This is a genomic window from Nocardia sp. NPDC051911 (assembly GCF_040681035.1).
Taxonomy (GTDB): Bacteria; Actinomycetota; Actinomycetes; order Mycobacteriales; family Mycobacteriaceae; genus Nocardia; species Nocardia sichangensis.
The window spans coordinates 1-57671 of record NZ_JBFAXY010000013.1; the positions used below are offsets into that span (position 1 = coordinate 1).

The window sequence follows — 57671 nt, forward strand, 5'->3', positions numbered from 1 at the left end:
GCTCGGCCTGGCCAGAGCGCTGGCCGCGGGTACGACGGCACTCGTACTGGACAACCCGATGGCCGACTTGGACCACGACGGGCGTCGCTATCTGGCCGGAATGCTGCGAGCTCTCGCGCGCCAGGACATGACGATCGTCGTTTCTGCTTGTCTCGCCGACGATCTCGCCGGATGCGCGGAGAATATCCTGCACATCGATCAGGGGCGACTCGTCGCGGGCGACGCATCGGTTCCGGCCCCGGTCGAACCACGGACAGCTTTCGCGAGACCGGACGCGCGCGGCTCGCGGAGGCCGGCTACTTCGGTGTGACCCAGGTGGTGATGTCCGCGTGTACCACTTCCACGCCGTGCTTGTCGTAGATCGACACCGGCACCACCAGCTCGCGCCCCTCGGTGATGCTCGCGAAGTCGGGGATCTCGGCCAGTTGCGCGACGGCCCGCAGCCCGGTCTCGGCTTTCGCCAGATATCGCACGTTCATCGCCTTGGGGATCCATCGGTGCGTCGCGGGCACGGTCGCCTCGCTGAGCATGCCCATCGCGACCTCGGCCAGATTGCACGCCGCGATCGCGTGGAAGGTGCCCAGATGGTTGTGGATGCCGAACCACTTCGGCGAGGTGACCTCGCACAACCCCGGTTCGAGCCGGACCACGTTCGGCAACACGGTGCCGAAGTAGGGCACCCGCGCCACCATCCCGAGCGAGAACAGGGCATGCCCCAGCCGGTTGTCCGGCAGCTTCTTCCAGCCGCGATAGGTCACGGTCTCTTTTGCCATGCGGCGTATCTTACTCAAAAGTAAGTTCGTGGCCAGCCCCACCGATTTGAAGTGACTCGCGGGGATCGTGCATACTGTTCGGGTTGCCTTGCACCGGGCCGTGTCTGTTTCCAGGTGAAACAGCTGGTCGGGCGGGGCGAGCAGTACCCCATCGAGTACCTCGCCGGGTTTCTGGCGTGGGTACGTCCGGGACAGTGTTCCAGGCCTGAGATGCATTGCGATCCGAGGCCGAGGAATGAGCGGTCGGGCGACACGCCCGACCGCGTGTACCGGAGAACCATGACAGATGAACAGCGGCGAGATCGGGCGTGCCCGGTCAGGGTCTCCACTGAGACGTCTTCGTGTGTTCGGGCTGTGCAAATGAGGGTGGTCCAGAGGACTGGTATAGCCGGGCTTCCGGACCACGAAGGAAAGCGGAGAAAAGGACACTTAGCGTGGCGGGACAAAAGATCCGCATCAGGCTCAAGGCCTATGACCACGAGGCGATCGACGCATCGGCGCGCAAAATCGTGGAGACGGTGACCCGCACCGGGGCACGCGTCGTCGGCCCGGTGCCGTTGCCGACCGAGAAGAACGTGTACTGCGTCATCCGTTCGCCGCACAAGTACAAGGACTCGCGCGAGCACTTCGAGATGCGTACGCACAAGCGGCTTATCGACATCCTCGACCCGACGCCGAAGACGGTGGACGCGCTCATGCGCATCGACCTGCCGGCCAGCGTCGACGTCAACATTCAGTGACGGGGACTCGAGACATGACTGACAACAAGAACAGGCCGGCCGCCGGCATCCTGGGCACCAAGCTCGGCATGACCCAGGTCTTCGACGACAACAACCGCGTCGTTCCCGTGACCGTCATCAAGGCCGGGCCGAACGTCGTCACCCAGATCCGCACCGTGGAGCGCGACGGCTACAGCGCCGTCCAGGTCGCCTTCGGCGCCATCGATCCGCGCAAGGTGACCAAGCCGGTCTCCGGCCAGTTCACCAAGGCCGGTGTCACGCCGCGCCGCCACGTCGCCGAGATCCGCGTCGCGGACGCCTCCACCTTCGAGGTCGGCCAGGAGATCAGCGCCGAGGTGTTCGAAGAGGGCAGCTACGTCGACGTCACCGGCACCAGCAAGGGCAAGGGCTTCGCGGGCACCATGAAGCGCCACGGCTTCCGTGGCCAGGGCGCCTCGCACGGTGCGCAGGCCGTGCACCGCCGTCCGGGCTCGATCGGTGGCTGCGCCACCCCCGGCCGCGTGTTCAAGGGCATGCGCATGTCGGGCCGGATGGGTAACGACCGCGTCACCACGCAGAACCTGTCGGTGCACAAGGTCGACGCCGAGAACGGCCTGCTGCTGATCAAGGGAGCGATCCCGGGTCGCAAGGGCGGCGTCGTGATCGTCAAGAGCGCCGTGAAGGGTGGTGCGCACGCATGACGAGCCTCGAGAAGAAGGCGAACCTGACGCTGCCGGTCAAGGAGATCGGCGGCAAGACCAACGGCACCGTCGACCTCCCCGCGGAGATCTTCGACGTGACCGCCAACATCGCGCTGATGCACCAGGTCGTCGTGGCTCAGCAGGCCGCGGCCCGCCAGGGCACGCACGCGACCAAGACCCGTGGCCAGGTCTCCGGCGGCGGCAAGAAGCCGTACCGGCAGAAGGGCACCGGTCGCGCCCGCCAGGGTTCGACCCGCGCGCCGCAGTTCACCGGCGGTGGCACCGTGCACGGCCCGCAGCCGCGCGACTACACCCAGCGCCTGCCCAAGAAGATGAAGGTCGCCGCCCTGCGTGGCGCCCTGTCCGACCGGGCGCGCAACGAGCGCATCCACGTGATCACCGAACTGGTGGCGGGCCAGACCCCGTCCACCAAGACCGCCAAGAGCTTCCTGGCCGAGCTGTCGGACCGCAAGAAGCTTCTGGTCGTGGTCGGCCGCGAGGACGTCGCCGCGTGGAAGAGCGTGGCGAACCTGCAGAACGTGCACCCGATCGCCCCGGACCAGCTCAACACCTACGACGTGCTCAACAGCGACGACGTGGTGTTCAGCGTCGAGGCGCTCAACGCGTTCGTGCACGGCCCGGCCGAGGCTGCACAGGAGGAGAGCAAGTGACCACCATCGCCGACCCCCGCGACATTCTGCTGGCGCCGGTCATCTCCGAGAAGTCCTACGGACTGATCGAGGAAGGCACCTACACCTTCCTGGTGCACCCGGACTCGAACAAGACGCAGATCAAGATCGCCGTGGAGAAGGTCTTCGGTGTGAAGGTGACCAGCGTCAACACCGCCAACCGTCAGGGCAAGCGCAAGCGGACCCGCTTCGGTTACGGCAAGCGCAAGAACACCAAGCGCGCGCTCGTGACCATCTCGGCCGACAGCAAGCCCATCGAGATCTTCGGAGGCCCGGTCGCGTAAAGCGCCCGGGAATCCAGAAAGCAGAGAAGAACTCATGGCAATCCGTAAGTACAAGCCGACTACGCCGGGCCGCCGCGGCTCCAGCGTCTCGGACTTCGCCGAGATCACCCGGTCGACCCCGGAGAAGTCGCTGCTGCGCCCGCTGACCAAGTCCGGCGGCCGCAACGCCCACGGCCGGATCACCACCCGGCACCGCGGTGGCGGGCACAAGCGCGCCTACCGTCTGATCGACTTCCGTCGTCTGGACAAGGACGGGATCCCGGCCAAGGTCGCGCACATCGAGTACGACCCGAACCGCACCGCGAACATCGCGCTGCTGCACTTCGTGGACGGCGAGAAGCGCTACATCATCGCCCCCAAGGGCGTGACGCAGGGCACCCGCATCGAGTCCGGCCCGACGGCCGACATCAAGCCGGGTAACAACCTGCCGCTGCGCAACATCCCGACCGGTACCACGATCCACGCGGTGGAGCTGCGTCCGGGCGGCGGCGCCAAGCTGGCCCGCTCGGCGGGCATGAGCATCCAGCTGCTGGGTAAGGAGGGCCCCTACGCCACGCTGCGTATGCCTTCCGGTGAGATCCGTCGCGTCGACGTGCGCTGCCGCGCCACCGTCGGCGAGGTCGGCAACGCCGAGCAGTCGAACATCAACTGGGGCAAGGCCGGCCGCATGCGCTGGAAGGGCCGCCGCCCCACGGTCCGTGGTGTCGTCATGAACCCGGTCGACCACCCGCATGGTGGTGGTGAGGGCAAGACCTCCGGTGGTCGCCACCCGGTCTCGCCCTGGGGTCAGCCGGAAGGCCGCACCCGCAAGCCCAACCGTCCGAGCGACAAGCTCATCGTCCGCCGCCGCAAGACCGGCAAGAAGCGCTGAAGGAGGAGGTAAGAAATGCCACGCAGCCTCAAGAAAGGCCCGTTCGTCGACGACCACCTCCTCGCGAAGGTGGACGTGCAGAACGAGAAGGGCACCAAGCAGGTCATCAAGACCTGGTCGCGTCGTTCGACCATCATCCCCGATTTCATCGGTCACACGTTCGCGGTGCACGACGGCCGCAAGCACGTGCCGGTGTTCATCTCGGACAACATGGTCGGGCACAAGCTCGGTGAGTTCGCGCCGACCAGGACGTTCAAGAGCCACGTCAAGGAAGACCGGAAGAGCAAGCGGCGATGACGACGACTGAGACTCAGAACCCGACTGCGCGCGCGACCGCCAAGCACGTTCGCGTCACCCCGATGAAGGCACGCCGTGTCGTGGACCTGGTCCGCGGCAAGCGTGTCGAGGACGCCCTCGCCCTGCTGAAGTTCGCGCCTCAGGCCGCGAGCGAGCCGGTCGCCAAGGTCGTCGCGAGCGCCGCGGCCAACGCCGAGAACAACCTCGGCCTGAACCCGGCCACGCTGGTGATCTCGACGGCCTACGTCGACGAGGGTGCCACCCTGAAGCGGTTCCAGCCGCGTGCCCAGGGCCGTGCGTTCCGCATCCGCAAGCGCACCAGCCACATCACCATCGAGGTCGAGAGCATCCCCACCGCCGGTGGAGCCACTCGTAACCGCCGGAAGGGAGGGGCAAAGTAAATGGGACAGAAGATCAACCCCCACGGCTTCCGCCTCGGTATCACCACCGACTGGAAGTCACGTTGGTACGCGGACAAGCAGTACGCGGACTACGTGAAGGAAGACGTCGCGATCCGCAAGCTGCTGGCCACCGGCATGGAGCGGGCGGGCATCTCCAAGGTCGAGATCGAGCGCACCCGTGACCGCGTGCGGGTGGACATCCACACCGCGCGGCCCGGCATCGTGATCGGCCGCCGCGGCGCCGAGGCCGACCGCATCCGCGCCGAGCTGGAGAAGCTGACCGGCAAGCAGGTGCAGCTGAACATCCTCGAGGTCAAGAACCCCGAGTCGGATGCGCAGCTGGTCGCCCAGGCCGTCGCCGAGCAGCTGTCCAACCGTGTGGCGTTCCGTCGCGCGATGCGCAAGGCCATCCAGTCGGCCATGCGTTCGCCGAACGTCAAGGGCATCCGTGTGCAGTGCTCGGGCCGCCTCGGCGGCGCGGAAATGTCGCGCTCGGAGTTCTACCGCGAGGGTCGGGTGCCGCTGCACACGCTGCGCGCCGACGTCGACTACGGCCTCTACGAGGCCAGGACCACCTTCGGTCGCATCGGCGTGAAGGTCTGGATCTACAAGGGCGACATCGTCGGTGGCAAGCGTGAGCTGGCCGCCGCTGCCGCCGCGCCCGAGCGTCCGCGCCGGGAGCGGCCGAGCCGCCCGCGTCGGTCCGGTTCCACCGGCACCACCGCGACCAGCACCGAGGCCGGGCGCGCCGCCACCGCGGTGGCCGACGCCCCGGCAGAGACACAGGAGGGCTGACGCATGCTGATGCCTCGCAAGGTGAAGCACCGCAAGCAGCACCACCCTGGCCGTTCCGGTACGGCCAAGGGCGGCACCTCGGTGGCGTTCGGCGAATTCGGCATCCAGGCGCTGGAGCCGGCCTACGTCACCAACCGGCAGATCGAGTCGGCGCGTATCGCGATGACTCGCCATATCCGCCGTGGCGGCAAGATCTGGATCAACATCTACCCGGATCGCCCGCTGACCAAGAAGCCCGCCGAGACCCGCATGGGTTCCGGTAAGGGTTCGCCGGAGTGGTGGGTCGCGAACGTCAAGCCCGGTCGCGTGATGTTCGAGATGAGCTACCCGAACGAGGAGACCGCTCGTGAGGCCCTGCGCCGCGCGATGCACAAGCTCCCGATGAAGTGCAGGATCGTGACCAGGGAGGAGCAGTTCTGATGGCTACCGGAACACCGGCCGCAGAGCTCCGCGAGCTCACCGAAGAGGAGTTGGTGGCCAAGCTGCGCGACTCCAAGGAAGAGCTGTTCAACCTGCGCTTCCAGATGGCGACGGGTCAGCTGGACAACAACCGTCGTCTGCGCGTCGTCCGTCACGAGATCGCGCGCATCTACACGGTCATGCGTGAGCGCGAGCTCGGTCTGGCCACCGGACCCGCTGGCAAGGGAGATGCCGCATGAGCGACAAAGCAGAAGGGCAGCGCGGTACCCGTAAGGTGCGGGTCGGCTACGTTGTCTCGGACAAGATGAACAAGACGATCGTCGTCGAGCTGGAAGACCGCAACCGGCACCCGCTCTACGGCAAGATCATTCGCACCACCTCGAAGGTGAAGGCGCACGACGAGAACGAGGTCGCGGGCATCGGCGACCGCGTTCAGCTGATGGAGACCCGTCCGCTGTCGGCCACCAAGCGCTGGCGTCTGGTCGAGGTCCTGGAGAAGGCCAAGTAGGCCTCTCCGGCACGGCGTGAAACCCGAAGGCCCGCTTCCCGTTCTCGGAGGCGGGCCTTCGCCGTATCCGGGCGCGTCTGAGGAATTCTCTTGCCGTCCACCCTGCATGGGTACTGTCGTGTTGCGGGTGGCGATCGAGCAAACCGGCGGACTCCTGGCCTGACCGGAACTGCGATAGGTGGCGCCGACGGCCGATGCGGAGGATGAGCGGTGGGGAATGTGAGTCGATCTGAACAGACCTATGATCGAGCGCTGCTGCGGGAACATCTGCTGAAAACGCGGATAGCGGGTGATGTCGCGACGCCTCGGGAGGGGAATCTCGCGAACTATCGCAAGATGGTGGCGAAGGACCCCGGGTATCAGTTCGGGCTGACGCTGAAGGATTGGACCTTCGCCGAGACGCTGGAGATGATGGCGCGTCTGTGCGGGGTCAGCCCCGACCCTCGGCATCTGCGGGGTCCGGACACCATCGACGTCGACCTGACGCTCGACGCGCTCGACGCGATGGGTGCGCGGATCGGGCTCGCCGCTCGTCGTCGGGAGACGGTGATCCTGGCGACCGGGCATCCGGACACACTCATGGGCGTCTATCGCGCTGTCGAGGACGCGTTACGTGCGGCAGGATGCGTGGTGCTCGTGCCGGCTGCCGGGTGGTCCTATCGGGTGACCACGCCATGGGGCCCGCAGCATCGCGAGATCGTCTACACCTCAAAAGTTGCCGCGCTGGGCACCGACGGCACGCTGCGACACACTCATGACCCGCATCCGATGCGGGCGGCCCTGCGGGAGTTGCGCGAGGCCGAAACCGGCCAATGGCCCGACCTGGTCGTCGCCGACCACGGCTGGGCCGGGGCGGCAGGGGAGGCGGGCATCGAGACCGTGGGATTCGCCGACAGCAACGACCCCGCACTGTTCGCCGGGCAAGCGGAGGGGAAGATCGCGGTCACGGTGCCACTCGATGACGGAGTCCATCCCGGTTACTACGGTCCGCTGACCGCTTATCTGCTCGGCCAGGCCGGACTCACCGGCTGAGGTCACCCCGGCGCGGTGTGTCGCACACGATGGTTTCCAGATCGGACTGCGCTGGGCGCCAGGGTAATTCGGCCATAGCCTTGGCCGGGTCGCTGATCAGGGCGGCCGGTTCGGGCGCCGGTGGCCGATGGATCAGCTGAATTCGACGTCCGGTCCGCCGCTCGACCGCGGCCACGACGTCGAGAATGCTGCTGCCGCGGCCGCTGCCGATGAGAAAGCGCCTGAATTCGCCTTTCGGCGGCATGTTCTCGATACCCGCGACGAAAGCCGCTGCGGCGTCGTCGATATGCAGATAGTCGCGGACAGCGCTGCCGTCGCCGTTGACTTCCAGAGCCGAGCCATTCCTCGCGGCGGCGAATGCTCGGGGAATCAAGCGCGTCGGATCGGGATCCGCGCCGCCGGCCACGTTCATCAAGCGCAGCACGGTAGCGGACAAGCGACCGGTGCCCGCCTGCGCGCCGATCGCCCACTCGGCGGCCAGCTTGCTCGCCGCGTACGGGTGCGGGGGCGCGTCGGGTAGACGCTCTGTCATCGGCTGTCGTTCGGGAGTTCCGTATATCGAGCCGGTCGAAGCGAAGACGAGCCGCGATATTCCGGCGGCGGCCATGGCGTCCAGCAACGCGACGGTCCCGCCGGTATTGACGCGGAAGTACCGCAGCGGATCGGCCGCCGACTCGCGCGCCCGAGTAAGCCCACCGAGATGGCACACCGCCTCCACGCCGTCCACAGCTTTCCGAAGCCCGTCCTCATCCAGCAGGTCGGCGACCCGAGTCGGCGCCCGTAGAGGCGAACCGCAGCCGCGAACCATCGCGATCGGCTCGTGCCCGGCTCCAGCCAGCAGTTTTACGACCGCCTGGCCCAGATAGCCGTTCGCTCCGGTGACGAGAACGCGCACACCGTGATGGTATGGCTTGAACCATGCGATCGCCGGAGGACGGAGAGGCGATGCTCGGTGCGCAAGCGGAACAGATCCATTAGCTGAGCGAAGGCTCGCCGCGCCAGGTGGGACCGGCGGTCGCGCGGGGTCTTGCGTTATACGTATACATCTACTTATAGTGAGACGACGGCCCGGGCTTTCTGGGAACATCGAATCCGCACCGGTAGAGGCGGATTCGGGGTGGGCCGGTCGACGGTAGACGCATGCCTGCATGCGCACTGATCTATGAAACGGGGAAATCATGACCACCGATCCGAACAACCTGAGCGGCGTGGACACTGTCGAGGAGCAGGCCTGCGGCGTCACCATCGTGAAGGAATCGGCCGAGCCGGGCGACGTGGACGACCTGCGCCAAATCGTGTTGCGCGTGGGTCCGGGCGGCGGGCGTCAGCAGCGGTTCTTCGGCAGACTGCTCGGCGAATCCCGCGAATACGGCAAGGTCGGGATGAACGTCGTGCGGGTCTACGTGAGCCGGAAAGGCAAATTCGTGGTGCACCGCAGGGAATCGGACTGGCGCGAAATGTCCGTCGCGATCGACTGGACCGAATGGAAGAACTGGCGCGAGCTGCTGCGGCCCGGCAGTGGCGAGCGCGAATGGGGTGACTACACGGTGGAGATCGTGGACTCGCCCGCCGAGTTGCGGGGCCGGATTCCGGAGCACATCTACCGGACTGTCGTCGACGTGGCCGAGCACCCGAACTCGCAGGACCTGCAGATCTGAGATACCGCCGCTTTTCCACATCCGGAAAGGATCTATTCGCAGATGTTCGCACGACTGGGGGCCGTGGTCGTCCACAATCCGTGGAAGGTGATCGGCCTGTGGGTGCTGCTCGCCATCGCGGTGGTGGCCGCGGCGCCGGAACTGAAATCCACTACCGACCAATCAGCTTTCCTGCCTTCGCATTACGAGTCCATTCAGGCATTGGAGTTGCAGCAGAGGGCTTTCCCGGACAGCTCCGCTCCCGCGGCGATCATCGTGTTCGCCCGGAAGGACGGCACGCCGTTGACCGGTGCGGACGCCGCTTCGGTCGTCTCGATCGGCAATGAGCTGCGCGACGCGCAGGTCAAGGACGTCATCGGGATGCAACCGACGCCGCCGTCGGAGAACCGCCTGGTCCAGATCATCGCGGTGCAGATGACGAAGGTGACGAATCCGAACGACACCACCCAAGGCGACGCGGTCAAGGCGCTGCGCAAGGAGCTGACCGCGCGCGTCCCGAACACCGAGCTGAAGGCGGGCATCACCGGCCAGGCGGCGCAGGTGCTGGATCAGCGGGAATCGGGCGACAAGGGGCTGGCCATCGTCGGTATCGCCACCGTCGTGCTGATCCTGGTGCTGTTGCTGGTCATCTTCCGCAGCCCGGTGATCGCATTGCTGCCGATCGTCGTGATCGGCGCGATCTCCAGCATGGTGAGTGGGTTGATCGCCGTGGTGGCCAAGGCCTTCGACCTGCAGATCGACGCATCGATCAATGCCATTCTGGTGGTGGTGCTGTTCGGTGTCGGCACCGACTACATCCTGTTCCTGATGTTCCGCTACCGCGAGCGGCTGCGCGCGGGCGAGGATTCGAAGACCGCCATGGTCAACGCCGTCACCCGGGTGGGTGAGGCGATCACGTCCGCGGCGGGCGCGGTGATCATCGCGTTCATGGCACTGGTGCTGTCCACGCTCGGCATGTTCCGCGCCATGGGCCCGGCGCTGGCGATCGCGGTGGCGGTCGCGCTGGCGGCGGGGCTGACGCTGGTGCCTGCGGTGGTCTCGCTGCTGGGCACCAAGGTGTTCTGGCCGTCCAAGGCGTGGCGCATCGAACCGAAGGGTGCGCGATTCACCGCGATCGGCAATGCGCTCGGCCGGCGGCCCGCTGTGTTCGCCGCGGTCTCCGGCGGTTTGCTGGTCGTGCTCGGGATCTTCGCCTTGGGTTTCCACCCCACGTTCGACCTCAGCTCGGGGCAAACTTCGGAGGCCTCCGAATCGGTTGTCTACAGCAAGGAATTGGTCAAGGGCCTGCCCGCGGGGACGACCCAGCCTTCGGACGTCCTGTTGCGGTCCGGCGGTGGTGAATTGGCTGTCGATCAACTCGCCGCCTACCGCGCCGCGCTGGCCGCGGTGCCGGGAGTGGGACAGGTGGCGGAGCCGAAGTTGTCCGCGGACAAGTCGATCGCCGACTTCGCGGTGACGCTCTCTGCCGCGCCGGAGTCGGACGCCGCGCTGGACACCGTCAAGGGACCGTTGCGCGATGTCGCGCATTCCGCGGCGCCCGCCGGTGCCACCGCCGCCGTCGGTGGTCTGACCTCGGTCTTCGTCGACTTCCAGGAAGCGATGGCGCGTGACTACGCGATCGTGTTCCCGGTCGCGGCGGTCCTGATCATGATCGTGCTGGGGTTGCTGCTGCGTAGCCTGGTCGCGCCGTGGTACCTGATGGCCTCGGTGTTCCTCGGCTTCGCCGCCACGCTCGGTGCCGCGGTGCTGGTGTTCCAGCACTTCCGGGGCGAGACCGGTCTGATCTTCACGCTGCCGGTGATCATGTACCTGTTCGTGGTCGCGCTGGGGACCGACTACAACATCCTCATGGTCGCCCGGTTGCGGGAAGAAGCGCGCGAGGGCAACGAACCGAAACAGGCCGCAGCGCTGGCCGTGCGGCACACCGGCCCCACCATCGCGGCGGCCGGGGTGATCCTGGCAGGCACCTTCGCATCGATGATGCTGGCGGGCAACAACGTTCTCGCACAGATGGGCTTCGCCATCTCGGTGGGCATCGCGATCGCGGCTTTCGTCATGGCGATGTTCTTCACGCCCGCGCTCACGGCGCTCATCGGGCACAAGGCGTGGTGGCCGGGGCATGGGGACGAGAAGCCCGAGGGCTCTGGACCGGAGTCTCGCGAGGTCGTCGGCACTTCGGTCGGCGAGAGCTGAGCGGGACCGGAACTCGCGGACACCGCGGATGAGTGAACCGGAATAGAGCTGTGCGCCCGATTCATCGGGCGCACAGCCATTTCCGCACGAAGAACGCACGTCGTGACCGGACGGTCACCGGGCGCGGGAAACTCCGTGCGTGCGGTCCAGACCTTGTCCGGTGCCGCCACGCTCGATACTCATGCCAAGGCGGCCGAATAACCGCCGCTCACGGGTGATGCGGCCGCATCACCCGCAGGGGTCTCGCCACCTCCGACGACGCCCCTTCTCGTCCAGCTCTCTCTCTGAACGCCGCGTCCCGCGGCCGCGTCCAGGGCTCTGAGAGCGGCCTCACGTTCCTGCTCGGCCGCCGCCCGCGCCTCGGCCGCTGACCAACCGCACTACGTCGCGTGGTCGGCCGTGGCTATGGTTTCGTACGAGACTCAAATCTTGACGTTGGCCCACTTCGCGAACCGGGCCAGGGAGTCGGTTCCGCGCCGGGCATTGGCGAGTACGCGGACGGTCTCGTGGACCTGGGGGTGGTTGCGTGTCAGCTCCGGCGCGATCCGGCGCGCCTGGTCGAGACTGGCGAGGGCACGCTGCTTGTCGCCGTGGAGTAACCACGCGCGGGATACGTCGATCCAGTGATGTCCAGCGCGGGATGGCGTGACCGATGCCGGTAGCCGAATCCGCTCGGCGCGTGCGACGGCGGTTGTGCCATCGCACAACTCGACCGAGACGGCGACGGAGTGAATAGCGACGTTCGGCAGATGGAACCCGGTTCCGTACTCCTGATACCGATCGGAGTTGATCGTCTCGCCGATCCGGCGCGCTTCTCGAAGATGCGTGTCGGCGGTGTCGGCGTCGAGCGCACGGGCAGACAGTATCGACGCCCGCAGGTGCAACGCGCCCCGCACCGCGAGGACTTCCGGCGTCGCAGGTAGTTGCTCACTGGCTGCGTGTGCGCGCTCGATGATCCGCAGTCCACCGGCATACGCGCCGGAGTACAGCAGGATCAGCGCGCGATGGTATTCCGCCGCGATCGGCCACACGGGGTCAGCGCTGCGTTCGGCGGCCCACGCGCATCGTTCGGCGGCCAGTCCGGCGAGGTCGAGGTAGCCGTAGCGGTAGGCGATCGATGACGCACTGTTGTATGCGTAGGCGAGCGTCGAATAGATCCTCTCCAAACGGTGCCCGGATGGCTCGTCAGCGGCAAGCGCGTGCAAACCGTGTATTACGTCCGGCAGTTCGGCGGTGTGGTCGCCGTACCGGCCGCGTCGTCTGCTCGCCTGTACCCGATGCAGTGCCGTGGTCAGCTGTTCCAGGGTGGTCGGCGCATTCAGTGGTTCGTCGTTGAACGCCAGAATTTTTCGGCGCAGCTCGCGGATGGTGGCGTGCGCTCCGGCATCGTCGCGCGCCGGGATGTAGGGCTGCCCGGTCAGATCCTCGATGTCGACCCTGAGTGCCCCGGCCACGGCCGCGATGAACGCGGGCGAGGCTGGGCGTGCGCCTCGCTCGACCTTGCGCAACAGCGACACCGACACGTTCGCCTTCTGCGCGAGCTGTTGCTGTGTGAGCCGGGTGAGCTTGCGCGCCCTGGCGGTGCGTTCCCCGATCCCGGCATCGTCCATACCTCCACGGTGACACACGATGTGCCGCTTCGCATGAGTTCATCGAGGACAAAGTATCCGCAGGCCCCGGCGTCGGGTCGAGTCCTGAATCCCCGGCGCCGGGTGCCAACCAACCACCCACGACGTGCCGAAAGGTCACCGAATGACCGCAGAACTCGCAACTGTCCTGATCGTCATAGCCGCTGTCGGCGGACTGCTGATTCTCGTGTTCTGGGTGCTGCCCTGGCTACTCGATCTCGGGGACGAACCGGACGAATCCGTACCGGCACGTGAGATCTTCGCGCGGCTGGAGGACGAGCAGCGATGACGACTCGGCGTTCCTGGGTGCAGGACTACTGTGAGGACGGCAACCTGCCCGCGGACGAGAAACACGCGCGTGGCCTGATGAAGATCCACCAGAATTGTGAACCGCCATGCCCGCGTGGGGTGTCCGCTGAGCGCTATCTAAGCGAGCGCGTCGTGTGCCGAGCGCCGGACGAATGGCGGAAACCATGAGCGCCGTATTCGGATACCTTCAGCCTGGTTGGAAGAACTCGAGCATTCTCCGGCTGGCGTCCGGCGATGTCAGGAGTTCCTGTATCCGTGCGGACATCCCGGCGGCGGCGCTGGTGTGTTCGAACATCTCGCGTTCGTATTCTTTTACGGCGGAGGGAAAGTCGTCCGAGTGCGCGGCCAGTGCGAGGCCGAGCACGGCGCCGTCGAGCAGCGCCATGTTGGCGCCCTCGCCCACCGGCGGCATCAGGCGCGCGGCGTCGCCGAGCAGCATGACGTCCGGCCTCGACGGCCAGGTCAGACCGATCGGGAGACTGGTGATCGACCGCGGTACGACGGTGTCGTCGCAGGCCGCGATCCAATACGCTGTATCGAACCATGCGATGTAGTGTCAGCGGCATGTTGGTGTGGGAGCGACCGGAGCCACCGAATCGACCGGCGCCGGCCCCGTTGAGCCGGGAGCGAATCGTGCGAGCGGCGATCCGGCTGGCCGACGCGGACGGCTTGGCGGCGGTGTCGCTGCGCAAGGTCGCCGCCGCGCTGGACGTCGGGCCGATGCGGCTGTACGGCTACATCGCCACCAAGGACGAGTTGCTCGACTTGATGGTCGACGCGGTCTACGCCGAGATCCAGCCGGCCGGAGACGGTTGGCGGGAGGTGCTGCGCTCCCTTGCCGAAACCACCCGGCAAGCAGCTCACCAGCACGAATGGTTCGCCGACCTGCTCGGTGGGCGGCCGCAGCTCGGGCCGCACGCGATGGCCAGAGGGGAGGCCGTGCTGGCGGCGCTGGGCGGCGTCGACGTGGACATGGCCATGCCGGTGGTCGCCGCGGTCAACGCGTACGTGATCGGCGCGGTGCGCCGGGAGATCGCCGACCGGCGCGCCGAGCGGGCCACCGGGATGGACGAGCACCAGTGGCAGATCGCCTTCGGCCCCTATCTGGAGCGAGCCTTCGCGACCGGCCGATTCCCCGCGCTGGAGACGGTCGTACGCGACGCCGCCCACCTCGACGCCGACCAAACCTTCCGCATGGGCCTCGACTTCCTGCTCGACGGCATCGAAGCCCGCATCTCGAGTTGACCGAGGACGCCCGGGCCGATTTCATCGCTGCACCCGTTGGCCGATCACGCCGACCTGTCCGCGTCTCGATGGTGGCGCGCCTGCCTTCCCAGCTTTTGCGCCATCGTTAGCCGCTCGGAGCGGCGGTGCTCAGCCGATGGTCGCGTAGGGGCGGTGGACTTTGATGGCGGAGTCCAGGACGCGGGTGACCGCGGAGCGGGGGACGCCGAGTTCGTTCGCGATGGCGGGGGTCGAGCCGCCCTGATCGGCGAGGGTCAGGATCTCTCTGACCTCCTCGATCGGGAGGTCGGACAGGTGGCGGTCGGTGATGGCTCGTGCGATCGCGGAGATTTCGTCGTCGTCGGTGTCGGCTTCCTCCGGCTCGGTGGGGAATTCGTCGTCCTCGTCGTCGTCCTCGAGGATCGGCATCGGTGCGATGGGGAGGGGCGAAAGCTCGGGGGTTTCCTCGAGGGCCAGTTGTTCGCTCTCCGCGTCGGCGGAGTGGTCGTTCTGCTCTGCGGACATCGACTTTCCGCGTTTCGCCGCGCGCGGGGCGGTGGCGTTGGGGTGCACCTGTGCGGCGGTGTCGGCGATTGCGGGGGACTGGGTGTGCATCGGTTCGGTGGAGCCGGGACGCCGGGCGGCGTCGTCTCCTCGATGCACGCGATCGGCCGAGCGTTCGCCTCGACCGGCGGGCGGAAGTGGGGGCGTCGCGCTGTTCGTCTGAGTGGAGGGACGTTCGTCGAACTCGAGTCCGTCCAGCGAAATCTGTTGTGCAGGTTGCGCGGGTTCTGGGCGCGGTTCACCGATATCGGACGCATGCGTTCGCACTCGGCTCGGCGTTCCGTGCTCGAAGTCGGCCGGTGAAGGCTGCGCTGCTTCGGGATCGGCCGACCGGGTCGAACGTCCGTCCGACTGGACCTGCGAGACATGCTGGGCGGCAGATGAATCCGGATGCGTCGGGGAAGTCGTCAACTCGCGGCTGTTGGTGGCAGACGGAACCGGGCTTCCATGGGGAGCGACGGTGTCCGTGTGGTCTTCAGTGGCGGGGGCGGTGTGCCGGTCGACCGGAAGCGCGTGCGCGTTGATGCCTGTGGGCGTCCCGGCGGCGTGACCATTGGCGGTTGGAACAGTGTCGTGCCCGTTGACTCGAACGTCTCCGGTCGCCGGGAACTCGGTGGTGTCATCGTCGGTGCCAGGGCGGAAGGGCTTTCCATTGACTCGCGGGTGCCGCTCGGTGCCCTCAGCGGGGGTCGGCACCGTGTGACCGTTGGTGGCCGGGCGCAAGGTATGTCCGTTGATGCGCGGGTGCCCGTTCCCGTTGACAGGTGTCCGGCCGGCCTTGCCGTCGATCGGCAGGACGTGGCCGTTCACGGACAGGTCGCCGCGGGTGTGGCCATTGACGGTGGGCTCGACGGGGTGGCCGTTCGTCGTGTGCGGGAGTGCGACACCGTTCATGCCGGTATCGGTCGCGTGGCCGTTGGCCGGGCGCTCGTCGGCGGAACCCGAGGTAGTGAAGTTCTCGCCCACTTCGCTGTGCACAGGATTCGCACCCGCGAGTGGGGCACCGTCGACGGGGTGGCCGTTGATCGGCGTATCGACCGCGTGACCGTTGGCCGTGCGAGTATCGGCGAGGCCCGAAGTGCTGAAGCCCTCGCGCACTTCGCCGTTGCCAGGGGCCGCCGCGGTGGACCCGACGCGGTCGACAGTGATGGGGTGGCCGTTGACCCGCGATCCGACCGCGTGACCATTGGTCGCCGACTTTGCGGGATCGACGCGTGCCGGGACAGGCATGACCGGTGCGGCCGAGCTGAACTCGTCGGGGCGTCCTGCGGGACGAGTGCCCGTCATTTCGGTCGGGACAGCGTGGTGGGTCGAGGCTTCACTCCCGGCGTGATGGAGGTCGGCACCGCCCCGATGATCGGTTTGCGCTCCGTGATTCGCGTCGTGGTGCGCCTCGCGGCCACCGGTCACGCCTGCATAGGTTTCCCAGGGAAATCGGCCGCTGTTCGCCGCTGCGTCGAGCGAGGGGCGACTACTCGCTTCCGCCTGCATGCCCGTGGCGAGTCGCGCATCGAGACGGATCGTTCGCGGGTCGGGATCGATCACCGGCGCGCCGTCGATCAGCACCGCGTACCGCGCGGAAACCCAGGCGTGCAACCAGATCACGACGCCGACCATCACCGGAGCGATCGCGTATTCGGCGGCGCGGCCGAGGTCGCCCGCGGCGAGATGCGGTCCCGTGTTCAGTGCGACGGTCGTGCCGAGCAGCGCCGCCTCGAAGAAGATCACCTTGCCGCGCGCCAGCTCCCGGCCCCATCGCGCCGCGGTCGTCGCCGCCACCATGATGGTGATGATCGGGATCGAGATCATCGCCTCGATGCCGTAGCTCAACCAGTACAGCGGATCGGCCATGTCGCCGCTGGGCACCAGATTGTGCTGCACGTTGACACCGGCCCACACCATGCCGAGCACGACGACGGCGATCAAGGCGCGCGACGACCACTCCGCCCGCCGGTAGAGCTGCGCCAGGCGCGCGTCCTGGCTCGACGCCCGACGCCGCGCCGCCAGTGCGCGCCGATGCCAGCGGGCGTCGGCCTCCTCCGAGCGGCGCAACGCCGCGGACGACTTCCGGTCGCGCCGTTCGGTGGCCAGTTCCGCCTCGATGGCCCGTCGCCGCTGCTCGCGGCGGCGCGCGCGAATCCATTCCGCCAGCTCGCGCTCCGCGGCGATCTCGCGTTCGGACAGCACCTCCAGCAGCGCCGGATCGAGCTGCAGGGGCAGTTTGCCGCGCGCGGTCTCGACTTGCTGTGCCAGCGCGGCAATCTCGGAACTATCGTTCGAGGATTCGTCGGGCATCGCGAGCCTTCCCAAGAGCAGGTCTCATGTCGAGTGGTGGAGACATGATCGCTCGAACATATGTGTGATCGGAGTGAGATTAAACCGACCTCTGCCCGTGGTCAATGCGATGCGCGCCCGCCTGAGGGCGACACGCCGAGCTGCCGAAATTCGCGGTTTGGCCCGAATATCCGGATGAGCGGCACTTTTATCGACGCTCTCCGCGTGTCGAAACTCAGTTCGAATGTGCGCATGGCTATCGCGCGAATTCTCGGTTCCGGGATGCCGCCCGCCCATGGCTTGGCCGAAACCAGCGACTGTCGAGCGAAGGAGACGGGCAGCCGCCGCAGCACGGCTCGAGTTCACACGGGCGCCGCATGCATAACGAAGAAAGCGACAGCGTCGAGTCGGGTCGGATGCTGACCCGGCTGCTGCGATCTCGGTCACGGAGCCAGCTGTCAGCCGTGACGAACCGCGCCCATCTTGTAGCGGGATTCCATACCGACGCGCCCAGCGCACCCCGACTACGTCTTTCGAGCGAAGCGAGACCGAGCATACGCCGTTCGCGGCCATAAGGGGGCCGTGAACACCCAGCGCCGCAGGCGCTGGAAACTAATTCAGCGTGTGCCAGACGATGGCGGCGGCCAGGGCTCCCGCGCCGTTGACCGACCAGTGCAGGGCTATCGGGGCGAGCAGGCTGCCGCTGCGGTGGCGCAGCCAGGTGAACACCACGCCCGCCGCGGCCGTCGCGAGAACGGCGAGCAGGATGCCGACGATCTGGCCGGTCACGCCGCCGCCGACGAATGCGCTCAAGCCGCGATTGCCGGAGGTGAGACCGAGGGACGACGCGATGTGCCAGAGGCCGAACAGCAGGGAGCCCGCCGCGAAGACGCCGCGCGCACCGTACGCGCGGTCGAGTGTGCCGTGCAGCACGCCACGGAAGGCCAGTTCCTCGGGGATCACGGTCTGCAACGGGATGACGATCATGGAGGCGATCAACGCGCCGGAGATGGTCGCATAGCGTTCGGCCAGGAAGAACGGCCGCGTGAGCGGTAGTGCCGCCCCCATCCCGACGACCGCGAGGACCAACGCCACCGCGCCGAGCGCGTAGAGCGAACCGCGCCGCCAGTGCCGGGGCGAAAGGCCCAGTTCCGACCAGCCGAGACCACGCCTGCGGACCAGTGCGAGCAGCGCGAGCGCCGAGACCGGCACCGTCACGATGCTGGCCCACGCGGTGGTGAAATGTGCGATGAGATTGGTGCCCGCCAGGACGATCACCACCACGGCGACGTCGACGTAGGCGTGCACTTTGTGGCGTGGGCGGGTCGGTGCTGCTAGGTCCGGCTCAGACATCTCGACCGAGTCTACGGAACGAGAACACGTTCACCACGGATGCGGGCTTTATTGCCGGATCGATCACTTTTCGCCGCCGTCGGGGTCGAACGCGGCCCCCGCCGTGTGTACGGAAGGCGAGGCGGGTGTCGCGGAACCGTGTGCGAAGGCATAGCGCGGCGCTCGGCCGGGTGATCGTGTCGTGGCGACGCTGCTCGATGCGGGCGCTGACCGCGGTGTCAGCCGGCCCACCCGTGCGGGTCGGTCCAGGCCTGCAGCGTGCGGCTGGTCTCGAAACGGCGCGGCTCGTGGGTGACCGGATCGGTGAACTCGAGTGCGGCGGCCAGCAGTTGCAGCGGCCTGGTGAAGTCGTCGACCGGCTTGTCGGTGAGCACCGGGTAGAAGTCGTCGCCGAGGATGGGGACGCCGAGGCTGTTCATATGCAGGCGCAACTGGTGGGTCCGGCCGGTGTGCGGGCGCAGCCGGTAGCGGCCGAGGCCGTCGCGGTGCTCGAGCAGTTCGATCTCGGTTTCCGCGTTGGGTTCGCCCGGGACCTCCTGGGCCGCGAGCACCTGCTTCTCCTTGACGATCCGGCTGCGCACCACGCGGGGCAGCGTGAGGCCGGGATCGAACGGGGCGATCGCCTCGTACTCTTTGCGCACGGTGCGCTTGTGGAACATGGTCTGGTACGCGCCGCGGCGAGCCGGGTTGATCACGAAAAGCACCAGGCCCGCCGTGACGCGGTCGAGCCGATGCGCCGGGACCAGATCGGGGAGGTCCAGCTCTCGGCGCAGCCGCACCAGCGCGGTCTGCAGGATGTGCTGACCGCGCGGGATCGTGGCCAGGAAGTGCGGTTTGTCCACCACCAGCAGGTCGTCGTCGCGATGCACGACGGGGATGTCGAACGGCACCACCGTCTCCTCGGGCAGATCGCGATGGAACCAGACCGCGCCGCCGGGCACGAACGGTGCGTCCGGAGCGATCGGCCCGTCCAGGTCGACGATGCCGCCCGCGTGCAGCAGTTCATCGATGCGCGCCGGGGAGACCCGGGGCAGGCGCTCCACCAGATGGTCCCGGATGGTCGCCCAATGCCCCTGCTCCGGTAGTCGCAACCGGGCCGGGTCCAAGCCGTGCCGTTTCGGCAACGGCGGTTGTTGCCGCCTTCTCATCGATACCGACCCTAATAGGTACAGTCGGACGGAGTCCGTCCTCAGCCCGCGCATGGCCGGAGCGAAGGCGGAGGTACGCCTGATAGGTACAGCCGGACGTAGTCCGTCCTCAGCCCGCGCATGGCCGGAGCGAAGGCGGAGGTACGCCTGATAGGTGCTGTCGGACGTAGTCCGTCCTCAGCCCGCGCATGGCCGGAGCGAAGGCGGAGGTACGCCCGACCGCAGGCCTGACGTCCGAGGTCGCGGGTTCAGTGGGCGCGGATCGCGATGCCCGGGTAATCGAGCACCAAGCCCGACTTGTCGTAGTCCAGCGTGCAGGCGAAGTCGAACTCTGGGGCGGAGTACTGGAACCGCGGTCCGTGCGAGCCGTCGGCGACGCGGACGTAGCGCTGCTCCAACCGGGCCACCGCGGCGCCGGAGGCGTACACGTAGGCAGCGGGCGCGTCCGCGCCGTCGCCGATCTCTTGCGCGGACCGGTGCACGGGGAGCGCGTTGGTCAGCGCGGAGGACTCCAGGTCCACGTCCAGACAGCCGTCGAGCAGGGGCGCGGGCATGCCGTCCAGCAGCCAGGACCCCGCGCCGTCGGACTCCAGCACCAGCGTGTTCCAGCCGCCTGGTTTGCGCACGGCCACCTGGGCCCGGCGCGTGCGCCATTCGGTGTCCAGCGCGATCCGGTAGTCCACCACCCAGGCCGTGCCGTCCTCGACCGCTGTCGTGCAGCCGTCGATCAGCACGCCCTGCTCGGTGACCCGGAAATACGCCACCTCGAACCCCTCGCGGGCGGTGCGATGACGCCACGCGGCGGTGGGCGGCGGCGGCGCGAACTGCATCGGGTTCAGAATCCGCGCAGCCGGTCGGGCGTGATGCGCAGCACGACGGAGTACTCGGCGTAGAACTGCTCGTCGGTCAGGCCGATCGAGCGAAGGCCGTCGGCGTACTTCGTGGTGAAGGCGTCGATCTCCGTCGAACCGGGCCGTTGCTCGACCACCCGCGCCGTGCCGGTGAGTACCACCACGTCGCCGCCGGACGCGGTGCTGTTGAGGTTCAGCGCGACCCGGGGATTGCGCTGGATGTTGCGCACCTTCGGTTGGCCTGGCTTGCTGAAGATCAGGAACTCGCCGTCGCGCCACTGGAACCAGACGGGGTTGGGCTGCGGTGTTCCGGTGGGGCCGACGGTGGTCAGCCAGAGGATGGACTCGCGGTTCAGGCGTTCGGCGACTTTGGCGCCGAATTCGGTCTCGGTGTCGACGACAGGGGTGGCGGAACGATCGGATGCCGTTGCGGTCATGGCAAGGACAACACCCCGGCCGCCGTGACGATTCCGCGTCGTCGCGGCGGGAGCCACGAGACCGGTGCTCCTGTCACGGCGTAGCCCGTTCGTCCAGCACCATCAGCCGGGCTTCGACCAATGTCCTGCGGGCGCGCCGCCGGACCCGGCATATTTCGACGCTGCAATCCAGGTGCACTTGCATGGCGTGGTGCGCTTGGCCCGCGGTGAGTTCGCCGGGATCCCTGGCGCAATTCGACAGAACCGAAAACATCTCCGTGCCATACATATTCGATCCTCCTGCGGGTGCGGCGGTTTCGCTCGCATTCGAAGTTAGCGATGCACGCGGGCTATCGGACCGGGATGCGGGTTCGTTCACGGAGGCTTCCCGAGCGCGTCGCCAGTTCGAAAACAGCGAGTTCGCAGCAGTTTTCGCACATTGACGAAATAAGTCACGAAAGACAACGGCCGGTAGGCGGGGACCGCCCAGGACGCGTGGTCTCGGCGGCGAAGCGGGCGACCCGTGCCGTGCCGGACGACCGCCTCCGTACTCGCGGGTCGATGGACCGCCCGCGAAGCTCCCTCGGCGCCGGGAGGGCAAAGATAACTTAGGCTAACCTTTCTTGCTGGGCGCTTCTGTGTGAGGATGAGGCGATTCCGGTGATGGATGCCGCGAGAGACGAGGTCAGATGACGGTAGAGGTCGCGCCGCTGCCTGCGGCGCAGACGGGGAACCGGCCGCCGAGGGCGGTGCTGAAAGAACGCAAGCAGCAGGAGGCCCAGGCGCGCAAGGAGATCCTCGCGCCCGTGCGCGGCCCGTTGACCGTCGCGAGCATCGTCATGGCCGTCGCGTCGGCGTGCGCGGTCGTGCCCTTCGTGCTGATCGTGGCGGCCTGCCGCGAACTGCTCCAGGATCAGGTGGACACCGACCGGGTGTGGCGTCAGCTGACGATCGCGGTGCTGGTCCTGGTGGTCCGCGCGCTGCTCCAGGCCGCGGCGTTGACCTGGACGCACCTGGTCGACGCCGGATATCAGCTCGCCGTGCGCCGGGCGCTGGCGGCCAAGCTGACCCGGGTGCCGCTGGGCTGGTTCGGCGAGCGGACCTCCGGCGAGGTGAAGAAGTATCTCCAGGACGATGTGGAGGCATTGCACTACCTGGTGGCGCACGCCCGCCTGGAGTTCGTCGGCGCCGTCACCGTTCCGCTGATCACGTTCGGCTATCTGCTCACCGTCGAATGGCGGCTGGCCTTGGTGCTGCTGGTGCCGGTCCTGGCGTACGCCGTGCTCTACAGCCGGATGATGGACCGGGACGGACGGGACCGCTTCGTGGTCTACACCCGCTCCGAGCAGGCCACCAAGCAAGCCGCCATCGAGTTCGTCGACGGCATTCAGGTGGTGCGCGCGTTCGGTCAGGCGGGCAAGGCGCACAGCGTCTTCCAGGACGCCGTCGAACACCAAGCCCGCAGCGTGGACCGGCTGAAGACGCCGATCATCAAGGTGCAGGCGGCCTCCGACATCGTCGTCACCCCGGTGTTCGTGATGCTGGTGGTGGTCGTCGCGGGACTGGCCGCGGTGGGCCTGGACTGGGTGGAGCCGCTGGACGTGCTGCCGTTCCTGCTGGTCGGCCTCGGCCTGGGCAGTTCATTGCTGAGTCTCGGCTATGGCGCGCAGGCGCTGCGGGCCGCCGCGGTGGCGGCGCAACGCCTGCACGACCTGCAACGGACTCCCGAATTGAGTGGCAGTGCGCCGACCTCCGCCGTGGCGGAAGCCGAATCCGCGCCCGCCGGTCTGGTCCGATTCGAAGGTGTCGACTTCGGCTATCGTGCCGGCCACGACGTGCTGCGAGGTATCGATCTCGAGCTCGCCCCCGGCACGATCACGGCCCTGGTGGGCCCGAGCGGATCGGGCAAATCGACACTGGCCAAATTGCTGCCGCGGTTCTACGACGTGGGTTCGGGCCGGATCACCATCGGCGACCGCGACATCCGTGACTTTCCGAGCGACGAGCTCTACCGCACCGTCGGGTTCGTCTTCCAGGATGTGCGGCTGATCCGCGGCAGTATCAGGGAGAACCTGCGCCTGGCCCGGCCCGACGCCGACGACGCCGCGGTCGAGCGGGCCGCCCGCGCCGCGCAGATCCACGATCGCATCATGGCGCTGCCGCGTGGTTACGACTCGGAACTCGGCATCGACGCGATGCTCTCCGGCGGCGAGGCGCAACGGCTCTCGATAGCGCGCGCCCTGCTCGCGGACACCCCGGTCCTCGTGCTCGACGAAGCGACCGCCTTCGCGGACCCGGAATCCGAAGCGGCCGTGCAGGACGCGCTGGCCGTACTGGTCGCGGGGCGCACGGTCCTGGTCATCGCGCACCGGTTGCACACCATCACCTCGGTGGATCGAATCCTGGTGCTCGAGCGGGGACGACTGGTCGAGCAGGGTGATCACGCGAGTCTCGTCACCGCGGGCGGCGCCTACCAGCGGCTATGGGAGATCAACGAGGCGGCGCTCGGCGATCTGGCGCTCGTCGACAGTGTGGAGGGTGTCCGATGATTCGCAAGGTGCTGGAGCTGGTTCCGGGCGAATTCGCCCATCTGACACCGAAACTGTTCGCCGCCATAGTCGCGCAGGCCCTCAGCCAGGCCGTGGCGTACCTGCTGCTGGTGCCGGTGCTTACGGCGCTTTTCGACGACGACCTCGGCCGCGCGTGGCTCTGGGCGCTCGGCATGTTCGCCGCCGTCGCGGGCGTGGTGGTTTTCGGCTACCTGCAGGCGGCGATCGGCCTGCGCGTCGGCATCGGCATGCAGCGCGGATTGCAGACCCGGCTCGGCGACCACCTGAACGCACTGCCGCTCGGCTGGTTCGAGACCCATGACGCCGGGCCGCTCGGGCGGGTCATGGTCGACAACGTGCGGGAGCTGCAAGGCTTGGTCGCCTATCTGCTGGCCAGGATCTTCAGCGGCGTCATCGTGCCGCTCGCGGTCGCGGTCGGCATGCTGGCGGTCGACTGGCGTATCGCGCTGGCGATGCTGCTCGCCGCGCCAGTGCTCTACCTGGTGAACCGGCTGGCCGATCGCGCGTACACCAGCGCGGACCAGCGGATGCACGCGGCGGCGGCCGAAGCCGATTCGCGCGTCATCGAATTCGCCCAGGCGCAGCCGGTGCTGCGGGCGTTCGGCGCGGTGGGATCGGGCAACCGCGCGCTCGACGCGGCGTTGGCCGGGCAGCGCTCGGCCGGATCGCGCATGGTGTTCGCCAGCGTGCCGGGCCTGATCCTGTTCGCGCTGTTCGTGCAGGCCGTGTTCCTGGTTCTGGTGTACGTCGCGGTGGCGCGGGTGACCGACGGCGCCATCTCGGCCGCCGCCGCGATCGCGCTGATCGCGGTGAGCTCGCGATTCATCGAACCGCTCAACCAAGCCGCGCAGCTGGGCACCGCGCTGCGTTCGGCGGGTGCGGCCGCGGACCGGATCAGCGAGCTGCTCGACGAACCGGTGCTCCCTGAGGCGGAAACGGCCGTCACCCCGCAAGCGCCGTCGGTGGTCTTCGACGACGTGAGTTTCGGATACCGTCCCGGTGAGCCGGTGCTGTCGGGCGTGACGTTCAGCGTGCCCGCGGGCACCACGACGGCCATCGTCGGGCCGAGCGGTGCGGGTAAGACGACATTGCTGCGGCTGGCCGCGCGGTTCTACGACGCGGATTCGGGCCGGGTCGTGGTGGGCGGGCACGACGTGCGCGATCAGCCGTCGGCGACGCTGCTGAGTCAGTTGTCGCTGGTCTTCCAGAACGTCTACCTGTTCGACCAGTCGGTCGCGGACAACATCCGGATCGGCAGGCCGGATGCCGGTGACGACGAGGTGCGTCGCGCGGCGGCCGCGGCGCGCGTCGACGAGATCGTCGACCGGCTCCCGGACGGTTTCGACACTCGGGTCGGTGAGGGCGGCGCGGCGCTGTCCGGCGGTGAGCGGCAGCGGGTCTCGATCGCCAGGGCATTGCTGAAGGACGCGCCGATCGTGCTGCTCGACGAGGTGACCAGCGCGCTCGATCCGCACAGTGAAGCGGTCGTGGTGCGCGGGATGCACGAGATCACCAAGGACAAGACGGTGATCGTGGTCGCGCACCGGCTGGCCACCATCGCCCACGCCGATCAGATCCTGTTCGTGGACGGCGGGCGGATCGTGGAGCGCGGCACGCACGCCGAACTGCTCGCGCTGAACGGCCGATACGCCGCGTTCTGGAACGAGCGATCTCGCGCGTCGGGCTGGCATCTGGAGCCGGTCGCCACCTAGCGGCTCGCACGTCGAGCCGGTCACCGTGGACGCCGAGAACAACCGGCGCCCACGGTGATCCGTTCGTGCGAGTGGTTCGGCCAGGCGCGGGCGATGACCTCGGTCCCGCCGGAAGCGGGAGCCGACGAATCGGCTGTAGTCGCCGTTTTCGATCGGGACGTTGTCGATACCGGAAACGCCGCACCGCGCGAATACGGGTGCGGCGTGGGAGCAGTGAAAGACCTACTTCCAGTAGGCCTGCGATTTGATCGCGGTCTTGGGCAGGTTGTGAATCGCCTTGAAGCTCTTCACGATCGAGCGGGTGGTGTGCCCATCGCAGGCGACCCAGGCGAAGGCGTCGGCCGGGCAGGTGAGTTCTTGGGCCGCTTCCCGCAGCAATCTGCCGTCATCGATCCGTTGCACCCAGGTCACTTGGTGGTGCGGCTTGTTGCGCAGCGGAATCGTGGTGTCGGATTCGTACTGCCATTCCAGCCAGACCCGTGCCGGGGTGTCGCCGATGGCGTCGAACAGCGAGTTGATCGCGGGCAGTGAGGCGGTGTCGCCGAAGATGAGGTATTCGCCGGGCGCGGATTCCGGCAGCTGGAAGTTCGAGCCGAGCACCGACGCGTCGAGTTCGTCACCGACCGAGGCGTTCTGCGCCCATCGGGCGGCGGGCCCGTCGTGGAGCGCGAACTCGATCGAGAAACGGTCGCCGTCCGGGTCGGGGTCGACCAGGGTGTAGCCGCGCTGTTGCAGCTTGCCGCTGTCGCCGTCAGGGAACCAGCCACGGATCCACTGCGTGGGGTGTACCGGATGATCGGCGAGCAGACCGCCCGCGGAGAAGCCGAGTCGCACGTATTTGTCCGTGACGTATTCGGTCGAGGTGACGGTCAGCCGGTAGTCGTTGCCGCCCCACGCCTTGACCATCAGACCGTTCAAACCTTTGCCCATGAACTAAGGTTAGCCTAACGAAAGTCGAATGTCGCGCGGTGGGTACGCACCACGCGACATTCGACGGCGACCGTGTCCGGAGGGCCCGGGCGCGAGGGGTTTTGGGTCAGCAGGACAGCGCGAGCGCCGAAGCGAGGCTGCACTCCGCCTGGCGTGTCAGCTTCCAGTAGCCGTCGATCTGCTTCCAGGAGACGTCGTAGGTGAAGTCCGGGTAGCCCTCGGTGGTGATCAGGAGCTGGGCGTCGATCCGGTCGCCCGACGCGGAGGGGTTGATCACGTTGTAGCGCAGGCTCGGCGGGGAGACCGCCAGCAGGCCCGCGATCTTGTCCATCGTGGCGACGCCCGCATCGCCGGATTCCAGCTCCGCCGCTCGCGTGCTGCGCGCTGCGCCGGTGTTGATCGCCACGCGAAGTTTTGCGGTCAGCTCGCCGGCGCCCGGGGCCTGGGAGTGCAAGGGTGCGACCAAAGGCGCCGCGACGGCGGGCGTGACCGTCCCGACTACGCCGGCGAATGCGGCGCTGACCACGACCGCCGTAGCGGCGAGTCGGGCGAGTGTCTTGTTCGGGGTCTTGGTCATTCGTTCATCCAATCTTTCGAGGGTGTGAGTGTCACCGCTCTAGTCGGGTACGAGTGTGCAATATAAGGTAAGCCTATGCAAACATGATCCGCACGGGTTCTGGTTGTCGGCGCGGCGGCAGGCCCGCGCACCCGGCGAGAAGCCGCGGGATGTCGGAGAGAGTGGAGAACCGGTGGAAACGCTTCTGGTCATCGGAGCTGGTCCGAAAGCCCTTGCGGTGGCGACGAAAGCGCATGTGCTGCGCACGCTCGACCTTCCTGCGCCCCGGGTGATCGTCGTCGAGGCGCACGCGGTCGGCGGCAACTGGCTGCCGAGTGGCGGTTGGACCGACGGCAGGCATCGATTGGGCACCAGCCCGGAGAAGGACGTGGGCTTCCCTTACCACTCGACCTGGGCGCGCGGGCGCAATCAGGAAATCAACGCGGCCATGATGGCCTACAGCTGGACGTCCTTCCTGATCGAGCAGGGCACCTATGCGGAGTGGATCGATCGGGGCCGTCCGAACCCGGCCCATCACGTCTGGGCCAAGTACCTGCAGTGGGTGGCTCGCCGGATCGATCTCGAACTGGTCTCCGGCACAGTGCGTTCCATCGGCGCGACCGCCGACGGCTGGCGCGTCACCGCGACCGATCCCGACGGTGGTGCGATCCGGTTGGACGCGGCCGGGCTGATGATCACCGGTCCCGGTGCGAGCACCAAGGCGCTCGCCGACCATCCGCGCGTGCTGAATATCGCTCAATTCTGGGATCTGGCCGGGCGGCGCAGTCTGCCGGTCTCCTCCCGGGTCGCCGTTATCGGCGGCGGTGAGACCGCGGGCTCGGCCTTGGACGAGCTGGTGCGCCACGGCATGTTGTCCATTTCGGTGATCTCGCCGATGGCCACGATCTACACCCGCGGCGAAAGTTATTTCGAGAACTCGCTGTTCAGCGACCCGGTCAAGTGGGCGGGACTCACCGTCCAGGAGCGGCGTGACGTCATCCGCCGAACCGACCGCGGCGTCTTCTCGGTGCGGGTGCAGGAGAGCCTGCTCGGCGACAGCCGGGTGCATCACCTGCAGGGCCGTGCCGTCCGGGTGGTCGATCAAGGCGACGGCGTGGCGCTGACTTTGCGCAACGAGCGGCGCGCGGACCAATCGCACACTTTCGACCTGGTCATCGATGCCACCGGCGGACAGCCGCTGTGGTTCCTGGACCTCTTCGATCAGGACGCGGCCGACCTGCTGGAACTGGCGGTCGGCGGCAGGCCGTCCCAGGAGCGGATCGAAGTGTCGATCGGCTACGACCTCGCGGTCTCCGGGATGGAGACCAAGCTGTATCTGCCCAATCTCGCCGCGGTCGCGCAGGGGCCTGGTTTTCCGAATCTCAGTTGCCTCGGCGAGCTTTCCGATCGGGTACTGCAACCGGCGACGCGACGGTCCGGTGTGCCGTTGACGGGCACCGTCGCGCGGGCCTTCGGGTGAGCGCCCCCGCCCTCGAGGTCGTGGCCAGGGGCGCGGACCGAGCCTCAGCGCCGCACCGTCGGGACGTCCGCGGGCGTGCGCGGCAGGTAGTAGAGCGTGATCCGGCGATCCGGCCGGATGTCGAAGTCGCCGAGACTGGGCACGCCGAACCGCTCGGTCATGCGCCGCACCGCGACATTGCGGTGATCCGGTTCGATCAGGATGCGACGGCAGTTCGGTTCCGCCGCGAAGATTCCGGGCAGCAGGCCGCTGACGAAGGCGAACATGATGCCGCGCCCGATCACCTCCGGGTCGGCGGTGGCGAGGTGGAAGGCCACGTCATAGGGGTCGGCGTGGTAGATCCGGGCGATCTCGTCTTTGGCGGGGCGATACAACTCCAGGTAGGCGATGTCGCGACGGCCCAGTTCCGGCCGGTCGGTGCCGGTGAAGTCGTACCCGACGATGTATGGGCGGGAATAGCTTCCGTCCAGCTGCGCGCGCAGATTCTGCCTGCGCAGTTCGACGGGCCACGGCTGTTCCCACGTCTCGATCAGATGCGGCCGGTTCATCCACTCGGTGAGCAGCTCCGCGTCCGCACCGTCCGCGTCGGCCGTCCGGATGTCGAACGGGGCGGGCAGAGCCGGTTGCGGCGGAGCGGGCACGGCCCGCAGTTCGTCGGGGATATCGGTCAGCTCGCGCGCGATGACATGAGGCGTCCGGGTGGGGTTCATCGGTCGTCGAGCTCCGTTCGGTAGTGGCTCCGCTGGATGAATGTAAGGTTATCCTATGCTAACCTCGCGTGGTCGGCGAGGCCCGGTCGTTCGGAAAGGACGGCGCGCGGGCGCCCACACCGCGTGATGTGTAGGAGCTGTTGGATGTCGAGAAAACCCGGGTGGATTCGGAAGTTTCACAAACCCGTCACGGAAACGCTGCCGCCCCTGGTGCTGTTTCCCCATGCCGGCAGTGGCGCCTCCACCTATCGCGCCATGTCCAAGCGGCTCAGTGCCGATTTCGACGTCGTGCTCGTGCAATATCCGGGACGCCAGGACCGAGCCGCCGAACCCATGCCGGACAGTCTCGTCGAACTCGCGGCGGGTGCCCTTGCGGAATTCCTCGAATCGCCTTATCACCGGGGCATTCCCATCACGGTGTTCGGCCACAGCGTCGGCGCGATGGTGGCCTTCGAATTCGTCCGTCAGGCCGAGGCCGCCGGTGTGCCGGTAGCGCTGCTCGGCGCTTCCAGCGCGGTGGCGCCGGCATTGGTGGCCGACAGCGAGCCGCTGCCGACCGAGGAGGAGGCGCTGCTCGACCGGCTCGTCGCGCTGAACGGAACGGGCGCGGACGTTTTGGCCGATCGCGACATCATGCGAATGACGTTGCCCGTCCTGCAGGCCGACTATCGCGCGTTCGACGCCTACACGTGCGACCCGGACGTGCGGATCGGCGCGCGGATCGAGGTGATCGGCGGCGCCGACGACGACTTCGTCACCGTCGCCGAACTGCGTCCCTGGATCGCGCACAGCACTCGGGGCGGCTCGGTCACGCTCTTCGACGGCGGGCACTTCTATTTGTACGACCACATCGACGGCGTCGCGGAATTGCTTGCCTCCGCCGCCGCTGACGCAGGACAGTCCGCTCTTTCCAGTTAGGTTCACCATGTCAGGATCGGCTTCGGGGGACGAAGACCATATCGTCGTCGTCGGAATCGGGGTCGAGGCCCCCGGCGGAATAAACAGTCCACGCGAATTCTGGACGGCGCTGGCCGAATCCAGGGAACTCATCGGCCCATTGCCACGGGATCGGGAGTGGCCGATCGAACAGTTGCTCACCCTCGGTCGCAACGAGGGCTGGAGCGACGTACGCGACGCGGGCGGATTTCTCTCCGAAGCAACGGAATTCGATGCGGCCTTTTTCGGGATAACGCCGCGCGAAGCCGTCGCGATGGATCCGCAGCAGCGGGTGGCGATGCGCGTCGCATGGCGGGCGGTCGAGGATGCCGGGCTCAATCCCGGCGCCGTCGACGGCGCCGAAGCGGGGTGCTGGATGGGCGTCACGCCGCTGGAGTACGGCCCGCGCATGGCGAGCGTCAGCGAGCACAGCGGTTATCGAATGACCGGCACCACCCTCGGCGCGGTATCCGGCCGTATCTCGCACAGCCTGGGTCTGATCGGGCCTTCGATCAGTGTGGACACCTCCTGCGCGGCAGGCTTGACCGCCCTCCACCAAGCCGCGGCGGCCGTCCGCGCGGGCGAGTGCGACTGGGCCCTGGCAGGTGGCGTGTGCGTGATGGGCTCACCCGGCATGTTCGTCGAGTTCGCGAAGAACAACGCGCTTTCGACCGACGGCCACTGCCGCGCGTATTCCGCGGGCACCACCGGGACCCTGTGGGGCGAGGGCGCGGGAGTGGTGGTGCTGGAGCGCGAGTCGCGAGCGCGCCGGCTCGGTCATCGGATCTACGCTCGGCTGCTCGGCTCCCGGGTCAACCACAACGGCAAGAGCGGCCCGTTGGCCGTGCCCAGCGCCGACGCGCAGGAGCGGCTGATTCGCGCCGCGCTCCGCGCGGCCCGCGTCGACCCGGAGCAGATCGGGCTGGTCGAGGGGCACGGCACCGGCACGGCGGTGGGCGATCCCATCGAACTGTCCGCTCTCATCCGGACGTACGGCGCGCCGGAGCGTGTCCGGGGCGCGCTGCTGGGATCGGTCAAGTCGAATATCGGTCACACGCAGGCGGCGGCGGGCATGCTCGGCCTGATCAAGATGCTGCTGTGCGGCGCGCACGGGCACGTCGCGCCGAGTCTCTGGGCAGAACACCCAACCGAGGCGGTCGACTGGGAAGCCACCAGTCTGCGGCTGGCCACGAAATTCGTTCCGTGGGAGCCGATCGACGGCATTCGCTACGGAGCGGTGTCGGCATTCGGAGTCGCGGGGACCAACGCGCACGCGGTCGTCGGGATGCCCGTCCTGGAGGAGGACAGCGTTGTCTGAGTATCTGCTGCCGGACGGCGCCGTCCCCGTCCTGCTCTCCTCGGACAGCGCCGAAGGCTTGCGTGCGGAGGCCGCGGCGATACTGGCCTACGTGCGGGACCACCCTCGGGTGGACCCGGATCGACTGGCGAGCCAGCTCTTCCGCACCAGGATCGCCCGCAGGTATCGCGCCCTGGCCATGGTCGTCACGCGCGAGGAGTTGACGGACGCGTTGCGGTCGATCGCGGCGGGTTCCGCGCACCCGGCGGTGGTGACGTCCGGCGGCGCCGTCGCGGCACGTCGCGTCGGCTTCGTCTTTCCGGGACAAGGCAGCCAGCACGCGGGTATGGGCAAGCCGTACTACGACTTCTCCCCGGCCTACCGGGCCGCCGTCGACGAGTGCGCGGCGGTGCACGAGGAGCGGTACGGCCATGCACGGCCGGTGCACTATCTGCTCGGTGCCTGCGCCGAGTTCGGCGAGACACTGTGGGAAGTGCAACCGGCCAGAATGTTCCACCTGATCGGCTTGGCCGCCATGTGGCAGGCGGCGGGCGTGCGCCCCACCGCGACCATCGGTCACAGCCAGGGTGAACTCGCGGCCTGCGTGGTTGCCGGTGTGCTGACGCTGCGCGATGCCGTGTCGATCGTCACGCACCGGGCCCAGCTTCTGGAGCGCGATCTTTCGGACGGCTACGCGGTGGCCGTGCTCGGCGCGGGGCGCGACGAATGCGAGGCGCTGCTGGCCCGCAATTCGGGCTGGGCGGAGGTCTCTTTGGTCAACTCACCCGAGTTGACCGGTGTCTCCGGTGACGAGGCCGCGATCGCGGAACTGGTGGCGACCGCCACCGCGAAAGGCCTGTTCGCCAAGCAGATCCAGATATCGTTTCCGTCGCACACCTCCGCGATGACGCGATTGCGCGACGAATTCCAATCGTCGCTGGGCGAATTGACCAGCAAGACCTTCACGCTCGGCGACGTCACCTGTTACGGCGGGACGCTCGGCGCGGCGATCACTCCCGAGTTGACCCACCACGACTACTGGTACTGGAACCTGCGCAACCGGGTGCGCTTCGATCGCGCCGTGGCGGCGGCGACCGCGGACGTGGACACCTTCGTCGAGATCGCCGAGCACCCGACATTGCAGCCCGCGCTGCGGGAGAATCTGTCCCCGGTCGCGCGCGATGCCCGCGACTTCCGGGTCGTGGGGACATCGCTGCGCACCGCGAACGGGTTGGGTGAATTCACCCGCAATCTTGCCGAAGTCGCGGTGCACGATTTGCATTACGACTGGCAGGCGCTCCGCGCGGGCTCCGACGACCGCACTCCGGCGCTGCCGCTGCGTGACTTTCCCGCCACGGTGATGAACTCCAAGAGGCTGTGGGCGCCGTATCAATCGGATGCCGAGACGCCGATCCCGGTCGCCGTGCCCCCCTCGCGGTTGCGCGAGGAGTGGACCAGGTTGTCCCGGTTCGAGCTGGCCGCGCCGCGCACCGTACTGCTCGCCGAGCACGACGGCGCGGACGACCTGGCAGCGGCGCTGTGCGCGCGGGCCGCGCGCCACGGTGCCGCGATCGCCGACACCGCGACCGAGGCCGACACCATGGTGCTGCTGCTTCCGTCGAATCCGGCCACGGACGAGCAAGGCGCGGTGGCCGAACTCGCCGAGTTCGCCCGAGCCGCAGAAAGTTTGACCAAGGAAGTCTCCGGTGTCACGGAATGCTGGCTGGTGACAACCGGTGCTGAGGCGGTGTCCCCGGACGATGCGCCTTCCCTGGGTCATTCGGCGGTCAGTGCCGCGTACCGCAGTCTCGGCCTCGACCATCTCGGCATCGCGTTCCGGCACCTGGACTTGCCCCCGGATGCCGCCGAGCAGGATCCGACGGTGCTGGCGGACAAGATCCTCGAGGCCGTTCACGTGCCGGGCGAGCCGGAACTCGCGCTGCGGGGCGGCAAATTGCACGCCAAGCGTCTCGTTCGCGCCGAGTTGCTGGGCACTTCGGCGCCCCCGGATCTACGCGAGGTCCTCATTCTCGGTGGCACGGGGTACGTCGGCCTGGAATTCTGCGCGGAGCTCGCCCGCGATGGCGCACGGCGCGTCACCCTGGTGAATCGCACCGGGGAGACGAGCGTGCTCGCCGAGCGCCTGCGCGCGATCCGGGCCTCGGGTTCCACCGAAATCGACGTCGTGGCCTGTGACATCACCGACGCCGACGCGGTCGCCGAACTGGCGGGGCGCTTCGCCGAGCGCCCCGTGAGCGTGGTCGTGCACGCCGCGGTCCAGTACGCATGGGCGCGGTTCGAACCGGAGGCGGTAACCGAGGCGGCCGCCGCGAAGGTGCTCGGGCTCGGCGAGGTGCTGCGCGCGGTGCCGCAGACCGCCGACTGCGCCGTGCTGTTGTGCTCCTCGTTCGTGGCCACCCTCGGCGGGCGTGGTCAGGCACTGTACGCGGGCACGAATCGCATGCTCGACAGCCTCGCCGTGCGACTGCGGGCGCAGGGCAGGGATTGCGTGTCGGTGCAATGGGGGCTGTGGGGTCTGCCCGGCGCGGAGCACGCCGACGTGGAAGCCAGGATCCTCGGCGCTGGTCTACGACCCATGCCCGCCGCGCCCGCCATCGCGGCGGGTTTCGCCGACCGTACCGGGAACAGCGCGGTGCTGTCGGCGGACTGGGAGCGCTTGCGGGATACGGCCGAGATCGTCGGCTTGGCGAGGGTTTTCCCGCCCGCATCGGCGGTCCCGGAGTCCGCGGCCGCGCCGTCCGAGCCGTCCGCACCGAAGTCGGCCGCCGTCGAGCCGGAAGCCGATGCCACGCGGAGCGTCGCGGAGATCATCCGGCGCGAACTGGGGCAGGTGATGCTTCTCGACGGCCCCGACCACATCGACGGCTCCGTCCCGCTGGTCGCGCTCGGGTTCGATTCGTTGCAGGCGGTGGATCTGCGCGCGCGGCTGAAGACGATGTTGCGCCGCGAGTTGCCGGTCGCGGCGATCCTCGGCGGCGCGTCCCTGGAGGACGTCGTTCTGCTCATGTCCGAGAACCGAGGCTGATGATGCCCGAGAACACAGGCTCAGGAGGCCGCTCGATGCCGGAGAACACGCAGGCGACCATGCCGGAGATCGAGGACGTACTGGCGTTGAGCCCGTTGCAGGAGGGGTTGTTCTCGCTGGCCAGGCTGGCCGGCGAGGGCGATCTGTACGCACTGCAGTTCGTGTACGAGATCGCCGGTCCCGTCGATGTGGCATTGCTGCGTCGCAGCGTCGCGGCCATCCTGCGGCGGCATCCGAATCTGCGCGCGTCGTTCTGGGACCGCGACCTGCCGCGGCCGGTGCAGATCGTCCCCGCCGCTGCCGAGTTGCCCTGGGCCGAACGCGAAGTCGACCCGGGCGACCTCGACGCCGTCATCACGGCCGAGACGCGGTCGCCGTTCGACCTGACCCGCGGCCCGCTGCTGCGCGTGCTGCTGCTGAGATTGCCGGACGGCACTCGGCGCCTGGTGCTGACCGCGCACCACATCCTGCTGGACGGCTGGTCGCTCGGCGTGTTCTTCCGGGAACTGTTCGCCCTGTACCAGGCGGGCGGCGCGGCGGAGGCGCTGCCCGTGCCCCGACCCTACCGGGACTACATCGGCTGGCTGTCGGCCCGCGACAGCGATACCGCGTTGCGTTCCTGGCGCGAATACCTCGGCGATCTCGATCCGCTGATCCTCGCCGACCGTGGCGATCCGGCGGTCAACACGATCGTGCCCAGCATCGACACGGTCACCTTGGACGCGGCCGACACCAGCCGGTTGACGGCGTGGGCACGGTCGAACGGCCTGACGATGAACACCGTCGTGCAGTACGCCTGGGCCGTTGTCCTCGGCAGTTTGACCGACCGGCGTGACGTGGTCTTCGGCAGCACCGTCTCGGGGCGGCCCGACGAGTTGTCCGGGGTCGAGACCATGATCGGGCTGTTCATCAACACCGTCCCCGTCCGGGTGGCGGTCGGGGCCGAGAACGTGGTGCGGGACTGCAGGCGAATGCAGCGCGAGTCGGCTCCGATGCGTGATCTCGCCTACGTCAGCCTGTCGGCGATCCAGCGGTCGGTAGGCTCCGGCACGCTTTTCGACACCCTGTTCGTGTTCGAGAACGCGCCGATGTCCGACATCCTGCGCCCCATCGACATGGCGGACGGCGTTCGGGTGCGGCCGATGACCTCGCAGAGTTTGACGCACTATCCGCTCGCGGTGACCTCGTTCCTGTACGAAGGGCAGCTGGTGCTGACGGTCGAGGCGGTGCAGGCGGCACTGCGCGGCCTGTCCGGACCCGGCATAGGGGCGCGGTTGCTCTCGGTGCTGCGGCAACTGCCCGCGATCGGCGAGCGGGGGCCCGACGCGCTCGATGTCCTGCTGCCGGGCGAGACCGCGCCGCCACCGGCGCCGATCGCCGCCGACGTGCGCGGTGTGACCGTGTGGGAGCTGTTCGCGCGCCAGGTCGCCGCCACGCCGGACGCGCTCGCCCTCAGCACCGAAAAGGATCGCTACACCTATCGCGAACTCTTCGATGCCGCAGGCCGATTGGCGAGCGCGCTGGTCGCACACGGGGCCGGTCCGGAAGAGGTCGTCGCCTTGGCGCTGCCGCGTTCGGCGCAGTCGATCGTGGCGATTCTCGCCGTGCTGGCGACCGGTGCGGCGTATGTGCCCGTGGATGTCACGCTGCCCGCGGCCCGTATCGAATCGATCGTGCGCCGGTCCCGTCCGCGCTCGATCCTGGTCGACGGCTCGGGACTGTCCGCGCTCGACGAAATCGCCGAGCGCCCGGAAGTGCTGGTAGTGAACGGACTCTCCGACGGGCTTCCGGTGCTCGCGCCCGCGCCCGGCCACCCCGGCCAGGCCGCCTATCTGATCTTCACCTCCGGCTCCACCGGCGAACCGAAAGGCGTCGTCGGCAGCCATGCCGCGCTGGCCGCGTACTTCGCCGACCACCGCGACCGGGTATACCGGCCCGCGGTGGCGCGGCTCGGGCGGCCGTTGCGGATCGCGCACGCCTGGTCGCTCAGCTTCGACGCCTCCTGGCAGCCGCTGATCGGACTGCTCGACGGACATGCAATCCACCTGTTCGACGCCGAGGAGATGCGCGACGCGCGACGCCTGGTCGACGGCATCGTCCGGCACGGACTGGACATGATCGACACGACCCCGTCGATGTTCACGCAGCTGGCAGCGGCCGGACTGGTCGAGGCGGGCGTCACGCCGCTGTCCGTGCTGGCGCTCGGCGGCGAGGCCATCGGTGTGCCGCTGTGGAAACAGTTGTGCGCCCTGCCCGGCACCGCCGTGCACAACTGCTACGGCCCCACCGAGACGACGGTGGAGGCGGTGGTCGCGGCGGTGCGCGATGGCGATGCCGAACCGGCTATCGGGGCGCCGGTCACCGGAATGACCGGCTACGTGCTGGATTCGCGGCTGCGCCAGGTGCCGATCGGCGTCGTGGGCGAGTTGTACCTCTCCGGCGCTCAGGTGGCGCGTGGTTACGTCGGTATGCCGGGAACCACCGTGGGCCGATTCGTCGCCGATCCACACCGTGCCGGTGAAAGGATGTATCGCACGGGCGATCTCGTGCGCCGCTTGCCCTCGGGCGATCTCGCCTACGTCGGCCGGGCGGACGATCAGGTGAAGATTCGCGGCTACCGGATCGAGATCGGCGATATCGAGACAGCTCTGCTCGCCTTGCCCGGGGTGCGGGCCGCGGCGGTCGTCGTGGTGCGCCGTACGGGTGGTCCGAGCCTGGCGGCGTTCGCGGTGGGCGACGGTCTCGACGCGGTGCGGCTGCGCGCCGCGCTGGCCGATCGGCTGCCCGGCTACATGGTGCCGAACCGGATCGTGGTCGTCGATCGGCTGCCGGTGACCAGCAACGGAAAACTCGATGCGAAACGGCTCGCGATGCTCGCCGAGGACCGGGCCGCCGGGCCGGGAGCGGAGACGGCGCGCACCGGCACCGAGCACCGTCTGTGCGCCGCGATCGCCGAACTGTCCGGCGGTCCGGTCCCGAGCATCGATGACGACCTGATCGGCCTCGGCATGGACAGCATCGTGGCGATCTCCCTGGTGAACCGGCTGCGGCGGGACGGCCTCTCGATCAGCCCGAAGGCGGTCCTCGGCGCCGCCACGATCCGGGAACTCGCCGCGCGGATCGACGCGGAAGCCGGTCGCGAACGCGCGGCGAGTTCGGAGGGCTACGGGCCGGTCGGCCCGACCCCGATCGTGTCGTGGATGCACGAGTACGGGGGGTACCGCAGACTCACGCTCAGCAATCTGCTCGAGTTGCCCGACGGCGTCGACCAGGGCGGCCTGACGGCGGTGCTGCAGGCGTTGCTCGACGGACACGACATGCTGCGGGCCCGCTTCGTCACCACACCCGAGGGATACGACCTGCACACGCGCGGCCCGGGCAGCGTCCGAGCGCAGGACATCCTGTCCCGGGTCGAGGAAGGCGACGACTTCTACGCGACGCTGGCCGCACACGGCCGTGCGGCCACCGACGAGATCGACCCGTCCACCGGAGATCTGGTGCGCGCGGTGTGGTTCACCAGGTCCGGCGCTCCGGATGTGCTGCTGCTCACCATCCACCACCTGGCCGTCGACCCGGTCTCCTGGTACGTCATCTCCGCCGACCTCGCCGCGTACTGGGCCGAGGTGCTCGCGGGACGGACGCCTGTCCCGGCGGTCGAGCACACCGGCTACCGGCAGTGGGCCCGGCTGCTGCGCGAACGCGCGGGCGCCGAGGCGGTCACGGCTCAGCGCGCCTACTGGACGCGCCAGGTCACCGCGCCGGACCCGGTGCTGGGCGCGCGGCTGCCCGATCCCAGGGCCGACACCTGGGCTTCCTACCGGGTCCATCCCGTGCCCACCCCGGCCGAGACGAGCGCGGCCATCCTGAACAGTCTCGGCGGCGGCGCGGCGGGAGTCCGCGAGTTCCTGCTCGCCGCTTTGACGATGACGCTGGCGAGCTGGCGTCTGGAACGCGGTCAGGACCCCACGGCGGGCGCGTATCTGGCGCTGGAAGGACACGGCAGAGAGGACGCGGTGCTCGGCGCCGACGTCGACAGCGCGCACACCGTGGGCTGGTTCACCAGCATCGTGCCCGCCCGGCTCGGAGCGGGCGCCGAGAGCGTGGATGTGGCCACCGCGCTGACCGATCCGGTTCGCGCCGCCGCACTGCTCGAACACGTCGCGGCACACCTGGCCGAACAGCCGAACGGCGGCGTGGACTTCGGCGTGCTGCGTTACCTCACGCGAACCCCCGAACTGGTCGATGCGCCGCAGCCGCAGGTGCTCTTCGACTACCTGGGCCGGTTCGACCTGGCCGGTGCGGGACGGCCGTGGGCGCCGATCCCGGATCTGGCGTTGCACGAGTGCCTTCCGCTCGTGGCGGAGCCCGACTTCCCGCTGCGCTACGCGCTCGACGTCGTCTCGGCGGTGCGGACCACCACCGAGGGGCCCCAGCTCGTCACCATGCTGCGCTGGAGCGAGGCGGTGTTCACCGTCGCGGACGTCGACCGGCTCGCCGAGCTGTGGCACGACGCCGTCGTGGCCCTCGCGCGCGCGATCTCCGTGGTGACCGTCGGCGCCGACTGACCGCGATCGCCAGCCACTCAGCCCATCCGAACCCAGTCCGAAGGACCCACCATGTCAGACGAGATTCTCGAGCGGCGCAAGCGGCTGCTGCAGCAGCGACTGCGTGAACAGCAACTCTCGCCCGCGCCCGCGCGACCCGCGCGCGGCAGGCGCCCCGGCGATCCGGCTCCGCTCTCGTCCGCGCAGCAGCGGATGTGGTTCGTACAGACGGTCGCGCCGGAGGACACCACGCTCAACGTCTGCGTCGGCTACCGACTCGACGGTCCGTTGGACAGCGCGCGGTTGCGCGCCGCCTTCGACACCGTCGTGGCGCGGCACGAGATCCTGCGCACCACCTATCACGTCGGCGCGGACGGCGAGCCGTATCAAACGGCACACGCCGAACTGGGGCCGGTGTGGCAGCAGCAGGATCTCACGGATCTCTCCGAGGAAGGCCGAGGCAGGCGACTCGAGGTTCTGGCGAGGCGGGAGTTCGCGCGTCCGTTCGACCTGACCTCCGAGTCGCCGCTGCGAGTGACGTTGGCGCGCACCGGTCCGGCCGAACACGTGCTCGTGCTGACGATCCACCACATCGCTTGGGACGACGACTCCTGGTCGGTCTTCTTCGCCGAGCTCAATGCCGCCTACCGCGGTGACCCGCAGGCGGAGATCCGTGCGCAGTACGTGGACGTGTCGCTCGCCGAGCGGCCCGCCGAAGACGACGCCGACCTGGCGTACTGGCGCGAGCGGTTGACCCCGCTCCCGGAGCGGCTCGAGTTGCCCGGAACGCTCGCCGGTGGCGCGGCTACCCGCAACGCCGACAAGTGCGTGCTGCCGTTGCCCCAGGAACTGCTGGACCGGGTCACCGAGGTCGCGCGCGACCGTTCGGCCACCCCGTTCATGGTGCTGCTGGCCGCCTTCCAGGCGCTGGTCCAGCGGTACACCGCGGCGACCGACTTCCTCGTCGCGGTACCGGTGACCGACCGCCGCGGTAGCGACGCCGAGGCGCTGATCGGCTATTTCGGCAACACGCTGCTGTTGCGCGCCCGAATCCGTCCGGGGCGCAGCTTCGCCGAGCTGGTCGACGTGACGAGGGACGCCGCCCGCGACGCGTTCGCGCATCAAGGGGTCGGCGTCGAACGGGTCGTCCGCGAGGTGAGTTCGGACCGGATCGCGGGCAGTGACGGCCTGGCCCAGCTCGTGCAGCTGAGCTTCAGCGTGCGCGGCGGGGCGAACGGGTTCGATCTCGCCGGGGTCCGCTCCACCGAGCTGCCGTGGGGAAGCACGGTCGCGCAGGAGCCGCTGGGACTGATGGTCGTCCTCGACGACGCGGGCGCGCGCGTGGAGGCCACCTACCTCGTCGACGAGCTGGACCGGTCGGTGGTGGCGCAATTGCTGCGCCACTACCTGGAATTGCTCACCGACGCGATGCGCGATCCACGGCAGCCGGTCCGCGCGATCGATATGCTCGGCGCCGCCGACCGCGCGGACATCGTCGCGGCATCGCACGGTCCGCTCGTCGACGCGCCCGCGACAACGCTGGTCGAGCTGGTGCAGCGGCAGGCCGCGGCGACCCCCGATCGCGTCGCGGTGGTATCCGACGAAGCCGAACTCACCTACGGCGAGCTGAACCGGCGGGCGAATCGCCTGGCGCACTGGCTGATCCGGCGCGGCGTCGGCGCCGAGCAGCTCGTCGCGCTGCGCATGGCGAACTCCATCGAATTCATCATCGCGAGCCTCGCGGTACTCAAGTCGGGTGGCGCGTACCTGCCGATCGATCCGGCCTATCCACCGGACCGCATCGACTATCTGCTGTCGGACGCGCGTCCGGCGCTGTCGTTCGACGCCGAAGCGATCGCGGCGGCGATGACCGAGGCGGTCGACGCGCCGGACACGAATCCCACCGACGCCGAACGCGAGTCGCCGCTGCGCCCGTCGAACATCGCCTACGTGATCTACACCTCGGGCTCCACTGGACAGCCCAAGGGCGTCCCCGTGCCGCACGACGCGATCGCCGATCACCTGGTGAACTTCGCCGCCGACTGGGACGCCAGCGTCCCGGAGCGGGTGTTGCAGGCCACCTCGGTGAGCTTCGACGCGTCGCTGGCCGACATCTTCCTGCCGCTGATCGCGGGCGCGAGCATCGTCGTCCCGAAACCGAACGCCTACCGCGATATTCCGTACGTCGCCGAGCTGATCGCTCGTCACGGGATCACCGTGCTGCACATGGTGCCCTCGCTGCTGGCCACTTTCCTCATGCTTCCCGAGGCGAACGACTGGCGGGCGTTGCGGCACGTGCCGGTCGGCGGCGAGGCGCTGCCCGGCGAGATCGCCGACCGGTTCGCCGCGCAATTCGACGCCGACCTGCGCAACCACTACGGGCCGACGGAAGCGGTGGTGTGCTCGACGTCCATGCCGGTCGACGGGCCGCAGGGCACCAGGATCGTGCCGATCGGATTCCCCAACCGCAACGTCTACGTCTACCTGCTCGACGACTCGCTGCGGCTGGTCCCGCCGGGCGTGATCGGCGAGATCTACTTGGGCGGACGCCAGCTCGCGCGCGGTTACCTGGATCGGCCCGCCCTGACCGCGGAGCGGTTCGTCGCCGACCCCTTCCTACCCGGCGGCAGGCTGTACCGCACCGGCGATCTCGCCCGGCGCACCGCCGAAGGCGAGATCGAATTCGTCGGCCGCGCCGACGAACAGGTGAAGGTGCGCGGGTTCCGCATCGAACTAGGTGAGGTGGAGGCCGCGGTGGCCGATCACCCCGGCGTCGCGCAGTGCGTCGCGATCGTCACCGAGCACGAGCGGCTCGGCCCGATCCTGGCCGCGTACCTGGTGCCCGCGCCGGGAAGCGAGATCGACCTCCAGCAGGTGCGCGCGACGGTCGCGGCGACGCTGCCCGAGCACATGGTCCCCGCGGCCTTCGCCGTGATCGACGAAGTGCCGTTGAGCGCCCACGGCAAGCTCGATCGCCGCGCGCTGCCGGAGCCGGTGCTGACTCGGACCCGCACGTATCGGGCGCCGGAAACGCCCACCGAGATCCGGCTCGCCGCGCTGTACGGCGAGCTGTTCGACACCGAGCGAGTTGGCGCCGACGACTCGTTCTTCGAACTCGGCGGCCACTCCCTGCTCGCGGCCCGGCTGGTCGCCCTGGTGCGCGACACGTTCGGGATCGATATCGACGTGCGCGCGGCGTTCGACACCCCGACGGTCGCCGGGCTCGCCGCGCATCTGGTCGCCCGGTACCACGATCGGTTCGGCGAGAATCTCGACGAGGTCGTTCCCACCGGCCTGCCCTCCGGTGACAACGCCGCGATGCCGGCGAAACGACCACGCCCCGAACGTATTCCGCTGTCGTACTCGCAGCGGGCGCTGTGGCTGCGGCGCAAGCTGGAAGGCCCGTTCGGGTGGGAGAACTTCCGGTTCGCCATCCGCTTCGACGGCGAACTCGACATCGCCTCGCTCACCGCGGCGCTCGGCGACGTCATCGCCCGTCACGAGTCGTTGCGCACCAGCTTCCCGGAACACGAGGGCACGCCGTACCAGCGGGTGGCCCCGGCGGGACCGGTCGAGTTGCCCCGCACCGCGCTCGACGGCGCTCGCCTGGACGAGGCGCTGGCGGCCGAGGCGAACCATGTGTTCGACCTGGCCGGGGAGTCGCTGCTCCGCTTGCGCCTGTTCGTCCTGGACGAGCGCACCCACGTGCTGTCGGTGCTGACCCATCACATGGTCACCGACCGGGAATCGTGCCGGGTCTTCCTCGAGGACCTCACCGTCGCCTACCGCGCGCGGGTGAGCGGCACGGCCCCGTCCTGGCCGGAACCGGCGCTGCACTTCGCCGACTTCGCGGTGTGGCAACGCGATACCTTCGACCACGCCCCCGGCCGCGACGATCTGAGCGAATACGGCAAAGCGCGACTCGACTACTGGCGCGCGGCCTTGGCGGGCCTGCCGGTGGAGATCGCGGTCGGCCACGACCGCCCGCGTCCCGCGCGGCTGGGCCATGCGGGCGTCAGCGCGACCCGGATCGTCGCGGCCGAGACGTGGCAGGCACTGCGATCGCTGGCGGAGACGACCGGCGCGACCGAGTTCATGCTGTGCCAGGCAGCGGCCGCGGTGCTGGTGCACACCCTCGGCGGCGGCGACGACGTGCCGATCGGCGCGACGGTCGCCAATCGGCCCTGGCGGTCGGTGGACCGGCTGATCGGCCTGTTCGCCGACATGATGGTGCTGCGCAACGATCTTTCGGGCGACCCGTCGCCGCGAACCGTGCTCCAGCGGGTGCGCGAATCGGCGCTCGGCGCTCTCGGCCACCAGGACGTACCGTTCGAGCGGATCGTGGAAACGCTCAACCCGCCCCGGGTACTCGGCCGCAATCCGCTGTTCCAGGTGATCATGCAGTTCGGGCACACCGCGCCGACCGTCGGCTTCACCGCCGAGACCACGCTGACCCCGCTCACGCCGCGGTACGACGCCGCGTTCATGGACTTCCACCTGGATTTCCTGGTGGAACCCGGTGGCGAGTTGCTGGTGCGGGTGGTGGTCAACTCGGAGCTCTACGACCCGGCCTCCGGCGAGGAATTCGCCGACACGCTGGTGCGGATCTTGACCGCGTTCGCCACGAAACCCGATACCGCGGTGCGGGAATCGAACCTCGCGCCGCAGGGCTGGGACACCGCGCGTACCGCTGTGCGCCACGCGGCGTCCGAGGCCACGGTCGGCGAGGCCGAGGCGGGCCCGCCGCAGACCGAGACCGAGCGCGCTCTGGCGGCGCTGTTGGAGGAACTGCTGGAGATCACCGACGTGGACCGCACGGACGGATTCTTCGCGCTCGGCGGAGACAGCGTCATCGCGATCCAGTGGGCCGCGCGAGCGGGCGAGGCGGGCCTGGCGCTCACCCCGCAGCTGATCTTCGAGCACTTCACGCTGCACGAACTGGCGGCGGCCGTCGACGCGGCCGCCGATCGGGCGGCGGGCGCGCCGGCGCCGGAGGAGCACCGGTACGAGCCGATGTCGGCCTCGGGCCTGTCCGGTGACGCGTTGGCCATGCTGCGCGAATCCTGGTCCGCGCAACGCTGATTCGGGTGAGCCGGTCACGGTCGCACCGCGACCGGCGCACTGCCATTGGACCTGGGGGCAGCGACGATTAGGGTTGCACCTCGATGGATTCGGTGTCTGTTTGGATCATGTTCCCGGTCATTCTGACTATCGCGGCGATCACGGTCGGCCGGTGGTTCCTGGTCGCGGACAGTGTCACCGATCGCATGATCAACCATGCGTGGGCGTGGAATCTGTGCGGTCTGGCGCTTTATGTCGCCGCCGCGGCGGCAGGGGCCGCGCAACTCGGGCAGCGACTGTTCCTGTGCTGCGGACTGATGACCACCGCCGTCGTCCTGGTGCTCGCGCAACTGGCGGCGGGTGCGGACCCCGAGGTCATGCTGCGACGGCAGAAGATCTACGCCGCCGTCGCCGCCGTGAGTTCGATTCTGACATTGATCTTTTCGCCCTTCGCCCGGAACGTGCTGCACGTCGGTTTGGACGAGATCGTGTGGACGTTGTCGGAGCTGCCCATGGTGGCCAGCGGATATCTGGTCGCACATGCCAGTCTCCGAGAGCTGCGCACCGCCGCGCGGATGACGAAGGAGAAGCTGACGTATTCGGCGCTGCTGTTCCTCGCGGTCTATTGGGCCGCGGCGGCAGTGGTCACCGTGGTCCGCGCGCTCTTCGGCGTCCCGCCGAGCCATCCGGGGAACGTGCTGGCGAACTCGTCCTTCTTCTGTGTATTGATCATCGCGACGCTCACGGCGATACCGCTTTTCACCGCTGTGCTGACGCGCGCGGGGCTGGACAAGACCGGTCGGCGCTGCCGCCGTCTGCGTCCGCTGTGGTGTGACCTGACCGCCGCCGTCCCAGAGGTCGTGTTGAGTCGGTCCGATGACGGAGACGGCGGCGCGGCGTCCCGGCTCTATCGGATGACGGTGGAGATCCAAGACGCGCTTTTGCATTTGAAGCCGTATATGCCGTCGCCCGCGCCGGGGCGGGAGGCCGCCGACGCGGGTCACGGCGTCGGCGATTACGCCCGTCAGATCGCCCACGCCATCCGGTCTCGAGCCGCCGGGCTGCGTCCGGTCGCACCGACCGCTCCGTTCGCCGCCGTGGCGACCGGTGGTCACGATCGTGCCAACGGCTTGCGGCAATTACTCGAATTGGCGCGGGAATGGCCGAAAGCGCGCGCCGATGTAGGTTAGGCATACCTATTTAGGGTCGGCTAAGCTGTGCCCCAGCAGTCCAGACCGCCGGTTCCGGCGGCAGACAAGGAGTGGCAGCGCGATGGAGTCGACACAGCGTCGGGCAGAAGGAACGGTGGACATCGGCCGGGAGGAGATCCGGTCCGCGGTGGCCGACCAACTGGGCCTCGCCGCCACGGAGATCGCCGATCACGACGACCTCATCCAACTGGGGCTGGACTCGATTCGCACCATGAAGCTCGCGGGCGGCTGGCGCAAACGCGGCGCCGACATCAACTTCGCTCAGCTGGCGGCCAGCCCTACGGTGGCTTCCTGGCACGGTCTGCTCGGCGCGAGTGCGGTCGGGCGGGCGGCAGGCCCGGTGACCGTCGTGCCGGTGGCGACCGCGGACGACGAGGCGGCGCCCTTCCCCTTGGCCACCATGCAGCACGCGTACTGGATCGGCCGCTCCGACGAACAAGAGCTCGGCGGCGTCGCGGCGCACTTGTACATCGAATTCGACGGCGGCCGTATCGATCCGGAGCGGCTGGAGCGCGCGGTGGCCGATCTGGTCGCCACCCATCCCATGCTGCGCACCAGGTTCCTGCCGGATGGCACCCAGCAGACCATGACCGCCCCTGGTAGGCCGGTGTTCGAGGTCGTCGACCTGCGTGATGGGTCGCCCGAGGCGGCCGACGCCGCGCTCGCCGAGCTGCGTGACCGCAAGACCCACCAGCGTCTGGCCATCGAAGACGGTCAGGTCATCGATGTCACGCTCACCTTGCGCGACGCGGACCGCAGTCGACTGCACCTGGATGTCGACATGCTCGCGGGCGACGCCATGAGCTACCGGGTCCTGATCGCCGATCTGGCCGAGCTGTACCACGGGAGGGCAGTGCCGGTCCCCGGCTACACCTATCGCAGGCACCGCACCGAGCACCAGGGGGACGGCGCCGCTCGCGAGCGTGACCGGCAGTGGTGGCAGGAGCGGCTGCCGGAACTGCCGGGCGCGCCGGAACTTCCCACCGTGCCGGTGAGTGAGCGCACCGACCCGAATCGCACCGTTCGTTACGACCACTGGCTGGAGCCGGAAGCCAAGCAGCGGTTGCTCGCCGCCGCACACGAGCGCGGCATCACTCCGGCCATGGCGCTGGCCGCGGTATTCGCCGAGACCATCGGCGGTTGGTCAGCGCAGAGCCGATTCCTGCTGAACGTGCCGCTGTTCCACCGGGATCCGGTGCACCCCGACATCGATCGGGTGATCGGCGACTTCACGTCCTCGATCATGCTGGAGGTGGACGTCACCGACAGCATGTCGGTCACCGAGCGCGCCCGCACGTTACAGCGCGGCATGCACGAAAGCGGTGCGCATACCGCGTATTCCGGGCTCGAAGTGCTGCGGGATCTGGGTAGGCATCGCGGTGAACCCGTGCTGGCCCCGGTCGTCTACACCAGCGCGCTGAACTTGGGCGAGCTGTTCGCCGACACGGTCACCGAGGCCTTCGGCGAGCCCGTGTGGATCATCTCGCAGGGCCCGCAAGTACTGCTCGACGCGCAGGTCACCGAGGTCCGCGGCGGGCTGCTGTTGAACTGGGACGTGCGCGCGTCGGCCTTCCCCGACGGCATGATCGACGCCATGTTCGCCTGGTACCGCGCGGCGATCGGGCGGCTCGGTGACGGGGCGGCAGGGTGGAACGCGGAGGCCGCCGTGCGGCTGCCGGTCGACCAGGCCGCGGTGCGCGCCGCGGTCAACGCCACCGACGGCCCGGTCAGCGGGCGGTCCCTGCACCAGGGGTTCTTCGACAACGCGGCGGCGAATCCCGAAGCGCCCGCCGTGGTCTGGGGCCTGGGCGACGGCCGAGGCGCCTGGAGCTACGGGGAGTTGGCCGCTCGCGCGCTGGCGGTGGCGGGGGCCTTGCGCGCCGAGGGCGTGGAGCCGGGCGACGCGGTCGCCGTCGCGCTGCCGAAGGGGCCGGACCAGGTCACCGCCGTGCTCGGTGTGCTCGCCGCCGGGGCGACCTACGTGCCCATCGGATTCGATCAGCCTGCAGGCCGCCGGGCGGAGATCCTCCGCACCGGCGGTGTCCACGCGGCGCTGACGGTCGAGGGCGCGGACCTGGGCGCACCGATCACGTGCCTGTCCATCGACGCGGCCAGTGCCTATCCGGAGCCGCTCGCGGCCCCCGTCTACCCGGACACCGGCGATATCGCCTACGTGCTGTTCACCTCCGGATCGACCGGCGTGCCCAAGGGTGTCGAGATCCCACACCGTGGCGCGATGAACACCATCGACGCGTTGAACGAGTGGTTCGGCGTCGGCGGCGCCGACCGCTCGCTGGGCCTGTCCGCCCTGGAATTCGACCTCTCGGTCTACGACATCTTCGGCTTGTTCGCGGTGGGCGGCGCGGTCGTGACCGTCGATCCGGAGCAGCGCGCCGACCCGTCCAGCTGGGTGGAACTGCTGCGCACACATCGGGTCTCGATTCTCAACTGCGTGCCGAGCATGCTGGACATGATCCTGGAGATCGGCGGTGATCAGCTGGGCGATTCGCTGCGCGCGGCCATCCTCGGCGGGGACTGGGTCGGCGCGGATCTCGCTCGCAGGCTGTCGGCGCAGGCGCCGGGTTGCCGATTCGCCGGACTCGGCGGCGCGACCGAGACCTCCATCCACACCACCATCTGCGAGGTGACGGGTGAACCGCCCGCGCACTGGGCGACCGTGCCGTTCGGCGTTCCGTTGCGCAACGTCCGATGCCGCGTCGTCTCTCCCGCGGGCCGCGACTGCCCGGACTGGGTGCCGGGCGAACTGTGGGTCGGCGGCGTCGGTGTCGCCGCCGGCTACCGCAACGACCCGGAGCGCACCGCGGAACGCTTCGTCGAACACGACGGCATCCGCTGGTACAAGACCGGCGATATGGCCAGGTACTGGCCCGACGGCACGATCGAATTCCTCGGCCGTGCCGACCACCAGGTCCAGATCCGCGGATACCGGGTCGAACTCGGCGAGGTCGAGACCGCGTTGCGCACGGTGCCCGGCGTCCGGCACGCCGTCGCGGCGGTCGTCGGTGCGGGCGCACCCAAGCTGGTCGCCGCCGTCGCGGGTGACCTGGACGAGATCGGCGACATCGCTACGGCGCTCGCGGACCTGTTGCCCGGTTACATGATTCCCGTTCGGATCGAGCTCCTCGAGCAGATGCCGTTGACCGCCAATGGGAAATTGGACCGCCGCGCCGTGGTCGCCCTGCTCGAGCCAGGGGTGGGGGAGGACCGGGAGACCGCCCCACGCGACGACGTGGAGGCCGCGCTCGCCGACATCGTCGCGACCGTCCTCGGCATCGATGCGATCGGCGTGCACGACGACTTCTTCGGCCGCGGCGGCGATTCCGTGCTCGCCACGACTGTCATCGCCCGCGTGCGCGAGTGGTTGCAAGCCGAGCACGCGCTGGTCGCGGACCTGTTCGCCGCACGCACCGTCGCCCGGCTGGCCGAGTGCCTGCGGGAGCGCGAGATTCGGCACGGCGCGGGCGGCAGGCTGTCCGCGGTGGCCCGGCTCTACCTCGAGGTCGCCGCGATGACGGACGAGGAGATCCTCGCGCAGACGTGAAAGCGGTTGCCCGGCAGCGCGGTTGTCCACGACGCACCGATCGGTGAGCGCGCCCGGCGGTCTTCGGTCCGCAGGCGGACCTGTGGACTGTCCGCGCTCCTCTCCGGATCGACCCTGATGAGGGGCGTCGCCGCAGGCTCGCGTCGCCCCAGCGCGGACGCCGCTCCGAGCGCGCGGGCGCAGTCTGTCGCCGTGGACGCGGTCGAGTGGGTCATTCCCACACAGCCGATCGGGTCCCGCTGTGGACATGCGGCGGCGGGCAAGCAGCGCGTACCACCGCTTGCCGGGCCGAGTCGACTGACGCGGCGGCTATTTCGCCGCAGCGGCGAAGGCGGGTTCCAGCTTGTCGAGGATGTACGGCACCGAGAGCGCCGTCGGCGTGTTCACGGCGCTGATCTCCTGGGTGGTGAGGAACACGACCGAGCCCTTCTTGACCGCGGGCAGGTCGGCGTAGCCGGGTAGCTGCCGGAACTTCTCGTCCAAGCCGGGGGCGTAGCCGGCCAGCAAGAGATCGGCGGTCAATTCGTCGACCCGCTCCGGGGACAGGGCCAGCCTGCCCTGATTGGCGGGCAGGTCGGTGAGGTTCTTCGGAATGCCGAGACCCAATTGGGTGAAGACCTTCGACGATCCGTCGTCGGGGTCGGTCAACACCATGAGCTGTGCCGGACCGGCCAGCCAGGTACTGGCGAACGTCTTGCCCTTCAATCCGGGGTTCGCGGCGGCGATCGCGGCGACCTTGTCATCCACCTTCGCGATCACCTTGCTCGCCTCGTCCGGCTTGTGCAGCACCTTGCCGAGGGTGGTGATCTGGTCCTGCCAGGGCGCTACCGCCGCTTTGCTCAGGGCGGGCAACGTGGGCGCGACGCGAGAGAGTTCGTCGTAGGTCTTCTGGTCGGCGATGAACGGATCGACCAGGATCAGGTCCGGCTCCAGCGCGGCGACCTGTTCGGCGAGGTTCCCAGTGCTGGTGAGCGCCTTCGCCGATGCGAGGCTCCCCGGCTCCCACGGCGGGGTGCTCTTGGAGGCGATCGCGACATTGTCGAGGTATCCGACGGGCACCACGCCGAGCGCGAGCGTGGTGTCCAGCCACTGGTTGCCGAGGGCGACGATCTTGTTCGGGGTGCCTTCGACGGTCGTCTCGCCGCGGGCGTGGTGGATGGTCACCTGTTCGCCGCCGGACGCCGAGTCGTCCTCCGCCGATCCGCACGCGGCCAGGCCGAGGGCGAGGACTCCCGTCAGCACCGTCAGCGCCGCCCGCGACCAACGGCCGCGCGTCCGAACAGAGTTCATCTGCCGCACCTTCCTTCCAAGCAAGCTAGCCAAGGCTAACCTATGTAGCTCCCGGGTGGTATCGGTGCTCGGCGGATGCGGCTCCATTTGATGGTTACATCGGCTAACTATATAGTTTGCCGTGGTAACTATCTGGTGAGGGGCTGTCCGTGACGAATCCATCCATCGAAGTCGATCCGGGTGATGTCCGAACCATCCGGCGCCGGTTGCGCTACGACCGGGACCATCCGCGCTACAAGTGGATCGTTCTGACCAACACCACGCTGGGTGTCCTGCTCACGGCGATCAATTCCTCGATCGTGCTGATCTCGCTGCCCGCGATCTTCCGCGGCGTCGGGCTCAACCCACTCGAGGCGGGCAATGTCGGGTACCTGCTGTGGATGCTGATGGGTTACCTGCTCGCCACCGCCGTGCTGGTGGTGATGTTCGGGCGGCTCGGCGACATCTTCGGCCGGGTGCGGGTGTACAACCTGGGCTTCACCATCTTCGCGCTGTCGGCGGTCGCCTTGTCCTTCGATCCGTGGCACGGGGGCGCGGGCGCGTTGTGGATCATCGTCTGGCGCGTCGTCCAGGGTGTCGGCGGCGCGATGCTGACGGCCAACTCCTCGGCGATCCTCACCGATGCCTTCCCCGCGAGCCAGCGCGGCACCGCGCTCGGCATCAACATGGTCGCCGCGGTGGCCGGTTCGTTCTTCGGCCTGCTCATCGGCGGCGTGCTGTCGGAATGGGATTGGCGTGCGGTGTTCTGGGTCAGTGTCCCGATCGCCGTTCTCGGCGCGGTCTGGTCCTATCGTTCGCTGCACGAGGTCGGCATCCGGACCTCGGGCAAACTGGACTGGGCGGGCACCATCACCTTCGGTCTCGGACTCACGGCGCTGCTCACCGGCATCACCTACGGCATCCAGCCCTACGGCGGCCACGCGACCGGCTGGACGAGCCCGTGGGTGCTGGCCGCTGTACTCGGCGGCCTTCTCCTGCTGGTCGCGTTCTGCGTAGTGGAGACGAGGGTCCCCGATCCGATGTTCCACCTGGGCCTGTTCCGCCACCGCGCCTTCGGTCTCGGCAACTTCGCCAATCTGATGGTCTCGATCGGACGTGGCGGCATGCAGTTCATGCTCATCATCTGGCTACAGGGCATCTGGCTTCCGCTGCACGGGTACGACTTCGAGTCCACCCCGCTGTGGGCAGGCATCTACCTGCTGCCGTTGACCATCGGCTTCCTCGCCGCAGGCCCGATCTCGGGCTGGCTGTCCGATCGCTACGGGCCCCGGCTGTTCACCACCGGAGGCGCGTTGCTGACCGGCGCGACCTTCATCTTGCTGCTGGTCATCCCGGTGAACTTCGACTACTGGCTGTTCGCGTCGATCACCGTGCTCAACGGCATCGGCAGCGGGCTGTTCTTCTCGCCGAACACCGCCGCCATCATGTCCAGCGTTCCCGCCGCCCAGCGCGGCGCGGCCTCCGGGATGCGCGGCACCCTCTTCAACGGCGGCAACGCGCTGTCCATGGGAATCTTCTTCTCCCTGATGGTCCTCGGACTGGCGGCGAGCCTGCCATCGGCGCTGGACTCCGGTCTGCGCGCACAGGGCGTCTCCGCTGGAGCCGCCGCCGAACTCGCCGGCATGCCGCCGGTGGCGAGCATGTTCGCCGCGTTCCTCGGCTACAACCCGATCCAGGAGCTGCTCGGACCGTCGGGTGAACTCGACAAGCCAGGCGTCAACGCCGAAACCCTCACGGGCCAGGAGTTCTTCCCGAACCTGCTCACCGGCCCGTTCCACTCCGGATTGCTCGTGGTGTTCGTCTCGGCGGCGGTGATGATGCTGCTGGCGGCCGTGGCGTCGTGGTTCATCGGCGAGAAGTACGTCTACGACGAGGCCGCCGAACTCGCCGAAGCCGATCGGGTCACGGAGGACACGTCCGCCGCGGTGCCCGTGCGCTGAAACACCGCGGCGGTTTCGCGCCCGGGCTGGCCCCACGCCGAGCGACGGCATACGGTCGATCGCGATGAACGCTGTTCCGACTCCAGTGGTGCTGTCGGTTGTCGTATTCGTCGCGCTCATGACCGCCGGGCGGTGGGTGCTCGTCGACGAGACGGCTACCGATCGGCTGATCAACCGCACGTTCAGCTGGAACCTGCTAGGTCTGCTGCTGTACGAGGTGACCGTCGCGGTGGGCCGTCCCGAGTTCGGGCCGCGCCTCTATCTCGGCTGCGGTCTCCTGGCGCTCGGCAGTTTCTACGGGCTGGCCAGGCTTGTCGACGGCGCCGATGCGGCAACCGTCCACCTGCGTCAGCGGCGATACGATGCGACGGCGGTCGCTGCCGTTGTTTCGCTGATCGTCGCCACGCCGATCCTGCGGTGGGCCTGGCAGTTGGACTATGTCGAAATCGTATGGACGATGTCCGCGCTCCCTGGAGGTCTCTGTGGGCTGCTCTTCGCCCGCGCCTGCGTTCGCGAACTGCGCGCCAGAGGCGTTTCGATCAGAGAGAAGCTGACGTTCGCGGTACTGCTGGCGTTCGCGACCTATTGGCTGATCTCGATGACGATCATGGTAGGTCGCGCGCTCACCGGTACGCCTCCGAGCCAGCCGGGCAAGGTGTGGGCCGTCGCGGCGGTTCTCACGTTCTCCGCCGTCACCCTGTTGACCATGATCCCCCTGGTCACAGCGCTGCTGGCGCGAACGGGCTTGGATCGGACCGGCCGTGACTGCCGTAGGTTGCGGCCGCTGTGGCGAGATCTCACCGCCGTGGTGCCGGAAGTGGTTCTGGCGGAGGACGGTTCCGCGCCGAGGGAAGCCACGTCCCGGCTCTATCGGATGACCGTCGAGATCTGGGATGCGCTGCTACACCTGAGACCGTATGTACCCGCTTTGCCCGAGGCCGGCTCGCCCGCCGGTCGCGACGATGCACGTCGCTCTGCCCTCCAGGTCGCGCTGGCCGTGCGAGCCAAACGCGACGGTGACACACCCACTCCCGGCTCGATGGCTGCGGGCACGGCGCATGGGGAGACTCGCGATCGCGCGGCGGAGTTCCGGTTCCTGCTCGAATTGGCGCGTGTATGGCCGGAAGCCGTCGCGGCCGTGGGATATCGGTCGGACACGGCGCGGTTTTCCACAATCGCGGCGGTGTCCCGATAGCCGGACGTGTCTCGGCGACACGGCGAATCGACGGACATGATCGTTCCGCCCTGGCCACTCGGCGCCCGGATTCGGCTCCTACCGTATGTATCCCGGTCGGTACGTCATGGATCGGTCGCTCGCGCGGCCCGACCGCCGGGTGCGGGCAAGGCCGGCGGTGATCAGACCCCGCGGTGCTCGCACACGCGATCCATGCGCGAGCACCGATGGTGCGGATCACCGTGCGGTGAAGGGCTCCTGGCGGGTCTCGTTGCGCAGGCCGACGGACATGATGTCGGAGGGTTCGTCGAGTTCGATGCGGTGCCAGCGGTTGCGGGGGACGACGAACGCGGTGCCCGCGGTGAGGCGCACCATCGTCTCGTCGTCGCCCGCGTGCTCCGGTCGCAGGTAGAGACGCAACGCGCCGGTCAGGCAGCACACCGCTTCGTCGCTGCCGGGATGGACTTCCCAGTGGTCGGCGTGCACGTCGGCATCGGATTCGACGTGGAACGTCGCGAGCTGCCAGTCGCCGTCGCCGGTGCTCATCCGGCGTTCACCGGCTGCTACGTGGCCGTCATGGCCGAAATGGATTGCGCGGCCGAACAAGTCGATCGGGGCCTGATTCATGATGCTTCCTCTCGTCGGATTGGATGAGACTTTCCGGGCCGATCAAGGGCGGTGCCGGAACGAAGTGGGGGAGTGGATCGCCGTGCGCGGCATGGATTCCGGCATCGGATCCATGCCGCACCAATGCGGATCGGCAGCAGCGAGGTCCGGTGGTAGCGGCTCGGTGCGCGGTCAGTGCAGAGCACTCGGCGCAATCCGACCCGTCCGGGCTCTCGGGGCGGTTGCGCTGTCTTATGGTCGCGCGGCGGAAAATTCCTCGGATAGTTCGGCTTTGGGTCGAACCACGTCTGCTCTGTGCGTGGAAATCGTGCGGTGCGTCCTCGGCAGCACAGTCGCGGCGACGACGCTCGCAACGGCGAAAAGTCCCGCCGCGCAACACAGCGCGAGGGCGTAACCGTCGTTCAGCGCCGCGGGCGCGACGCTTTCTCCGGTGCGCGCCGCCGCGACGGTGGCGAGTGCGGCCACCCCGACACATCCACCCAGCTGCCGCGCGCTGTTGAAGGCCCCGGAAGCCATTCCCGCTTCGTGGGGCGCGACGCCCATGTTCGCGGCGGCGGCCACGGGAGCCAGGCATAGTCCGAGGCCGAAGCCGCCCAGCAGCGAGGGTCCTAGAACATCGGCGAGGAAACTGCCGTCGGCGCTGATGAAAGCGAACCAGCCGATACCCGCAGTGGTGAGCACCCCGCCGATGACGAGTGCCGCTTTCGGGGACCGGCGGCCACCCACGCGAGTGGCGACCACCGTGCCGACGATGACACTGAGCGAGAACGGCACGAAAGCCGCACCCGCCGCGCCCGCGCTCATGCCCAGGACCTGCTGCTGGTACAGCGACAGCAGATAGAACGCGCTGAATTGGCCCGCCGCGGCCAAGAATACGAACACATTCGCTCCGGCCACCCAGCGGTTGCCGAAGAGTCCGAGCCGAACCAATGGTGTCGACGTACGCGCCTCGACCGCGAGAAAAGCCGCGAGCAGCATCGCACCGGCCCCGAGTGTGAGGGCTGTGGCGGCGGAGAACCAACCGTGGTGTTCGGTCCGCACCACGCCGACCACCAGCAAACCTATTCCGCCGGTGGCCAGGACGGCGCCCGGCACATCGACCCGCGCTCGCCCGCTCACTCGATCGGCCGCCACACCGGCCACCGCCGCGACCGATGCGATCACCACGATCGGGACGTTGACGAGCATCACCCAGCGCCAGTTGGCGTACTCGGTCAGCAATCCGCCCACCAGCACGCCGATCGCGCCGCCCGCCGCGTTCACCGCGCTCCACACGCCGAGCGCTCGCACCCGGGCGGGGCCTTCCGGAAATGTCGTGGTCAACGTGGCCAAGGCGGCGGGCGCCACGGCCGCCGCCGCGAGTCCCTGGACGGCCCGCGCGGCGACGAGTTGCCATGGCTGCTGCGCGAATCCGCCCACCAGCGAGGCGAGGCCGAACATCACGAGCCCGCCGGTGAACAACCTGCGCCGCCCGAACAGGTCGCACGCCTTTCCACCCAACAGCAGGAACCCGCCGAAAGTCAGCGCGTAGACGTGCACCACCCAGGCCAGATCGACCGGCGCGAAGCCCAGATCGGCGCGGATGGCCGGCAGCGCCACGTTCACCACCGCCATGTCCAACGCGACCATGAACTGCGCGACGGCCACCGCCGTCAGAGCGACGCCGGGCCGCCCGCGAGAGTTTTTATACATGTATAGAAAGTAACCGCGCGAGTCGCCCCGTGTCCACACCCGGTTCTGCGGATGGGCGAAGATGGACAGATGCCGAGTTCGTCGTCGCAGCCACAACGCACCGGCCGACCTGCGCGTATCTCCCGAGCGGAGATCCTCGCGGCGGCCAATTCGGTGATCGAGGCCGATGGCGTGGCGAAGCTGACCATGCGCCGCCTCGCCACCGAACTCGGCTGCACGCCGATGGCGCTCTACCACCACGTCCGGGACAAGGAAGACCTGCTGCGCCTACTGCTCAACGAGTACGCCGACCAGGTGGCGTGGCCGGACCTGCCGGAGGAGCCGCGCGAGCGCGTCCGCGTCGCGGCGCGCGCCATGCACGACGTGCTCGCCGCACGGCCGTGGATCGTCGAAATCCTCACCGCCGACGATCTTTTGGGAGTTTCGGCGCTCTGGGTCAGCGAATCCATCGTGGACGGATTCGTCGCGGGAGGTCTACCGCTGGACCGCGCCGCCCAGGCGTACCGCGTCATCTGGCATTACACGGCGGGCGACCTCATCGTGCGCGCCCGATCCGCCCGCCGGGCCGCGGAGGACCGTCCCACCTTCCGCGCACAAGTCTTCGCCGACCTCGACGCCGACAGCTTCCCCCGCTTGGCCGCCCTCGGTTCCGACTACCTGTCCCTGGCCGCTCAGGACACCTACGACCTGGGCCTCGACGCCCTCATCGACGGTCTGCTCCGGTCCGCATAGCGATCGAGCCCGCCGCGACGGGCAGGCTCGAACCTCGCTTCGCTCAGAATGTCACCCGCTGATCGGGCGGCATGTACAACTTGTCGCCTTCTTTCAGCTCGAAAGCCCTGTAGAACTCGTCGAGATTGCGCACGACCTGATTGCAGCGGAATTCGTTGGGGGAATGGGTGTCGATGCTGAGATAGCGGACGGTGAGTTCCTTCGTCTGCTTCTCACGCCAGCTGCGGGCCCAGGACAGGAACATGGTGCGGTAGTCGGGATTGTCGATACCGCGGCGCTTTTCGGCGATGCGGAAGGCGGCCAGCGTGATCTGCAGTCCGCGCAGATCGGCGAGGTTCTCGCCCAAGGTGAGTTCGCCGTTGACGTGCTGGCTCGGCTCCAGCCCCTCAGGGACGAGCGCGTTGTATTGGTCGACCAGTTGTTTGGCCTTGGCGTCGAACGCGGCGCGATCCTCTGGCGTCCACCAGTCGCGGCGGTTGCCGTCGCCGTCGTACTTGGAGCCCTGGTCGTCGAAGCCGTGGCCGATCTCGTGCCCGATGGTGGACCCGACCGCGCCGAAATTGACCGCGGGCAGAGCGTCCTTGTCGAAGAAGGGCGGCTGAAGGTAAGCGGCCGGGAAGACGATCTGGTTGGACGTCGCGGAGTAGTAGGCGTTCACCGTTTGCGGCGACATCCCCCATTCGGTCTTGTCGACGGGCGTGCCCAGGCGCGCGAACGTCCGCTTGACCTCGAACTCGTTGATGGCGAGCAACGACTCGATCAGCTTGCCCTTGGTGATCTTCAGCTTCGAGTAGTCGACCCACTTGTCCGGATAACCGATCTTGGGATCGATTTTGTCCAGCTTCGCCAGCGATGCCGCCCTGGTGGCAGGTGACATCCACGTCGAATTCGTGAAGTTCTCCCGGTAGGCCGCGATCACGTCGGCGAGCATCTCCTTGGCGCGATCCTTGGCTTCCGGCGGAAAATGCTTGGCCACATAGAGTTTCCCGAGCTGCTCGCCGAGCTTGTCGTCGACGATGCTCACGCCGTACTTCCAGCGTTCCGGGCGCTCGTCCTGTCCGTTGAGAATCCGGCCCTTGAAGTCGAAATTCGCGTCGTTGACGGCCTTCGGCAGATAGGGCGCGAACTCCCGCAACACGGCCAACTTCAAGTAGTCCCGCCACGTGGCGATGTCCACCTCGGTCCACAGCTGACCCGCTGCCGTGATGAAGGACGGCTGGTTGACCACGATCGTCGCGAACAACTCGCGTGGGCGGTCGGTGTTGCCCGCCAGCCACGGATCCCAGTCGAAGCCCGGGGCGAGCGCGGTCATATCGGTCCAGCTGTAGACGTTGTAGGTCGCGTCGGTGTCGCGGTTGCGTACGTTGTCCCAGTGCGCGGGGGCGATGCGCTTCTCCAGATCGAACACGCGCTGAGCGACACCGGCCGGGTCGGCCCAACCCGCGCCCGCGGCGACGCGCTCGAGGAAGGTGCGGTACTGCCCGAGCACCTCG

General features: G+C 68.4%; 46 protein-coding genes and 1 pseudogene (1 of these 47 running past the window's edge). 30 read left to right on the forward strand and 17 right to left on the reverse strand.

Annotated elements, in window-relative coordinates; all coding sequences use genetic code 11:
* Positions 1-310 (forward strand): annotated as a pseudogene (locus tag AB0L97_RS17875) (hypothetical protein); the annotation flags it as partial.
* On the opposite strand, the gene AB0L97_RS17880 reads toward AB0L97_RS17875, so the two are convergent.
* On the reverse strand, positions 297-773 hold the full coding sequence (locus AB0L97_RS17880; protein ID WP_356964871.1) for a hotdog fold domain-containing protein: 477 nt from the start codon (positions 771-773) through the stop codon (positions 297-299). The pseudogene AB0L97_RS17875 and the gene AB0L97_RS17880 overlap by 14 nt on opposite strands.
* A gap of 434 nt (positions 774-1207) precedes the next feature.
* Between AB0L97_RS17880 and rpsJ the strand changes: the two genes are divergently transcribed.
* The 12 genes from rpsJ (at position 1208) to AB0L97_RS17940 (ending at position 7490) form a co-directional block, all read left to right on the forward strand.
* The gene (gene rpsJ, locus AB0L97_RS17885) at positions 1208-1513 is read left to right on the forward strand and encodes a 30S ribosomal protein S10 (RefSeq protein ID WP_003938093.1); all 306 of its coding nucleotides are present in this window, start codon (positions 1208-1210) and stop codon (positions 1511-1513) included.
* 14 nt (positions 1514-1527) lie between these two features.
* Positions 1528-2193, forward strand: coding sequence for a 50S ribosomal protein L3 (gene rplC / locus AB0L97_RS17890; protein WP_355076024.1), 666 nt, complete (start codon positions 1528-1530; stop codon positions 2191-2193).
* The gene (rplD, locus tag AB0L97_RS17895) at positions 2190-2864 is read left to right on the forward strand and encodes a 50S ribosomal protein L4 (protein ID WP_039795438.1); all 675 of its coding nucleotides are present in this window, start codon (positions 2190-2192) and stop codon (positions 2862-2864) included. The genes rplC and rplD overlap by 4 nt, the downstream gene beginning before the upstream one ends.
* The gene (gene rplW, locus AB0L97_RS17900) at positions 2861-3166 is read left to right on the forward strand and encodes a 50S ribosomal protein L23 (protein ID WP_011207266.1); all 306 of its coding nucleotides are present in this window, start codon (positions 2861-2863) and stop codon (positions 3164-3166) included. Before rplD ends, rplW begins: the two co-directional genes overlap by 4 nt.
* 34 nt (positions 3167-3200) lie before the next feature.
* On the forward strand, positions 3201-4037 hold the full coding sequence (gene rplB / locus AB0L97_RS17905; protein ID WP_039795441.1) for a 50S ribosomal protein L2: 837 nt from the start codon (positions 3201-3203) through the stop codon (positions 4035-4037).
* Between the two features lie 15 nt (positions 4038-4052).
* Positions 4053-4334 (forward strand): 30S ribosomal protein S19, encoded by a 282-nt coding sequence (gene rpsS, locus AB0L97_RS17910; protein ID WP_014981659.1) that lies wholly within the window; start codon positions 4053-4055, stop codon positions 4332-4334.
* Positions 4331-4735: a 50S ribosomal protein L22 gene (gene rplV, locus AB0L97_RS17915; RefSeq protein ID WP_039795443.1), complete on the forward strand. Its 405-nt coding sequence runs from the start codon at positions 4331-4333 to the stop codon at positions 4733-4735. The genes rpsS and rplV overlap by 4 nt, the downstream gene beginning before the upstream one ends.
* Positions 4736-5530, forward strand: coding sequence for a 30S ribosomal protein S3 (rpsC, locus tag AB0L97_RS17920; protein ID WP_039795445.1), 795 nt, complete (start codon positions 4736-4738; stop codon positions 5528-5530). It begins immediately after the preceding gene.
* A gap of 3 nt (positions 5531-5533) precedes the next feature.
* Positions 5534-5950: a 50S ribosomal protein L16 gene (gene rplP, locus AB0L97_RS17925; protein WP_039795447.1), complete on the forward strand. Its 417-nt coding sequence runs from the start codon at positions 5534-5536 to the stop codon at positions 5948-5950.
* On the forward strand, positions 5950-6189 hold the full coding sequence (gene rpmC / locus AB0L97_RS17930; RefSeq protein WP_040864843.1) for a 50S ribosomal protein L29: 240 nt from the start codon (positions 5950-5952) through the stop codon (positions 6187-6189). Before rplP ends, rpmC begins: the two co-directional genes overlap by 1 nt.
* Positions 6186-6458, forward strand: coding sequence for a 30S ribosomal protein S17 (gene rpsQ, locus AB0L97_RS17935; RefSeq protein ID WP_355076029.1), 273 nt, complete (start codon positions 6186-6188; stop codon positions 6456-6458). The genes rpmC and rpsQ overlap by 4 nt, the downstream gene beginning before the upstream one ends.
* Positions 6459-6677: 219 nt before the next feature.
* A complete protein-coding gene (locus AB0L97_RS17940; protein ID WP_364430663.1) occupies positions 6678-7490 on the forward strand; it encodes a phosphatase in 813 nt (270 codons plus the stop codon).
* Here the strand turns inward: AB0L97_RS17940 and AB0L97_RS17945 are convergent.
* On the reverse strand, positions 7480-8385 hold the full coding sequence (locus tag AB0L97_RS17945; protein WP_364430666.1) for an NAD-dependent epimerase/dehydratase family protein: 906 nt from the start codon (positions 8383-8385) through the stop codon (positions 7480-7482). The two genes, AB0L97_RS17940 and AB0L97_RS17945, sit on opposite strands and share 11 nt — an antisense overlap.
* A 283-nt stretch (positions 8386-8668) precedes the next feature.
* On the opposite strand from AB0L97_RS17945, the gene AB0L97_RS17950 reads away from it, so the two are divergent.
* Entirely contained in the window at positions 8669-9148 is a 480-nt protein-coding gene (locus AB0L97_RS17950; RefSeq protein WP_364430669.1) for an EXLDI protein, read from the forward strand.
* A 42-nt stretch (positions 9149-9190) separates the two neighbouring features.
* The gene (locus tag AB0L97_RS17955; protein ID WP_364430672.1) at positions 9191-11341 is read left to right on the forward strand and encodes an MMPL family transporter; all 2151 of its coding nucleotides are present in this window, start codon (positions 9191-9193) and stop codon (positions 11339-11341) included.
* A 422-nt stretch (positions 11342-11763) separates the two neighbouring features.
* On the opposite strand, the gene AB0L97_RS17960 is transcribed toward AB0L97_RS17955, so the two are convergent.
* The gene (locus tag AB0L97_RS17960; protein ID WP_364430675.1) at positions 11764-12951 is read right to left on the reverse strand and encodes a helix-turn-helix transcriptional regulator; all 1188 of its coding nucleotides are present in this window, start codon (positions 12949-12951) and stop codon (positions 11764-11766) included.
* A 142-nt stretch (positions 12952-13093) separates the two neighbouring features.
* On the opposite strand from AB0L97_RS17960, the gene AB0L97_RS17965 reads away from it, so the two are divergent.
* On the forward strand, positions 13094-13258 hold the full coding sequence (locus AB0L97_RS17965) for a hypothetical protein (RefSeq protein ID WP_364430678.1): 165 nt from the start codon (positions 13094-13096) through the stop codon (positions 13256-13258).
* Between the two features lie 207 nt (positions 13259-13465).
* On the opposite strand, the gene AB0L97_RS17970 is transcribed toward AB0L97_RS17965, so the two are convergent.
* Positions 13466-13717 carry a hypothetical protein gene (locus AB0L97_RS17970; protein WP_364430681.1) on the reverse strand — a complete coding sequence of 84 codons (252 nt, stop codon included), beginning with the start codon at positions 13715-13717 and terminating at the stop codon, positions 13466-13468.
* 194 nt (positions 13718-13911) lie between these two features.
* Between AB0L97_RS17970 and AB0L97_RS17975 the strand changes: the two genes are divergently transcribed.
* Positions 13912-14523: a TetR/AcrR family transcriptional regulator C-terminal domain-containing protein gene (locus AB0L97_RS17975; protein ID WP_364430684.1), complete on the forward strand. Its 612-nt coding sequence runs from the start codon at positions 13912-13914 to the stop codon at positions 14521-14523.
* Between the two features lie 129 nt (positions 14524-14652).
* On the opposite strand, the gene AB0L97_RS17980 is transcribed toward AB0L97_RS17975, so the two are convergent.
* From AB0L97_RS17980 to AB0L97_RS18005, 6 genes are all read right to left on the reverse strand, one after another.
* The gene (locus AB0L97_RS17980; RefSeq protein WP_364430687.1) at positions 14653-17361 is read right to left on the reverse strand and encodes a hypothetical protein; all 2709 of its coding nucleotides are present in this window, start codon (positions 17359-17361) and stop codon (positions 14653-14655) included.
* 591 nt (positions 17362-17952) lie between these two features.
* Positions 17953-18693, reverse strand: a complete 741-nt coding sequence (locus AB0L97_RS17985; protein WP_364430690.1) for a CPBP family intramembrane glutamic endopeptidase — start codon at positions 18691-18693, stop codon at positions 17953-17955.
* Positions 18694-18911: 218 nt separating this feature from the next.
* Positions 18912-19841 (reverse strand): RluA family pseudouridine synthase, encoded by a 930-nt coding sequence (locus AB0L97_RS17990; protein ID WP_364430693.1) that lies wholly within the window; start codon positions 19839-19841, stop codon positions 18912-18914.
* Between the two features lie 248 nt (positions 19842-20089).
* Positions 20090-20671 (reverse strand): putative glycolipid-binding domain-containing protein, encoded by a 582-nt coding sequence (locus tag AB0L97_RS17995; RefSeq protein ID WP_364430696.1) that lies wholly within the window; start codon positions 20669-20671, stop codon positions 20090-20092.
* A gap of 5 nt (positions 20672-20676) precedes the next feature.
* Positions 20677-21129 (reverse strand): TIGR03667 family PPOX class F420-dependent oxidoreductase, encoded by a 453-nt coding sequence (locus AB0L97_RS18000; protein ID WP_364430699.1) that lies wholly within the window; start codon positions 21127-21129, stop codon positions 20677-20679.
* A gap of 73 nt (positions 21130-21202) precedes the next feature.
* Positions 21203-21382 (reverse strand): hypothetical protein, encoded by a 180-nt coding sequence (locus AB0L97_RS18005; protein ID WP_355076057.1) that lies wholly within the window; start codon positions 21380-21382, stop codon positions 21203-21205.
* 415 nt (positions 21383-21797) lie between these two features.
* Here AB0L97_RS18005 and AB0L97_RS18010 point away from each other — a divergent pair, with 415 nt between their 5' ends.
* Both AB0L97_RS18010 and AB0L97_RS18015 read left to right on the forward strand, forming a co-directional pair.
* The gene (locus AB0L97_RS18010; protein ID WP_364430704.1) at positions 21798-23657 is read left to right on the forward strand and encodes an ABC transporter ATP-binding protein; all 1860 of its coding nucleotides are present in this window, start codon (positions 21798-21800) and stop codon (positions 23655-23657) included.
* Positions 23654-25390 carry an ABC transporter ATP-binding protein gene (locus AB0L97_RS18015; protein ID WP_356964841.1) on the forward strand — a complete coding sequence of 579 codons (1737 nt, stop codon included), beginning with the start codon at positions 23654-23656 and terminating at the stop codon, positions 25388-25390. Before AB0L97_RS18010 ends, AB0L97_RS18015 begins: the two co-directional genes overlap by 4 nt.
* Positions 25391-25612: 222 nt before the next feature.
* Here AB0L97_RS18015 and AB0L97_RS18020 read toward each other — a convergent pair whose 3' ends face one another.
* Both AB0L97_RS18020 and AB0L97_RS18025 read right to left on the reverse strand, forming a co-directional pair.
* Positions 25613-26320 carry a siderophore-interacting protein gene (locus AB0L97_RS18020; RefSeq protein ID WP_364430707.1) on the reverse strand — a complete coding sequence of 236 codons (708 nt, stop codon included), beginning with the start codon at positions 26318-26320 and terminating at the stop codon, positions 25613-25615.
* 106 nt (positions 26321-26426) lie between these two features.
* A complete protein-coding gene (locus AB0L97_RS18025; protein ID WP_364430710.1) occupies positions 26427-26897 on the reverse strand; it encodes a hypothetical protein in 471 nt (156 codons plus the stop codon).
* 172 nt (positions 26898-27069) lie between these two features.
* On the opposite strand from AB0L97_RS18025, the gene AB0L97_RS18030 reads away from it, so the two are divergent.
* The gene (locus AB0L97_RS18030) at positions 27070-28356 is read left to right on the forward strand and encodes a SidA/IucD/PvdA family monooxygenase (protein WP_355076067.1); all 1287 of its coding nucleotides are present in this window, start codon (positions 27070-27072) and stop codon (positions 28354-28356) included.
* 44 nt (positions 28357-28400) lie between these two features.
* Here AB0L97_RS18030 and AB0L97_RS18035 read toward each other — a convergent pair whose 3' ends face one another.
* Positions 28401-29066: a GNAT family N-acetyltransferase gene (locus AB0L97_RS18035; RefSeq protein WP_355076069.1), complete on the reverse strand. Its 666-nt coding sequence runs from the start codon at positions 29064-29066 to the stop codon at positions 28401-28403.
* Positions 29067-29210: 144 nt separating this feature from the next.
* On the opposite strand from AB0L97_RS18035, the gene AB0L97_RS18040 reads away from it, so the two are divergent.
* The 7 genes from AB0L97_RS18040 (at position 29211) to AB0L97_RS18070 (ending at position 48723) form a co-directional block, all read left to right on the forward strand.
* Positions 29211-29984 carry an alpha/beta fold hydrolase gene (locus AB0L97_RS18040; protein WP_356964834.1) on the forward strand — a complete coding sequence of 258 codons (774 nt, stop codon included), beginning with the start codon at positions 29211-29213 and terminating at the stop codon, positions 29982-29984.
* Positions 29985-29991: 7 nt separating this feature from the next.
* A complete protein-coding gene (locus AB0L97_RS18045; protein WP_364430716.1) occupies positions 29992-31320 on the forward strand; it encodes a polyketide synthase in 1329 nt (442 codons plus the stop codon).
* A complete protein-coding gene (gene nbtC, locus AB0L97_RS18050; protein WP_364430719.1) occupies positions 31313-34345 on the forward strand; it encodes a nocobactin polyketide synthase NbtC in 3033 nt (1010 codons plus the stop codon). Before AB0L97_RS18045 ends, nbtC begins: the two co-directional genes overlap by 8 nt.
* Before the next feature lie 35 nt (positions 34346-34380).
* Positions 34381-38910, forward strand: coding sequence for an amino acid adenylation domain-containing protein (locus tag AB0L97_RS18055; protein ID WP_364430722.1), 4530 nt, complete (start codon positions 34381-34383; stop codon positions 38908-38910).
* Between the two features lie 51 nt (positions 38911-38961).
* Entirely contained in the window at positions 38962-43971 is a 5010-nt protein-coding gene (locus tag AB0L97_RS18060) for an amino acid adenylation domain-containing protein (RefSeq protein WP_364430725.1), read from the forward strand.
* A gap of 92 nt (positions 43972-44063) precedes the next feature.
* Positions 44064-45140: an MAB_1171c family putative transporter gene (locus AB0L97_RS18065; protein WP_364430728.1), complete on the forward strand. Its 1077-nt coding sequence runs from the start codon at positions 44064-44066 to the stop codon at positions 45138-45140.
* An 82-nt stretch (positions 45141-45222) separates the two neighbouring features.
* Entirely contained in the window at positions 45223-48723 is a 3501-nt protein-coding gene (locus AB0L97_RS18070; RefSeq protein ID WP_364430731.1) for an amino acid adenylation domain-containing protein, read from the forward strand.
* 309 nt (positions 48724-49032) lie between these two features.
* Here the strand turns inward: AB0L97_RS18070 and AB0L97_RS18075 are convergent, their stop codons facing one another.
* Positions 49033-50013, reverse strand: a complete 981-nt coding sequence (locus tag AB0L97_RS18075) for an ABC transporter substrate-binding protein (RefSeq protein ID WP_355076083.1) — start codon at positions 50011-50013, stop codon at positions 49033-49035.
* A 149-nt stretch (positions 50014-50162) separates the two neighbouring features.
* Between AB0L97_RS18075 and AB0L97_RS18080 the strand changes: the two genes are divergently transcribed.
* On the forward strand, positions 50163-51953 hold the full coding sequence (locus tag AB0L97_RS18080) for an MFS transporter (RefSeq protein ID WP_364430735.1): 1791 nt from the start codon (positions 50163-50165) through the stop codon (positions 51951-51953).
* Between the two features lie 64 nt (positions 51954-52017).
* A complete protein-coding gene (locus AB0L97_RS18085; protein ID WP_364430738.1) occupies positions 52018-53148 on the forward strand; it encodes an MAB_1171c family putative transporter in 1131 nt (376 codons plus the stop codon).
* Positions 53149-53364: 216 nt separating this feature from the next.
* On the opposite strand, the gene AB0L97_RS18090 is transcribed toward AB0L97_RS18085, so the two are convergent.
* Positions 53365-53754 (reverse strand): cupin domain-containing protein, encoded by a 390-nt coding sequence (locus tag AB0L97_RS18090; RefSeq protein WP_364430741.1) that lies wholly within the window; start codon positions 53752-53754, stop codon positions 53365-53367.
* Positions 53755-53985: 231 nt separating this feature from the next.
* Positions 53986-55446 (reverse strand): MFS transporter, encoded by a 1461-nt coding sequence (locus AB0L97_RS18095; RefSeq protein WP_364430744.1) that lies wholly within the window; start codon positions 55444-55446, stop codon positions 53986-53988.
* A gap of 69 nt (positions 55447-55515) precedes the next feature.
* On the opposite strand from AB0L97_RS18095, the gene AB0L97_RS18100 reads away from it, so the two are divergent.
* A complete protein-coding gene (locus AB0L97_RS18100; RefSeq protein ID WP_364430747.1) occupies positions 55516-56178 on the forward strand; it encodes a TetR/AcrR family transcriptional regulator in 663 nt (220 codons plus the stop codon).
* A 43-nt stretch (positions 56179-56221) separates the two neighbouring features.
* Here the strand turns inward: AB0L97_RS18100 and AB0L97_RS18105 are convergent, their stop codons facing one another.
* Positions 56222-57671 carry the 3' portion of a M13 family metallopeptidase gene (locus AB0L97_RS18105; RefSeq protein WP_364430750.1) on the reverse strand. Its footprint extends 599 nt past the window's final position, so the window shows 1450 of its 2049 coding nt (coding positions 600-2049); the start codon falls outside the window, past its right edge; its stop codon occupies positions 56222-56224.

Coding starts and splice junctions, on each gene's coding strand:
- AB0L97_RS17880 (WP_356964871.1), bottom strand. CDS start 773: ATGGCAAAAGAGACCGTGACCTATCGCGGCTGGAAGAAGCTGCCGGAC.
- rplC (WP_355076024.1), top strand. CDS start 1,528: ATGACTGACAACAAGAACAGGCCGGCCGCCGGCATCCTGGGCACCAAG.
- rplD (WP_039795438.1), top strand. CDS start 2,190: ATGACGAGCCTCGAGAAGAAGGCGAACCTGACGCTGCCGGTCAAGGAG.
- rplB (WP_039795441.1), top strand. CDS start 3,201: ATGGCAATCCGTAAGTACAAGCCGACTACGCCGGGCCGCCGCGGCTCC.
- rpsS (WP_014981659.1), top strand. CDS start 4,053: ATGCCACGCAGCCTCAAGAAAGGCCCGTTCGTCGACGACCACCTCCTC.
- rplV (WP_039795443.1), top strand. CDS start 4,331: ATGACGACGACTGAGACTCAGAACCCGACTGCGCGCGCGACCGCCAAG.
- rpsC (WP_039795445.1), top strand. CDS start 4,736: ATGGGACAGAAGATCAACCCCCACGGCTTCCGCCTCGGTATCACCACC.
- rplP (WP_039795447.1), top strand. CDS start 5,534: ATGCTGATGCCTCGCAAGGTGAAGCACCGCAAGCAGCACCACCCTGGC.
- rpmC (WP_040864843.1), top strand. CDS start 5,950: ATGGCTACCGGAACACCGGCCGCAGAGCTCCGCGAGCTCACCGAAGAG.
- rpsQ (WP_355076029.1), top strand. CDS start 6,186: ATGAGCGACAAAGCAGAAGGGCAGCGCGGTACCCGTAAGGTGCGGGTC.
- AB0L97_RS17950 (WP_364430669.1), top strand. CDS start 8,669: ATGACCACCGATCCGAACAACCTGAGCGGCGTGGACACTGTCGAGGAG.
- AB0L97_RS17955 (WP_364430672.1), top strand. CDS start 9,191: ATGTTCGCACGACTGGGGGCCGTGGTCGTCCACAATCCGTGGAAGGTG.
- AB0L97_RS17960 (WP_364430675.1), bottom strand. CDS start 12,951: ATGGACGATGCCGGGATCGGGGAACGCACCGCCAGGGCGCGCAAGCTC.
- AB0L97_RS17965 (WP_364430678.1), top strand. CDS start 13,094: ATGACCGCAGAACTCGCAACTGTCCTGATCGTCATAGCCGCTGTCGGC.
- AB0L97_RS17970 (WP_364430681.1), bottom strand. CDS start 13,717: ATGCTGCTCGGCGACGCCGCGCGCCTGATGCCGCCGGTGGGCGAGGGC.
- AB0L97_RS17980 (WP_364430687.1), bottom strand. CDS start 17,361: ATGCCCGACGAATCCTCGAACGATAGTTCCGAGATTGCCGCGCTGGCA.
- AB0L97_RS17985 (WP_364430690.1), bottom strand. CDS start 18,693: ATGTCTGAGCCGGACCTAGCAGCACCGACCCGCCCACGCCACAAAGTG.
- AB0L97_RS17990 (WP_364430693.1), bottom strand. CDS start 19,841: ATGAGAAGGCGGCAACAACCGCCGTTGCCGAAACGGCACGGCTTGGAC.
- AB0L97_RS17995 (WP_364430696.1), bottom strand. CDS start 20,671: ATGCAGTTCGCGCCGCCGCCGCCCACCGCCGCGTGGCGTCATCGCACC.
- AB0L97_RS18000 (WP_364430699.1), bottom strand. CDS start 21,129: ATGACCGCAACGGCATCCGATCGTTCCGCCACCCCTGTCGTCGACACC.
- AB0L97_RS18005 (WP_355076057.1), bottom strand. CDS start 21,382: ATGTTTTCGGTTCTGTCGAATTGCGCCAGGGATCCCGGCGAACTCACC.
- AB0L97_RS18010 (WP_364430704.1), top strand. CDS start 21,798: ATGACGGTAGAGGTCGCGCCGCTGCCTGCGGCGCAGACGGGGAACCGG.
- AB0L97_RS18015 (WP_356964841.1), top strand. CDS start 23,654: ATGATTCGCAAGGTGCTGGAGCTGGTTCCGGGCGAATTCGCCCATCTG.
- AB0L97_RS18020 (WP_364430707.1), bottom strand. CDS start 26,320: ATGGGCAAAGGTTTGAACGGTCTGATGGTCAAGGCGTGGGGCGGCAAC.
- AB0L97_RS18025 (WP_364430710.1), bottom strand. CDS start 26,897: ATGACCAAGACCCCGAACAAGACACTCGCCCGACTCGCCGCTACGGCG.
- AB0L97_RS18035 (WP_355076069.1), bottom strand. CDS start 29,066: ATGAACCCCACCCGGACGCCTCATGTCATCGCGCGCGAGCTGACCGAT.
- AB0L97_RS18040 (WP_356964834.1), top strand. CDS start 29,211: ATGTCGAGAAAACCCGGGTGGATTCGGAAGTTTCACAAACCCGTCACG.
- AB0L97_RS18045 (WP_364430716.1), top strand. CDS start 29,992: ATGTCAGGATCGGCTTCGGGGGACGAAGACCATATCGTCGTCGTCGGA.
- AB0L97_RS18055 (WP_364430722.1), top strand. CDS start 34,381: ATGCCGGAGAACACGCAGGCGACCATGCCGGAGATCGAGGACGTACTG.
- AB0L97_RS18060 (WP_364430725.1), top strand. CDS start 38,962: ATGTCAGACGAGATTCTCGAGCGGCGCAAGCGGCTGCTGCAGCAGCGA.
- AB0L97_RS18070 (WP_364430731.1), top strand. CDS start 45,223: ATGGAGTCGACACAGCGTCGGGCAGAAGGAACGGTGGACATCGGCCGG.
- AB0L97_RS18075 (WP_355076083.1), bottom strand. CDS start 50,013: ATGAACTCTGTTCGGACGCGCGGCCGTTGGTCGCGGGCGGCGCTGACG.
- AB0L97_RS18085 (WP_364430738.1), top strand. CDS start 52,018: ATGAACGCTGTTCCGACTCCAGTGGTGCTGTCGGTTGTCGTATTCGTC.
- AB0L97_RS18090 (WP_364430741.1), bottom strand. CDS start 53,754: ATGAATCAGGCCCCGATCGACTTGTTCGGCCGCGCAATCCATTTCGGC.
- AB0L97_RS18095 (WP_364430744.1), bottom strand. CDS start 55,446: ATGTATAAAAACTCTCGCGGGCGGCCCGGCGTCGCTCTGACGGCGGTG.
- AB0L97_RS18100 (WP_364430747.1), top strand. CDS start 55,516: ATGCCGAGTTCGTCGTCGCAGCCACAACGCACCGGCCGACCTGCGCGT.